Consider the following 57,671-nt stretch of genomic DNA (forward strand, 5'->3'; position numbering starts at 1 on the left):
CCAGCGTTCGTCCTGAGCCAAGATCAAACTCTCCATAAAATGCGAGCTTGCTTGCTCGTTCAAAAAACTAGCTTGTATATCTTGCTTGACATACTGGTTGTTTTGTTCAGTTTTCAAAGATCAAATTCGCAACTGTTTAATCAACAGCTTAAACATTATATCGAATCGCTCCTGATAAGTCAAGAGCTTTTTTATAATGTTTTTGTTTTGTTGCAGCTGCCAATCAAAATGGCAACTTAATTAATATAACACCTTATATATCCGAAGTCAACAACTAATTTGTTGGGCTTGGGTTGTAAGCAAGTTAGCGATTAATGCAACGTTTAATAATTTACCATGATTATTATCCTAAATCAAGAGTAAAATTCAAGGAATATAATGGGAATCCTTTTCGGGAAAAGTCGATAATAGAAAAAGCAGGCCGTGACGGACACAGCCTGCTTTTTATTTATTCTTTGTTTCTCATTTGCGGGAATAGTAGTACATCACGTATCGACGGTGCGTTAGTAAGCAGCATAACCAGTCGGTCGATGCCGATGCCCAATCCACCAGTAGGAGGCATACCATATTCCAAAGCCTCTAGGAAATCTTCATCCATTTCATGGGCTTCATCATTTCCTTGTTCTTTTTCCTTCACTTGGGCTTCAAACCGTTCTCTTTGATCAATTGGATCATTTAGCTCAGAAAAAGCATTCGCATGTTCTCTTCCTACAATGAACAATTCAAATCGATCGGTGAAACGACCATCCTCAGGATTTTTCTTGGCAAGTGGCGAAATTTCCACTGGGTGTCCATAGATAAAGGTCGGCTGGATTAACTTTTCTTCTACCTTTTGCTCAAAGAATTCATTTACAATGTGTCCAAAGGTCATGGTTTCTTTAATCTCTACCCCTTGCTCTTTAGCCAATGCTTTCGCTTCTTCGTCACTCATTTCTTTCCAGAAGTCTACCCCGGTGTATTCCTTAACAGCATCCACCATATGGAGTCTTGTCCACTCTGGTTCCAAGTTTACTTCATACTCCCCATACTTGACTGTAGTGGAGCCTAATACTTCTTTAGCTATATGAGCAACCAGATTTTCTACCAATGACATAATATCATGGAAATCAGCATATGCTTCGTATAGCTCTAACATGGTAAATTCCGGGTTATGCCTGGTCGATACTCCTTCATTCCGGAATACCCTTCCGATTTCATACACCTTTTCCATTCCACCTACAATCAACCTTTTTAAATGCAATTCGATAGCGATTCGCATGTAAAGAGGAATATCCAGAGCATTATGGTGTGTGATAAACGGGCGGGCAGAGGCTCCTCCGGCAATTCCGTGCATCATAGGTGTTTCCACTTCTAAAAAGCCATTGTTGTCCAAGTATCTGCGCATGGATTGAATAATCCGGCTCCGGGTAAGGAAAGTATCCTTGCTTTCCGGATTAGTGATTAAATCTAAATAACGCTGGCGGTACCGCTGCTCCACATCTTTTAATCCATGAAATTTATCCGGAAGCGGACGCAAGGACTTGGTCAGCATTTGAAAATTGGTAGCTTTAACGGACAGTTCTCCGACTTTGGTTTTAAACACAGTACCAGTGACACCAATAATGTCCCCAATATCCGCAGTATTGAATAATTCGTAAGCTTCGTCGCCTACTTGGTCCTTTCTGACATACAATTGGATTTGACCGCTAAGATCCTGGATATGCGTAAAGCCCGCCTTACCCTTTCCTCTTTTCGTCATAATCCGGCCGGCTATAGTTGCTTCTGCTTCTTTCTCTTCCAGCTCTTCTTTAGAAAAACCGTCATAAGCCTGTTTGATTTCTTCAGCCAGGTGGGTCCGCTCAAACTTTGTCCCGAAAGGGTCCAAGCCTTGTTCTTGTATATGTTGCAATTTTTCCCTACGTACGCGCAGCTGATCATTAAGCTCTTCTGTCATTGGTCTCACTCCATTTATATTTTATCCACTATCTCTAAACCACAACCTGGCAGCAGCCTTGCCCTGTGGTAAAAACCGACTTCTTATGAATAGGATAATGAAAAAACTGCCAGCAAGGCACTGGCAGCATTTTCACTTTGTTTTCAGTATAGAAAAGGTGCTGCAAAGTGTCAACGTTGGAACACTTTTACGATACATACCCCTATATTAAACGGGCATCCCCTCTTCGATTTTTATATTTATGCTTTTCGTGATCAGGTGCAAGCTCTTCTGCAGAAATTCCCAGCACGCTCGTGATCTGTTCCAGTAATTCATCATGGAGCTTGCGCGTGCCCCGTTCCACTTCCCCAATCACAGAAACAGAAATCCCAAGCTCTTGAGCAAATTGCACTTGTGTATATCCTTTCAACTTCCGATAAGCTTTTATCCTTCTTCCCCATTCGTTCCCAGCCATTTCGTTACTCCCTTTTTCTCTGTTGTCGGCAGCTCACCAAGAATTTCTGTCACACTTTTGTTTTGAGTAGGAATGTTTACAGCGGGATTCAAATCCTGCAAAGGTATAAGTACAAAAGCTCGTTCGTGCATTCTCGGATGAGGTACTATTAATTGCTCTGTTTTAATATTTTCTTGATTATAGAGCAAAATGTCAAGGTCTAATGTGCGCGGACCCCAGCGAACATCCCTTTTCCGCCCCTTGCCGGCTTCGATAGCAAGGCAGTATTCTAACAACTCGCGAGGGGAAAGGGTTGTGTTTATTTCCACTGCCATATTCAAAAACTTGTCTTGGTCCGTGTAGCCAACCGGTAATGTTTCATAAATAGAAGATATTTTTGTCACCGTTATCTGGCGATGGCTGTCCAATGCTTCAATTGCCTCGGTCAAAAAGGTTGCTCTGGGTGGGATGTTAGACCCCGCCCCTATATACGCCACGTTCATTAGGAACGCTCCCGGTATATTTCAATTGCGACGGATTCATAATGACCAGGAATGGGCGGATCCGGTTTAGTGACTTTTACTTTACAAGCCTTTAAACGGGAGAATTGCTTAAGCAACGCTTCGGCAATATTTTCCCCGACACTTTCAACTAACTTTTTCGCTTCGCCTTCCACCACCGCCTGGGTCACTTGATAGATTTGACCATAATCAATCGATTCTTCCATATTATCGGTTTGGCCAGCTTTCTTTAAGTCGACTTCTAATGTTAAATCGACGTAGAAACGCTGTCCTAATTTTCTTTCCTCTGGAAATAGGCCATGATAGCCGTAAAAAGCCATTTTATTTAAATAAATTTTATCCAATCCGACCGCCTCCTTATCCCATCATTGCATCCATCATTTTGGTCATATCCTTTATCATTCTGACATTATGGACACGTACTATTTTTGCTCCCTTACTGATGCCATAGCATACAGTAGCTCCCGTGCCGGCATCCCTTTCTGCAGCAGGTACACCGAGCACTTTGCCGATCATGGATTTACGTGAAGTACCGAGCAGCATCGGAAAAGGCAATTCCTCCAATGCATCGAGATGCCGCATAACCTCTAGATTATCTTCGGCAGTTTTGGCAAAGCCGATTCCTGGATCCAGGATAATATTCTCCTTTTTCACTCCAGCTTCCAAAGCAATGTCTATGCTTTCCTTTAAATCTTCTTTTATATCCTCCATTAAATCGTCGTAATACATGTTTTCCCGATTGTGCATCAAAATGATCGGGACTTCATACGCTGCGGCAACCTTTGCCATTTCCGGGTCTCTTTTAGCGCCCCAAATATCATTTAAAATCGATGCTCCTGCTTCCAAAGCGTGCTTTGCCGTCTCTGCTTTATACGTATCAATCGAAATCGGGATATTCACCGCTTCTTTTACCGCTCTGATGATGGGTACCACCCGGTCTATTTCATCCTGTGTGGACACAGGGGTATAGCCGGGCCTGGTCGATTCCCCACCTATATCGATGATATCTGCACCGTCTTTTTCCATAGCAATTGCCTGCTTAACAGCAGCGTCCACTTCATTGTACTTCCCCCCATCGGAAAAAGAATCTGGCGTCACATTTAAGATTCCCATTACTAACGTTTCTTCGTTCAAGTTGTATATCTTTTCCTTTGTATGCAGCATATATGGCATTTGAATTCCTTCCTTCTCACTCACTGACGTTTTCCGTTCCCATTTTACCGTAAATGAACAAAATCTTCATGTCTTCGTTTCAAGGGCTAAAATGAAAACAAGCACCCCCGCCGGCAATGTGGAAGTGCTTGTCGATACAACAATTATTCGTTTTCTTCGAATTGGTAGAGCGGTGTAGAAAGGTATCTTTCCCCGTTACTAGGAATAACCGCAAGGACTTTTTTCCCTTTTCCTAATTTCTTCGCAACCTGTTTCGCAGCATAGATCGCAGCACCAGATGAAACCCCGCCAAGCAAGCCGTCTTTCTTAGCTGCTTCCCTTGCCGTAGCGTAGGCATCATCGTTGCTGACTTGGATGACTTCATCATAGACATCGGTATCCAAAACTTCCGGAACAAAGCCGGCACCGATTCCTTGGATTTTATGTGGGCCCGGTTTTCCACCAGAAAGTACCGGGGAAGCTTCCGGCTCCACGGCATAAATTTTAATGTCTTTGTATTTCTCCTTCAATACTTTTCCAGCTCCGGTTATTGTTCCTCCAGTACCAATTCCAGAAATAAAAGCATCAAGCTGGTCCCCCATTTGCTGCACAATTTCTTTCCCCGTCGTACGGGCATGGACCGCCGGGTTGGCAACGTTGTTAAATTGCTGCGGCATGAAATAACCATTCGCCTTTTGAAGTTCTTCTGCTTTTTTTATCGCGCCCTTCATTCCTTCTGCTCCAGGAGTAAGTACCAATTCGGCACCATATGCCCGCAGCAGATTGCGCCGCTCCATACTCATTGTATCCGGCATCACCAGAATGGCTTTATAGCCTTTGATCGCCGCTACTAAAGCCAATCCGATCCCTGTGTTACCGCTGGTAGGCTCAATAATGGTATCTCCCTCTTTTAAGAGACCTTCTTCCTCGGCCGCTTCTACCATTGCTAAGGCAATTCTGTCCTTAACAGAGCTTCCAGGATTCATGAATTCGAGTTTTGCATAAACTTCTGCACTATCTTCGTCTACTGTCCGATTTAACTTTACAATCGGAGTGTTGCCGATTAACTCTGCTATTGATTGCGCTACCTTCATTCATAACCACTCCCAATTCCTACTTTATTTGTTGGATTTATAATCAATGTTATGGAATCCACTGGTAAAAGTCAACTAATCCGCCAATCGTATACAGACAATTATAACTATTCACAGAAAACCAACCTCATGCCTGTCCCTTCTAATCAATAAACCTCTCTTCAACCGCCATAAAAAAAGAAAGAAGCGGCCTGCCGCTCCTTTCTTTTGCTTATTGTTCTTCCGTTTTCAATTCCTGCAGCTCTTCTGCCGAAAAATGATACTGTTCATTACAGAAGTGACAAGTGGCTTCTGCCCCGCCGTCTTCCTTTATCATGTCGTCGATTTCGTCATCTCCCAGACTTTTCAATGCGTTTTCCACTCTTTCTTTCGAACATTCGCATTTAAACTGGACAGGCAGGCTTTCATGAATCTTAAGATTTTCTGGTCCGATCAATTTCTCCAGAATCTCTTCCGGCGTATTACCGTCGCGTATAAGGCTGGAAATAGGCGGGATATTATTGATTCGTTCCTCTAATTGATTAATTGTACCATCTTCCGCTCCAGGCATAACCTGAAGGATAAATCCACCAGAAGCAAGGATGGTATGGTCAGGATTGACTAACACCCCTGCTCCTACGGCTGAAGGGATTTGCTCTGAATTGACAAAGTAATAGGTGAAATCCTCACCCACCTCGCCGGAAACAATCGGCACTTGTCCGGTGAAATGCTCTTTTAACCCGAGGTCTTTCACAACGCTTAAGCTTCCCTGAGTACCAACAGCTCTGGCCACATCCAGTTTGCCCTTTGAGTTCAAATCAAAGTCGACGTGCGGATTGGTAATATACCCCCGAACTTCTCCACTTCCATTGCCATCTGCGATAATCGGGCCCACAGGACCGTCACCTTCCAGCTTCACGGTCAGCTTGTCATTTCCTTTAAGCATTGCTCCCATCATGGAAGTAACCGTGATGGTTCTTCCCATTGCCGCTGAAGCTGTGGCCCAAGTGTCATGACGCCTCCTTGCTTCCTCTACTGTATCGGTGGATTGAACTGCATACGCTCTAACAGTCCCGTTAAAAGCTGTCGCTTTGATTAAATAGTCACCCATGTTGCATTTCTCCTTTAAAACTTGATTTGTTTACTTTCCGTTATAAATGAAACCAAGACCTTTCCTGTATCAATGCCGGATCCATATCGTCAATACGTCGGATGAGTTCACCCTTGTCTTGATTCCATTTTGATCAGGAAGTTTATCATGTTAAAACACCAAGTATGGTATTTGTATTCCCTACATCTAACACAAAAATCAGGAATCAGCGGATTCCCCTTGAAAATTTTCGTTACTTTCCTTACTATAATCGATTTTCAAAGTATATACACATTATTTGATTCTTAAATTGTATGATAAAAAACTTTCCATTTATGGGACAGAAAAACGCCCTCTTTGCTTTCGCTTCAAAGAGGGCGCTATCCTTAGTCGTTGTTTTTGTTGGGATCGGAAGCATTCTCGTCTTGTTCGTTAGAAGCTTCTTCTTCTGACTTGGTTTGGATATNGTTCTTCCGTTTTCAATTCCTGCAGCTCTTCTGCCGAAAAATGATACTGTTCATTACAGAAGTGACAAGTGGCTTCTGCCCCGCCGTCTTCCTTTATCATGTCGTCGATTTCGTCATCTCCCAGACTTTTCAATGCGTTTTCCACTCTTTCTTTCGAACATTCGCATTTAAACTGGACAGGCAGGCTTTCATGAATCTTAAGATTTTCTGGTCCGATCAATTTCTCCAGAATCTCTTCCGGCGTATTACCGTCGCGTATAAGGCTGGAAATAGGCGGGATATTATTGATTCGTTCCTCTAATTGATTAATTGTACCATCTTCCGCTCCAGGCATAACCTGAAGGATAAATCCACCAGAAGCAAGGATGGTATGGTCAGGATTGACTAACACCCCTGCTCCTACGGCTGAAGGGATTTGCTCTGAATTGACAAAGTAATAGGTGAAATCCTCACCCACCTCGCCGGAAACAATCGGCACTTGTCCGGTGAAATGCTCTTTTAACCCGAGGTCTTTCACAACGCTTAAGCTTCCCTGAGTACCAACAGCTCTGGCCACATCCAGTTTGCCCTTTGAGTTCAAATCAAAGTCGACGTGCGGATTGGTAATATACCCCCGAACTTCTCCACTTCCATTGCCATCTGCGATAATCGGGCCCACAGGACCGTCACCTTCCAGCTTCACGGTCAGCTTGTCATTTCCTTTAAGCATTGCTCCCATCATGGAAGTAACCGTGATGGTTCTTCCCATTGCCGCTGAAGCTGTGGCCCAAGTGTCATGACGCCTCCTTGCTTCCTCTACTGTATCGGTGGATTGAACTGCATACGCTCTAACAGTCCCGTTAAAAGCTGTCGCTTTGATTAAATAGTCACCCATGTTGCATTTCTCCTTTAAAACTTGATTTGTTTACTTTCCGTTATAAATGAAACCAAGACCTTTCCTGTATCAATGCCGGATCCATATCGTCAATACGTCGGATGAGTTCACCCTTGTCTTGATTCCATTTTGATCAGGAAGTTTATCATGTTAAAACACCAAGTATGGTATTTGTATTCCCTACATCTAACACAAAAATCAGGAATCAGCGGATTCCCCTTGAAAATTTTCGTTACTTTCCTTACTATAATCGATTTTCAAAGTATATACACATTATTTGATTCTTAAATTGTATGATAAAAAACTTTCCATTTATGGGACAGAAAAACGCCCTCTTTGCTTTCGCTTCAAAGAGGGCGCTATCCTTAGTCGTTGTTTTTGTTGGGATCGGAAGCATTCTCGTCTTGTTCGTTAGAAGCTTCTTCTTCTGACTTGGTTTGGATATTCACTTTCATATCATTCGCTTCGGAAGTATCCTCACGATCCTGGTTGTTTCCGTCTTGCTCAGAAACCACCTTATCAGGCATTTTTCCTTCTTCAAACAACGATTTTATCTCACTGGCATCAAGTGTTTCCACTTCTAGCAAGGTTTTAGCTACCAGTTCCAGTTTGTCTTTATGCTCTGTCAAAATTTCCTTTGCCCGTGCATAGCACTGGTTAATGAAATTTTGCACTTCCTGGTCGATTTCATATGCTATCGCGTCACTATATGTCGGTTCGTTCTGCATATCTCGTCCCAGGAATACTTGGCCGCCGGAGCTGCTGAATTGAAGCGGGCCGATTTTATCGCTCATGCCGTACTCGGTAACCATTTTCCGGGCAATGTTGGTGGCACGCTGGAAGTCGTTACTTGCTCCAGTACTAACCTCTCCAAAATTGATTTCCTCGGAAACACGTCCGCCAAGCAATCCGGTTATTTTATCCAACAGTTCAGGCTTGGTCATGAAGTAACGGTCTTCCCTCGGAAGCATTACCGCGTATCCGCCGGCCTGGCCGCGTGGCACGATGGTTACTTTATGCACCATATCTGCATCATCCAGTACCATGCCGATAATCGTATGTCCACTTTCATGATAGGCAACGATGTTTCGTTCCTTCTCGGAAATCACCCTGCTCTTCTTGGCAGGTCCTGCAATGACACGGTCAATCGCTTCATCAACAGAAAGCATGTCGATTTTCGATTTATCACTTCGGGCAGCTACTAATGCCGCCTCGTTAAGCAGGTTTTCTAAATCGGCACCAGAAAATCCTGGTGTACGCATCGCAATCGTTTTAAGATCAACGGCATCACTTAACGGTTTGTTCTTGGCATGTACCTTCAGAACTTCTTCTCTGCCTTTAAGATCCGGACGGTCGACAGTAATCTGCCGGTCAAATCGTCCCGGACGCAATAAAGCAGGGTCAAGGATGTCCGGACGGTTGGTAGCGGCAATAATGATAATTCCTTCATTTTCACCAAAACCATCCATTTCGACAAGTAATTGGTTCAAAGTTTGTTCCCGCTCATCATGGCCACCGCCTACGCCAGCTCCACGCTGTCGACCCACGGCATCAATTTCATCAATGAAAATGATACACGGTGCGTTCTTTTTCGCATTCTCAAACAAATCACGTACACGGGAAGCACCGACACCGACAAACATTTCCACGAAGTCGGAACCACTGATTGAAAAGAACGGAACCCCTGCTTCTCCGGCAACAGCCTGTGCAAGCAAGGTTTTACCTGTTCCTGGAGGGCCAACTAATAAAACACCTTTCGGAATTCTTGCCCCGATGTTGGCAAATTTGCGTGGATCTTTAAGGAAGTCAACAACCTCTACAAGTTCTTGCTTCTCTTCATCAGCACCTGCAACGTCTTTGAATCGTACCTTCTTCTTCTCTTCGCTGTACAGCTTGGCTTTGCTTTTACCGAAGTTCATCACTCGGCTTCCGCCGCCCTGGGCTTGATTCAGCAGGAAGAAGAATAAAATGAATATAATAACAAACGGAATCATTGTAGTAAGGAATGTCACCCATCCGCTTGGTTGTTCCTCTTCTTCAATACTCAGTATCCCTTGATCAGTCGCTGTATTAGTAATACTGGCAACGATGTCTGGGTTATCTGGAACATTGGTAATGAATGTTTCGTTTTCTTCGCCGGTTAATTCACCAGTTATACGATAAACACCATTAGATGGCTGCATGGTCATTTCTGAAATTTCACCATTGTTTAATCTCTGCGTAAACTCATTGACGTTAAATTCTGTTTCTTGATTGTTCTGTCCATTAAATACTCCGACAATTCCAATTACCACCAGGAATATTAGGAAATAAAAAATGACATTACGAAAAATTCGGTTCATTGCCTACCTCCTCCCAAGCGAGAAAACTATACTAAATAGTACCATATGAAAAAGGACCAATACAACTAATTACCCTTTTAAGATATGTCAATATTTTGACAGTCATACCTGTCAATCAAACAAGTTTATTCACCGCCATAAATCTTCGGTTTCAATACGCCCACATACGGTAAGTTGCGATACTTCTCCTTGTAATCGAGGCCATACCCTACCACAAATTCATTCGGCACATGGAATCCGACTACATCAGCCTTGATATCGACTTTCCTGCCTTCTGGTTTGTCCAACAGTGTAACAATTTTAATGGAGTTGGCTTTGCGATACTTGAACAAATCAACCAGATAGCTGAGCGTCAATCCACTATCAATGATATCCTCTATAATCAGTAAATCTCTTCCCTCAACCTTGGTGTCTAAATCTTTGACGATTTTTACCTCACCGGATGACCTGGTTTCTCCACCGTAGCTGGAAACATCCATAAAGTCCATCTCCAAATGCGTGTCCATTGCTCGGAGTATATCTGACATAAACGGCATGGCGCCCTTTAATACACCGACTGCCAATGGGAATTTCCCGTCATATTCTTTCGTTAAACGTTCCCCTAACTCCTGACATTTTTGCTTGATCTCTTCTTCAGAAATCAAAACTTTCTCAATATCGTTATTCATTCCTGATCCTCCTAGATGTTACTGTTCTTGTCGTATTGCAACCGAAGAAACTTGCCGTCACGCCCACCGGAGCCAGAATCTGCTCTCCTTAATCCGGCCAGCCATAAAATATTACCCTTTCCATCCTCGACTATCGGCCAGCCCTCTCTTAAACCAATCGGTATTTTCTCATCGATAAAGATATCTTTAATCTTTTTGGTCCCTTTCATTCCTTTTACCCTCATTTTATCACCGGGTTTTCGCGATCGGATTGCCAACGGCCAATTTATATCTGCTAACTCATATGTAATGGCATAGCGGGAATCTTCCAAGGGCTCACGGACAATCGAAGCAGACAGAACAGATCCGTCAGGCAGTTCGATAGTGCCAGGACCTTGCAAAACTATGTAATAGCTGCCGTCTAATTCGGCCGCAAAAGAAAATGTGATTGAATGGTATGCCTTAATCATCTTCAACCCTAAAGGTAAATCAATAGAAGCGTTCGCTCTACTGCTCGAAATCAGGCTGAAGAATCGATCTTCATGGGCATAAGAAAGGTCAGGTGGAGTCGAATTGTATAGATAGTTCAATATTAGATGAAAGGCCCGTCTTTGTAAAGCAATGGGGAACTTGGCAAAGCTTTCTATTTCAAACTCAGCCCGCTTATTCCTGTCCGCAAACGCCACATGCGCATCGACCAGTTTTTCTGCCTGCTCATTTAAATACCGTTCATCGTTCCGCGCCGAATCACTCAATCTACGAACAGTATGTAAGAAATTGGGGTTCTTCTCTTTGAGAAGCGGGAGAACATGTAACCGAAAATAATTTCTTGTATAGCTGTCCTCTTCATTGGAAGGATCCCTTCTTGGTTCTATACCATGCTCCATACAGTACGCTTCAATCTCATCTCTGGAGACAGCCATAAACGGCCTCACGATGTCCCCGCCTGCAAATGGTCTTTTTATTGGTATCCCCTGCAAAGCCGATATATTTGAACCCCGGGTTAAACCCATCAACACGGACTCTGCCTGGTCGTCGGCATGATGACCTAAAGCCAAGAATTCAGCTCCGAACCTTTCCATCTGTTCGGCAAAAAATTGATAACGCAAATTTCTCGCCGAAAGCTGAGTTCCCGTCCCTTCCTGTCTCTTGTACGCTGGAACATCCAAAAAGGTTTCAACCATTTCGATATTCCACATCCTGCAGACGTTTCGGACATATTCCACATCTTGTTTTGATTCATTTCCTCTTAAGCCATGATCAGCAGACAGTGCAATCAGCCGAATGTTCCATTCTTCTTTGATCGCAGATAAAAAGTGAAGCAATGCAATGGAATCAGGACCTCCAGAAACGCCCACCAAAACCGTTGCCCCTTGGTGAAGCAAATTCTCCTCTTTTATCAATTCCTTAACTTTTGTTTCCATATTCCCCACTCCATTGCCGGATAACCCTAATATTCATCACTGTGTTTACCAGTGTGTCGCACTTGTACTCCCAAACCACTTTAATCCTATCACTTCCGTTTTTCTACTGCAAAAGAGGCGGTATAGTTAGAGAAGAAAAAAGTGGAATATATAAAACAAACCCGCAGCGATCAAAATACTCGCACTTTCAAACAAGGATCGATCCTGATTGGCTGCAGTTGCTTTTCTCGCAGCAGTTCTCGTCTTTTTCAGCGTGATTTGCGGACGATGCATCAGCAAGGATGCAATTTCTTGTTTCATTTGACTGCTGGAAGAATAGGAACCTTTAAGCGCCTTTTTTAAAGGTCCCTGATACCTTTTCAACTGACGGGTGGATCCCAATTTATGCATTAATGTTTTTTCGGGATGACTGCCTTTATCGAACCTCGCAGGGTGATATACGTGCAACATTACCATCGCCACAGCGAACAAATCATACGAAGGCTCCGCCTTCCGACTGCCCATATTCCAATAACCCCGGTCAAAAAACTCCGTATATTCTTTAATCGACCTGCCGATTTGTGTCGTTCCACCCACATCTATCCACCTTACCCGCGGCGGGGACGATGCAACCAACAGGTTATCCGTCTTTAAATCTCCGAAAACCCACCCTGACTGGTGTAGCTGTTCTAAATCACCTAAAAGCTGCATCATGAAAGTGCCGAGCCATTCACTCCCATTCGAACGAATAAAACTGCTTAGATCCTGCCCCTTAACATACTCCATTACATAGAAGGAAAACCTTGTTCCGGAAGGATGAAGCCAATCGTCGACATCCAGCAAAGAAGGCCCAAGGCTGCCGGTTCCCTGGACCTTTTGCAAGGTTTTCAAAACATTCACTTCTGTTGTGATGGAAGAACCACTGGAACTTATTTTTAATGCCGCCCGACTTCCCTGATGGTCACATAGATAAACCGTACCCACTGCACCGTTACCCAGTTTCCTGATGATTTTGTACTGATGTTTATGCCATTTCCCGGTGATAATGATTCCGGGGTGGAGATAGTGTTCAGGCTTCTTCAGCGTCGGATTGTTTTTCATTTCTAAAGCTCCTTAACAAGCTTTTCTTGCCAAACTGAAACATCGCCTCTTTTAAAGCTGGCCCTGTAGGTGTAATGCCGCCGCTGTTAAGCTTAGGGAATACAGCGGAAATCGAATCGAGACGCGGAGACCAGTCCAAAATTTTATTGATGGCACTTTTTTTGCCCGGAAATGCATAGATCGAGAAACGATTCCTCCCGATCCGTGCGTTAAGACTGACGGATAAATCGAATAATGCTTCCTGTACAGTCGGCAGCTTGTCCGTCATGCTGGCACTCGTATCTACCAGAACAAGCACTTCCAAATCACAAGTCTCGCCCAAGTCCTCCACAACCTCCATTACCTCTCCTCTTTGTTCGGGCGGTAGATCTTCCAAACTTTGTTTCGGGCCAAGTATTTGCTTGAGCTCCTGATTGACCACTCCCTGTAGCGTCTGGGTCATGGCTTGTTTCGTCACAGCCTGTACCGTTTTTGATAGCACTTGCTGATAGACAATTTGGCTGACTCCTCCACCGGAAAGCGCTATATCCTCCACTTCCTGGAGTCCACCGTCGTTTTCTGTCTGATTGTCTTCCAAAACACCGATCACATTCACCGTAATTCCCTGCTCATAAGCTAGTGCTGCTACCGCCGAAGGGTCTTCTCCTTTATTGGAACAACCGTCTGTAATAAGCAGAATTTGCTTTAACGTTCCTTTTTTCATCACTACTCCTCCTCCAATATCTACCCTGCCTGTTAGTACTTAGTCGGTTCAGTCGGATTTATTGCGTTGTTTATCCCCATTTTCGACGCTTCGGAGGAAGTTTATACCTGTAAGAAGGAACAAATGCCAGCATTCAAAACCGATGCAAAATTTCCTCAATGCAGGCCGATACCTGCAAGCTGTTTCCATTTCTTATCATGCATGCTGCTGATAAGCAGGAAATGCCGCCCACTTCGGCTTATTGATATCCACCTTAGCCACTAAAACCGTCATGTCATCCTCTATTTCCCCTGAGCGGTTGCGAACGACTTCCTCCAACAATAAATCAGCAATCTCCTGCGGATTATCTGTCTCCATATCCTTTATTTTTCGTTTTAGCCAAACATCCACGTTTTCCACATGTTTTGGTCCTTCAAAAATCCCATCACTCATCATAATCAGTACATCACCCGGTTTTAACTGCTCCGTAACCACCTCTACATCAAATTCGCGAATGATACCGATCGGCAGATTACTTGCTTCGATTTTATGCATGGCATGACCGCGTTTAATAAAGCTAGGTGTCGAGCCAATCTTTAAAAACCTTACCGCAGCGTCATGCAAATCAATTACAGCCAAATCCAATGTTGAGAATATCTCCTCGCTCGTTCGGAGCGACAGAATGGAGTTAATGGATTTAATTGCGATTTGTTCCTGTATGCCGGATTGAAGAATTTGCTGAAGCAAGCGAAGCGTTTCTGTGCTTTCCTCATGGGCCCGTTTCCCGTTGCCCATTCCATCGCTAATCGCCATCGCGTACTTACCCGCTCCCAGTTCAATCGTCGAATAGCTATCACCTGAGACAAGCCCTCCACCTTTGGCAGCATGCGCGACTCCCGTATCAACTGCATATTTTTTGGCAGATCCGAATGCCAGGAAACATTCACCGTTTGGAAACGGCGAGATATCCTCCTCTTTCACGATCACGGTTTCTTGAAGGATATCTGATAGCATCGGTGCAATCAGCTTCGGCCCTTCCCCATGATATTGAGAAAAAGTCAGATGCATTTCTATATCGATATTGCCTTTTTCCACACTGAAAATATCGAGTTTTTCTATTTCCATGCCCATTTGCTTAAGAGATGAGGCAATTTCAACCTCTTGTTGTTCATGATTCTCCCGTTCTTTCAAAATTTCCTTGGCAAAGTCGTCCATGACTTCCGATACTCCCAACAGCTGATCAGCCACAAACCGCCTGCTTTCGCTTACTTGTTTTTTTAATTTTTGATTCGCCTCAAAAAAGGATAGCTCATGGCGCATCGTTTCCACCACTTTTGGGGATTTGACGCAATGGTCCTCCAAATTTCGCTGTAGTATTTTATTTAGTCCACCGCCTGCTTCCATATCGTTTTTCACGTCGGTCAGCAAGCCGTATGTTTTATCAAAATTTGCAGCCCAGCATCGATCTTTTTTAAAGCAGGATTGACATGTCTTTTCCGTTACATTGCTTAAAAAGTAATCTGTTTCTTTTATATACTCTTCTTCTGGTGGTGTCTGCTGTTGTTGAACAAAACTACGTGAAAGGGCTTGGAAAACGTTAGAAAACTGTTCCACCCTGTTGGCCGTTACATCCCGTACCTTTTGCATGTACTGTTCCTGTTCTTTCGAATGTTCCATCGTTCCAGGTATGTAGCGGGACAGTTTTTTCACCCAACTTTGGGGTGTGCAAATAAACAGAAGGACGGAAACGAACGTTTCCAACAGGGATGGGAGCAGCGCCTCGATCCCTTTCCCATAAATTCCGATAAGCAAGGTGCCGACAATCAACCCAATACTGACACCCGGCTTTTTCCCGTCCTTCAGCAAGCCTCCGAGCAGGCCGGAAAAAGCAAGCAGGCTCATCTGGTAAAGACTGGCTACATTGGCCAAGCTTAAAATCAGCCCCGCGACCACCCCAACTGTCGATCCAATAGCTGCACCGCCGACAAAGGCTAGCAACAGCACCAGGTAACGCGACGTGATTTGTTCTATGGAAGCCCCCTGAATCTCCCAGCCTATGGTTCCGGTCAAGATCGAAGCAAGCAATATAATCATGCAGACGATTTCTTCGTTTTTTAAGGCAGGCTTGTACCTTTTAGGTGATAAAAGCGGTACACTTTGCATAAATATAAGAACAAGTACCGCAGCCAGGACCCCTTCTACAATTGCAAGCATCCATTCATAGGCGGTCAGCTTATCGAATAGGGAATAGCTGAACACGCGCGGCATTACACTGGAAACCAAGACAAGCAGGGGCAGCAGTTTTTGTTGGTGCTTCACATTCTTAAAAACAGCTGCCGTAAAAATGAACAGAACCATCGCCATGAAGGTGAATAATCCATGCTGCCACTCAAAACTGAACGCTCCAGCCAGAACTGCCAACATAACAGGAAAGGACTTGTCCTTTCTGACAAACCATACCGAAGCGAGGAAAGAAAGGGCAAAAGGCGACATAGTAGATAACACAATGGCTCGTCCAAGCAAAAAACCGACAAACAAGAGAAGCCACCCTTTTTCCAATAACAACAGCTTCGTCTTTTCCCCCATCTTCCGCTTCGCATTTTCCAAAGCCTTTTTGTATAATATTGGCTTTGTTTGCTGTCTTTCAGCCGTCTCCATCATTTAACACCACTCCTTCGTGTTGTTTATTTAAACACATCTCGCTTCTATTTTTTGTCAAAACAACGGGCCAGATTAAAAAAAGTCTTCGACGCTATTCCGGTGTTGCGAGCGATTTTCAACATAAACCCAGACAAGTCCTCTGCATGCTGTCGATTTATCCACCTCGCCCAAACGTCTTGTAAAAGCAACGTACATAACCTATAGGTACTACCTGTTTTGCTTGAGTAAACGCCGTGATGAGGGCGTTTACTTTATTTTTTTGCTGTTTTTCTATTGCTTTTTTGTTTAAAAGGACTATAATTGTTCTTGCGCTAATTGTTCGTGCGTGAACTAAAATGTCCAGTACTGGTATTATCAGGGCATATCATTGTACAGAACTAACTGGAGTGCAACATGAAAAGGAGAGGTTGTTTTGCAAAACAATAAAAAAATAGAAAGTATCTTTACTTCTTTCCGGGAGGTTAACAAGGCTTTCTATAAGCAAATGTGGCACAATGCCAATGATTTAGGGATCACTACTCTCCAACTGCAAATTTTAAAGCTTTTAGAGGAGCAGCCTGATATTGGTCTTGTCGAAATAGCAAATAAATTAAACACTAGCAAAAGCACCATCAGCGGTACGGTAGAAAGGTTGGTAAAAGCAGGTTATGTGGAAAGAACCCCGTCCAAGCGAGACCGGCGTGCTATTGTGTTGACGGCTACGGAAGAAGGCGCAAAAAAGAAAAAAGAAGCTTATAAGAGCTATCTGGAAAGAATGAAGCGTCTAGATGAATTAAGCGATCAAGACGTCCAAAAGCTCATAGAGCTTCACAGCCTTATTTTAAATAAAATTTTGGAAAACGGAGATGAATGAAAGTGAAAGATAGATCTACTTTTGTAGAAGCGTCGCAGGTTGCGAAAGGGCCGATTATCTTTATTATGGTTCTTGGAGCATTTGTGGCTATTCTTAACCAAACGTTAATGAACATTGCCCTGCCAGTCATGATGGTAGATTTAGATATTACCGAAAATACAGCCCAATGGTTAACTACAGTATTTATGCTAGTTAACGGAATCCTTATTCCCATTACAGCTTTCTTAATGGAGAAATTCAGTACCCGTAAATTATTCCTTACAGCGATGAGCTTGTTTGCGATAGGCACCTTGATATGCGGAATCTCACCTAGTTTCTCTATGATTATGATTGGACGGATCGTCCAGGCTGCCGGAGCCGGTATCATGATGCCGCTTTTGACGAATGTCATCCTTAGCCTGTTCCCATTGGAAAAACGCGGTAGTGCGATGGGACTAATCGGTCTTGCCATGATGTTCGCACCAGCAATCGGCCCTACCCTATCCGGATGGATCGTACAAAACTATTCTTGGCGACTGCTTTTCTTTATCGTCTTGCCAATCGCCGTAATCGACGTTATCTTAGCGTTCTTCCTGCTGCGTAACGTCACGAAATTAAGCAATCCTAAGATGGATATTTCATCGATTATCCTGTCTACTTTCGCCTTCGGGGGTCTGTTGTACGGCTTTAGTACGGCTGGAAACAGCGGCTGGGGAGAGACAGAAGTCATTGCCTCTCTTGCTATTGGCGGCATCGCAATGATTATCTTCGTCATCCGGCAAATGCGTCTAAGCAATCCGATGCTTGAATTCCGGGTGTTTAAATATAATATGTTCACCCTAACTACGATTATCAATGTAGTAGTGACGATGGCAATGTTTGCCTCCATGATCCTTGTACCGTTATATCTGCAAATTGTGCGGGGCTTTACACCGCTGGAATCCGGTCTGCTATTGCTACCTGGAGCAATTATTTCAGGAATCATGTCACCCATCACCGGAAAACTGTTCGACAAAATCGGGGCACGTCCACTGGCATTGGTAGGCTTGGCTATCACGGCAGTCATGACATTCTTTTTCACTGATTTAACCGACTCTACGTCCTATATGCATATGATGATTATTTACAGTGCACGGATGATCGGGATTTCCATGATCATGATGCCGATCATGACCGCGGGTCTGAACCAGCTGCCAAGGCGCTACTATTCCCACGGAACGGCAATGGCCAATACTTTGCGGCAGGTCTCTGGAGCAATTGGTACAGCATTCCTGGTGACGGTAATGAGTAACCAGCGGACGGCTCACATGAGTGAATTTCTGCCGAACGATGCGGCCAACCCGCAAATGTATGCTTTTCAACATGCTACGATTGAAGGGATTAACGATTCCTTCATGGTTGCAACCGTGTTTGCCGTCATCGGCTTCGCCTTATCCTTTTTCATAAAGCAAGTACGCCCGGCAGACGAAATAGAAGCGGAACAGAATACCAAAAAGGAATCGCTGCAATCAACCATGACAGCTGGTCAAACCCCGACTCCGCAAAAATAAATAGAACCGGAAGGCGTCTACTAAGCGCCTTCCGGTTTTTTTTAACGAAATATTACTTGATGGAATATTTGGAAAGGTGATCAATCTGATTGTAATTGTGTACCTTCCATCCTTCTTTCAATAATTGGATATTGCTGATACAGGCATTGATCAGCTTCGTTTTTCCGGTGCCGATTTCTCCGTTCGACACCGTGGATAAAATGACATTGATGACTCCCCCATGTGCAACCAGGAGCAACTCTTCATCCAAGTACTTGTCCGTGACTTCTTCGATACCCTGCATAACCCGTTCCCGGAATGCATCTAAAGGTTCCTGTCCGGGATAATTTCGGTCTGGGTATTTGTTGTTCCGCTCTTCCATAGGCATGCCCTCTGCTTCCCCAAAGGATCTTTCTTTGAAAGCTTCCATGATCTCTATTGGCTTTTGCCAGTTCTCATTAATGATTTCCGCTGTTTTCCGGGCTCTAACTAAAGGAGTTGTGATAATCCTATCCACATGTGTTGCCTTAAAATAATCCCTGCATTCCCTCGCTTGCTGAATTCCTGTTTCATTCAAAGGAATGTCTGTCTCTCCCTGTAACAGCCCCTGCAAATTCCAATCTGTTTCCCCATGCCTTACTAAGCAAATCATCCATCGGTTCCTCCGTTTCTATTATGTGTTGCCCTATTTATGGGCAAAAGATCATTTTTTAACATACGGTGATTAATTTTCTGTTGACAGTATGGTAATGCTATTGTAATATATCACTTGTGCCTCAACAACAGAGGACAAATTGTTTTTTCCAAACATCATGGCGGTGTAGCTCAGCTGGCTAGAGCGTACGGTTCATACCCGTGAGGTCGGGGGTTCGATCCCCTCCGCCGCTATCAAACAGACAAGGTGGACCTAGGCCGCCTTTTTTTGTGCAATTAACCCGTTTTCTGATAACTTGTGTTTTTACTCAAAAACAAAAACTGCGGAGTAACTTTAATTTAGCTTCCTATTATTCTAAATAAAACGAGCGAGGAAACGGCGCTGCGGAAATACCCTGCGCTTTCCGCGGGCGGCTGGTGAGCTTCCTTGAGCTAAAGCTCCGGGGATCTCACCGAGGCCTTTCCTCCCGCAGGAGTCTCCGGGTATTTCCTCCGCTAATAACTTGCTATCATATATTGAATAGAATCCCAGTAGATTAAAACCTCAACTAGCGTAGGTAGCATCCGCAGACTCCTGCGGGAACAGCACGAGTCCGAAGATTCCGCAAGAAGCGATTTTCTTCTGAGGAAGCTGAGGCCGTGCCCGCGGAAAGCGAAGTATGCTGCCGAAGCGAATCCAAGCACTTATAAAAAGCTTGGAAAGAGAGTTATCATTATGTCATTGTTTCGATCTTCGGTGGCTAAAAAGCAACAAGATATGAGACAAGAAACCAAGTGATAATAAAAACGGATGCCATACATGAAAGTATGGCATCCGTTTTTTTTATATTAGTAACAGAGTTCATTTAACAGCTCTCTCTATAGACAGCAAGTTTTATCTTTTAGCACCTCGACCTCCGCGTTTAGACTCTGTATTCTTTCTGATAGAAGCCAAACGGTCCTCTGAATCCTTCAAGAAACGATTCATCTTAGATTCAAAGGTTTCCGTGCGGTCGCGGTTATTACTTTTGTTGTGATTATTAGTTCTGCGGCGCCCGGCATTCGGATTATCTTTTGCTTTCTTAATCGACAATCCAATTTTGCCATCCTTCTCGACATTAATGACTTTAACTGTTACTTCATCTCCAACAGTCAAATGTTCATTAATATCTTTAACATAGTTATCGGCAACCTCACTAATGTGAACCAAGCCGGTTGAACCACCAGGCAGCTCAACGAAAGCTCCGAAATTAGTGATTCCTGTTACCTTACCCTGCAACTTGCTGCCTACTTCGATTGACATAAAAAAAATGCTCCTCCTTAGAATTTTAAAAGTATCCTACTTATATATTATATATAAGCTGTAAAATGCGTGTCAATAAGATGGCTCCTCCTCCGGTAGTTCAAAAATAATTTCTCCTTCGTTCGAGAAAAAGTAGTTCGTCCTGGCGATTTCCAATACATAATCTTCATCTTGAAGTAACCGGATTTCTTCCTGGAGGTCTTTTTCATCTTCTTTAAGAGAAGTCATTTCCCTTTCCAGCTTCTCATACTGCTCTTGCTTTTCTGCATGTAAAGTCCGCTGTTTAACATGATAGGCTGTCAATCCGCCTATAACGACAACTACCACGAGAGAGAATAGCATCAATCGGCGGAAAAGCCGCTTTTTCTTTTTCTTTTGTCTTTCCACTTGTGCATCGTATTGTCGCATATAAGTAGAATCGATTTTTGCCACGGATTTTGCTCTTCTTGCCACTTGCTCAGCTACCTCCTTTTCTTGTGCATAAACTGCCGCCATTTTCTTAACATATTCTTTATTTTACTATAAAATCCTGCAAGTTTGTGTAAGTATTTTTTTATCGGCTTCGGAATCAGCATCCAGATCAATTTAAAGAGGAGCCGGAATGGGAACAAACACACTTTTCCTATAACCGTAAGCAGCCATAGTAAAACTGCCCAAATTCCGGTCAGAAGCAACAGCAACAGGCGGAAGAGCCATATGATTGGCTGGAACACCAGACCTTTCACTAGGCGGGCAAAAAAACGGTAAAGCTCGACGACAAAGCGTATCATTAATTCCAGCAAACGCTGGTACAGTAGTTCAAATAATGCCTTGTACGTTGCAAATCCACATAAAATCGCAAGAAAAATATAAAAGCGCAATTCTCCCTGATTTACTCTGTATAATAAGTAAAAAAGGATTAATGTCTGAAGCAGCCAAAAGCCGATCTCCATTCCATAGGAAAATAATACACGATGCTTCCAGCTTCTTTCAAAGCGGCGGAAGGTATCGATGGCAGCACCGACATACATTCCTCCCGCCATCATGATTAAAATTGCAGCAAACTGGACCGATAGTGTCATTTGAACAGCTTGCTAAAGAGACCTTTAGCCTTCTCTCCATGGTGTTCGTCCAAATAGGAAAGCTCGTGTATTTTGCCTTTGATCGATACGTTCCCTTCTCCGACATCGAGATTTTTCATTTGCAGGTTTTCTCCACGCACAATCAAATAGCCCATAACTGTCTGTAAAAGAAATTCTTCGTTGTCGAAGCTATCGACTTCCTTGACACCCGTTATTTCTAAATTCCTTCTATTATTCATTTTGATATGGTGTTCTGCCTGAGCACGAACTGAAGGATCTTTTTCATAATAATTCATTGTCCAGCCCTCCCTTTATCGTTATATGTGTATGAAAGGAGGGACAGGCATAGAACGTGTTCAGATAAATTACCTTCTAATAAACAAATACCTGCTTACCGGGCTAAACTAGTCATTTAAAAAGAAGAACAAATGAGATTACACTAGAATTAAGAAAAAGTGCCGAAAAGAGGATGGTAGTATTGGAGACTATCGTTTATTATTATTAAATAAATGAAACGGGACCGTTGAAAAAGCAATAAGAAATGGCTTCTTAATGTGCTAGCCTTACTTATGGAAGGGTGTGTTCTGTTTGAAAAAGCGTAACCTGGTTTATGTTTTATCTCTGCTTCTGACAGTAGGGCCATTGGCTGCTTGTACTTCTAACCATAATGAGGACTCGAATGAATGGAAAGTATCAAAGGAAGAAAGAGTAGTACAAGAAAGCACTAATGAGATTGAAAAGGCAATGGCTGAAGATAACTGGGACTTGTCTTCAACTTTCAACTATTCGGTTGAATATAAAAATGGGGAAGAAGGTTCTTATGAGATTGTGGGAAACAAAGACACGGTTGGCTTTACTGGACCATTTCCTATTATAGCTAAAGATGACCAGAAATATTTTTGGTTTTATTTCGGAAAAGAAAACATCTACAACAAACCAGTCGAAGTTAAGGCCATAAAAAAGGGGACTAAGAAGCCTGTTAATATCCTTTCTGGTCCAAGTACCTTTTTTGAAGATGCGGCGGTAAGCCCTGGGAGTGTGAATATGCCCTCCAATTTAACATTTCCATCGGAGGGGGTATGGAAAATTCTCGTATATATTGACGGGCAACTTTATGAAAAAATCGTTGTAGAGGCTGTATAGAAAATGTCGCACTTCACTGTTCTTTAACTTGTTTGGCACTTGGTGTAACCAGGCAGCGGACGATTGGTTGTGGTGCCTTTAGGCGAAGCTGTTTTAGCATATCCAAAAGCAACAGTAATTGATGATTATTGCTAATAATTCACTTTAAAAATTAAGTACAAAAAAATCCGAACTGTCATTCGAATTTCACTTCAAAATTCGAAGCAGTTCGGATTTACAATTAATAAATGTCATTTTAATAATAATATAATCTAACATTGAATTGGCGACGGATTTTATACCGACCTCTATTATAGTAGCTTAGTTATCATTTTCTTGTTGTAGTACTTGCATGCATTCTGTTATAGAGTTTTTTACATCACGTAAATATTGCTTACCATGTCCCTTTTTTCAATCCTTCCATCTGCATCCTGGCTGCACGATGTGCTCCGTATTTTTCCTTCAAATCCAGGAATTTTGCTTCACGCTGCAATTTCACATAACTCTTATAACGCTCAGCTGAAAGCTCGCCGGATTCAATCGCGTTTTGAATCGCACAACCGGGTTCTTGTTCATGCCGGCAGTCCCGGAACTTGCATTGTCCAGCCAGCCGTTCGACATCCTGGAAGGTCTCACCGGCAGCATCTTCCCCGGACCAAAGCTGCAGCTCCCGCATACCAGGCGTGTCGATAATCACGCCGCCTTCTGGAAGCAGGAACAACTCACGATGGGTTGTCGTATGGCGCCCTTTCGCATCGTCTTCTCTGATTGTTTGGGTTTTCTGTACTTCCTTGCCTAACAATCGATTAATTAACGTTGATTTTCCGACACCGGATGAACCGAGCAAAGAAACCGTCCTCCCTTTGTGAAGAAAGTCTTTTAAGGATGCCAGGCCTTCTTCATGCAAAGCATCAATCGCAAGCACCGGCAAGCCAAAGGCGATTTCTTCTACGGCCTGAACCTTTTCTTCCGTTTCCGCATCCTCGCACAAATCCCTTTTTGTCAATACAAACACAGGAGAAGCGCCGCTTTCATAAACTTGCATCAGATAACGTTCCATCCTTCGTAAATTGAAATCCTTGTTCAGTGCGTTGACCAGAAAGACGGTATCGACATTTGCCGCCATCAGCTGCTCTTCCTGTTTTTCACCGGCAGCATGCCTTGATAACAAACTGCTCCTTTGCAACACCTTGTTGATAATACCCTTGTTTTCCCCGTCGACCGCCTGGAACAGCACCCAATCCCCGACACAAGGATAATCCCTTGTGTGCACTGCAAGATGATGAAACCTGCCGCTCAGCTGTGCCTGGAGTTCCCCTTCTTTCGTAAACAGTTTGTAAATACCATTGGTGGCCGTCGCGATCCGGCCTACTTGATCTTCCTTGCTGTCGTTTTGCTTTTCAAAAAAATCATTGTATCCAAGTTCTTGTAAATTGTACAAATGGATTCCTCCTAATAATAGGAGGACATTGCCTAATAACCAGCTACATCCTCCTTGGTTGTTTGGCTGCTTGTTTTGGTCATTTGCTTGATTACCATGCTCATAAACATCACGCTCCTTTATTTGGTAGTTGGTAGTTTACCACAAGAAGGCGAAAAATACCTCCGTCTTCCGCCCGAAAAAATGAAAGCATATAATTTGGAAGGAAATGCTTTCATCGTATAAGATGTAGCTGATTGTAAGATAGTACAAATATAGGAGGTATGCATCATGGCGAAAAAAGTATTAATGGTAGTAACAAATCATACAACCATCACGGATGATCATAAGACCGGGCTATGGCTTGAGGAATTTGCCGTTCCGTACTTGGTTTTCAAAGAAAAAGGATATGAAGTCAAAGTCACCAGTATTTCCGGTGGGGAAGTAGCCCTTGATCCAAATAGTATTGATGAAAAAAGTCCTGATTGGACTGAGGCAGAAGCAGAATTAAAAGACACCATCAAGCTAAGCAAAGAAGATGCCGAAGGTTTTGATGCAATCTTTCTTCCAGGCGGACATGGTACCATGTTCGACTTTCCAAACAACGAAACCCTGCTATATGTCTTGCAGCAATTTGCTGAACAGGGCAAAATAATTGGTTCTGTTTGTCACGGTCCTGCCGGTCTGGTAAATGCCACCTATAAAGACGGCACACCGCTGGTAAAAGGAAAAAAAGTTTCCGCCTTTACCGATTCCGAAGAAATAGAAATGCAATTGGACCAGCATATGCCTTTCCTTCTGGAATCCAAGCTTCGTGAAAAAGGGGCCGTGTTTGAGTCGGCTGAAAACTGGACCGATCACTCTGTACGTGACGGCAATTTAGTGACAGGGCAAAACCCACAATCAAGTAAAAGCACGGCTGAAAAGGTCGTTGAAGCATTAGAAGATTAATCTTCTGCACAACAAAACAGCAGCCCCTGAACAGTTTCGGGGCTGCTGTTTTTTAATTTACTGCTTCTTCTTTTTTGATGGTATAAAGTGATGCTGCCTCATCTTTTCTCACGACTTCCCGTAACGAATCAACTTGAATGGTCAATAACTTTTGGCCGAACTGAATCGTCAGCTCGTCACCGACTGATACATTAGAAGATGCTTTAGCCTGATTGCCATTGATCGTAATTCTGCCCTGATCGGCAACTTCCTTGGCTAAAGTACGGCGCTTGATCAACCTGGATATTTTTAAAAACTTATCTAATCGCATCTAGCTTCGTCACTTCCTTTAATATATAATTATTCGATTTGCTTGGCTTCATTCCAATACTGATCCAGTTCTTCGAGACTCATATCTGCCATCTTCCTACCGCTCAATGCTGTTTGTTCTTCTATATAGGAAAACCTGTTGCGAAACTTATTATTGGTCCTGTTTAACGAAAGTTCGGGGTTGACTTTATAATAGCGGGCAAGATTCACAATAGCAAATAAGAAATCTCCGAATTCCTTTTCTATTTCCTCTTGCTCCCCCTGTTCAACTGCCTCCCGCCATTCATTTAATTCCTCATGCAGCTTTTGCCAAATAGGCTCGGCCTCTCCCCAATCAAATCCCACTTTTGCTGCTTTCTTCTGCAGCTCTTCTGCAGCCATGAGCTGCGGCAGTTCTTGAGGAATCTCACTCAACAAGGAAGATTCAGCCTGTTCCTGTTTCTCTTCCGCTTTAATCTTCTGCCAATTATCCATCACCTGTTCTGCAGTCTCGGCAGTGGCTTCTCCAAACACATGAGGATGCCGGCGGATCATTTTATTGGTCAATGTACCTATTACGTCATCTATACTGAAAAATCCTTCATCTTCCCCGATTTGGCTGTGCAGCATTACTTGCAGCAGGACATCCCCGATTTCCTCGATCATCCCGTCATCATCTTCGGCATTTACCGCTTCAATGAACTCATAAGCTTCCTCCAGCAAATATTGCCGCAAGGATTGATGTGTTTGTTTCTTATCCCAAGGACATCCGTTTGGTCCTCTCAATTGTGCGATTACTTCCCTCAGTCGGAAAAACTGATGGTTTAATTCTGTATCCGCAGCAGGCGGCACATAAACACTTGTCAGGTTGCTCAAGGTGGCGGATTGATCCAGCTCGACCAGCGGGATTGTCACAAGTTTTTCCTGATTGCTTCCTGCCGCCTCCACGATTGTGACAGGATGTTCCGGAGAAAGGTCTTCCAGTAACGTCAGCTTGACTTCGGATGCAACAAAAGCGTCATACACCTGACAAAAGACTAAATGGTGGCGGTATTCCAATTCATTTCGTTTAAAAGAGGTGGCATCGACAAACTGAAACCCATCGATTGGGTCGATCCGTAATGCTGTAAATAGTGCGTCCAAGTAGCTTTGGCCACCCATCACTGTCACATCGAGCTTGTCGTTATCCAGCAGTAACTGAACTGTTTTTTCCGCTAGCATCGGATGGCCCGGAACCGCATAGATCACATCCCGTTCTCCAGCAGCATTAGCGAGATAATCGGCTATTTCCTGATAAACAGAAGAAAAATCCTGGTTTTTTTCGTACACTTCATCAAAAGAAGTAAAAGAGACACCTTCCTGTCTCAAACTATCGATCACCGGATGGTCAAGGGTCCGCACATAGATTTTCTCCTGTTTGTTCAACAGTTTACGGTAAATTCCCAAGGGAAGTTGATTGATATCGCCTGCACCCAATCCTATGATTTCCATCTTATTTGCCATTTTTGTTTCCTCCTTTATTTAAGCCGGCCAAATAGCTGCCAAACGGAAGTGCTTCCAGTTCGTTATCGGTAAAAGCACGCAGCTTAATCAGCAAGAAGACATAGATTGCAGCCCCTCCGAAACAAGCAATCAATGTATATGCTACATAATCTATTCGTGGCCCGGCAAGAACCAATTTCCCCAGGCTTCTATCCAAACCATAAAGAAAAATGAGCATTCCGGCAAGTGAGATGACAAGAGAACGCCATCTGAATTGTAACAAGCTTAAATGTGGAATCCTCTGCTTCAGCCGAGCAACATTTAACAATAAAATAACCATAACTGCCGCCACGGTGGCAACAGCACTTCCGGCAATCCCCCACACCGGGACAAGCAATTCATTCAAAATGCCTTTACAGATCATACCGGTCACGACGAAAACGGCCGTCCAGCGGAAGTCACCCAGCCCCTGCAGGATAGAGGACAGAGTCAAGGCAAGGGAGGTAAACAAGATAGACAGCGCTAAAATTTGCAGGCTCCCCGTCCCTGCGTCATCTTCAAATAATAGGATATTAGCATAAGGGAAAATCGCCATCAATCCTATGGCTGCTCCTGTCGATAAAATGAAACTGAATTTCCATGCGCTTTTCACATGTTCTGTCAATTCGACAGGGCGTTCGTTTAACTGCCTCCTCGTTACAGTTGGCACAAGCGCCAATGCAAGCGATGAGCCGAGAACTGTTCCCAGCTGGACTAACGGCTGCCCCCGGTCAAAAACACCTTTCCACTCCATTGCCTGCTGGCGCGTCATTCCAAATTCTATTAAGTTGGGTACGAGAGTAAATGCATCGGCAAATTGAATCAACAAAAACATCATATAATTCAGGCAGATAAACATGCCATAAAGTAAAATGGTTCGTATATATTTTTTCCAAGGGATAGAATAACCAGGACGATCCCTATACCAGGGTCGATCTCGGGTAAACATCACGGCTAACACAAATACAGCAGCACAAGCACCCAGCAAGGATCCTGCCGCTGCTCCAGAACCAACCTCATATAAATCCCGGCCTTCATGCACCATCACTAACGATACGACTAATATAACCGACACTCTTACCACCTGTTCCACCACCTGTGAAACTGCTGTCGGCTTCATATTGTTCAGCCCCTGAAATATCCCTCTGCAGATAGAAGAAAACGGCACGAACAAAAAAGGTAAAGAGGCGGCCCGCAACGGTCCTGTGAGTTGGTTATCCCCCATGGCCTTTGCGATTAGCGGGGCTAAACCAAACAACACGCCAAACAAGAGCATATTGATCGTAATTAACAACCCCGTGACAGGCATATAAAAAGAACGGAAGGAAAGCCGGAGACCACGCTCTCGTTCTTCCGCTACCAACTTGGAGATGGCTGCCGGGAATCCATATAGCGACAACATGAAAGCTGTTCCTAAAAAAGGATATATTTGCTGGTAAATATAAAATCCAACATCCCCGGTTATATTTTGTAAAGGAATACGGTAGCCCACGCTCAGTATTTTGCTGATTACTCCCGCTGCAGTAAGCAGGAGAGCTCCTTTAAACATTTGCTTGGTATGTTTTATTTCATCCATTTTTTCGCCTTCCGTATCAAATATTATGACTGGATACTTCATAGGAAATTCCTCTGCTATTATAGCACAGCGTTACCTCCCCATATTACTGGCCAAGCACCGCCTTTTATTCGTTAAGAAAATCCATGAAATGTTATCCTTCTTTGGGTAAGAGCCAGGCTGTCAACCCATATCCGTTTACGGCAACATACAAAGAAGGCTCCACCCCGGTATCCGAGGTAGAGCCTATCGCAATGTACCTTACTGAATCGTTACGATATCTTTATCTTGTGCATTCACTTTTCCGGAAGCCTTCACGGTAACTTCCTGGCCTTCTTCCAGGTTTGTAAAGACGACAGGGGTAATCGTGGATGCCGCATGTTCTCCGATATAATCCAAATCAACTTCCATCAATGGCTGGCCTTGTTCTACAAAGTCACCCTCTTGGACTTTGGCTTCAAATCCTTCTCCTTTTAGCTTGACGGTATCAATACCAATATGAATAAGGATTTCTGTACCATTATCAGCCTGCAAACCAATTGCATGCTTCGTAGGGAATACATTCAATACCTTTCCGTTAACCGGTGATACAATCGTTCCTTGATCAGGCTTAATCGCAAAACCGTCTCCCATCATTTTACCGGAGAATACCTGGTCGGGTACATCCATAATCGGCAGGATTTCCCCGCTTAACGGGCTGGCAAATTCCAGGTTGTTCAAATCAACAGGCGCTTCTTCCGCGTCTTTTGCTTTATCAACGATTTGTGAAACGTCCTCTTTCGATCTCGGTGTTTTACCATCCATAATATCTTGCATCTGACCACGCAAGCTGTCGGAAACTGGTCCAAAGATCGCCTGGATGTTATTGCCTACTTCCATCACACCAGATGCGCCAAGCTTCTTCAGTCTGTTTTTATCTACATTATTTTTATCGTCAACACTAACCCGCAGACGTGTTATACAAGCGTCCAAGTGGGTAATGTTTTCTTTTCCGCCCATGGCAGAAAGGATTTCGTAAGGAAGATCGCTGATTTCTTCTCCATCATCTTCATCAGCAGCCTCATCTTCCCGTCCCGGAGTCGCCAGGTTAAACTTAAGAATCGCCCAGCGGAATCCAAAGTAATAAATAACCGCCAGAACCAAACCGACGATGATGACCCACCACCAAGCTGTTTTATTTTGCATGACACCAAACAAAATAAAATCGATCAATCCGCCGGAAAAGGTCATTCCTATTTTTACATCGAGTAATTGCATCGTCATAAACGACAGTCCTGCAAAAATCGTATGGATACCGAATAAAACAGGTGCTACGAATAAGAAAGAGAATTCTAATGGTTCGGTAATACCAGTCAGGAAAGACGTCAATGCTGCAGATCCCATAATACCTGCTACAACTTTCTTACGTTCCGGTTTAGCTGTATGGTAAATCGCCAATGCAGCAGCCGGAAGGCCGAACATCATGAACGGGAATTTACCAACCATGAACGTTCCTGCTGTAAACTCGTCGACACCATCTTTAAGTTGCTCAAAGAAGATAGTTTGGTCCCCACGGACAATATCTCCTGCCGCGTTAGTGTAAGAACCGAATTCAAACCAGAACGGCGAATAAAAAATGTGATGCAGACCGAACGGAATCAAGGCCCTTTCAATGACCCCGAATACAAATGCAGATAACGTTCTGTTTGTTTCCAGCATAAAATGCGAGAGCGCATTAAGTCCGGTTTGGGCGTACGGCCAAATGAATAACATGATGATACCCAAAATCAAAGCTGAAAAGGCGGTGATAATCGGCACAAACCGCTTTCCGGCAAAGAAACCTAAAAACTGCGGAAGCTGGATATTGAAAAACTTTTTATACAGATAGGATGCTAATAAACCAACGATTATCCCCCCGAACACACCGGTTTGGAGTGTCGGTGTACCAAGTACCATGGCATAAGCAGGATTCTCCTGTGCCATTTCCGGTGTTACATCGCCAAAAACACCCATTGTGACATTCATGATTAAATATCCAATGATTGCTGCTAGTCCGGCTACACCATCTCCGCCGGCCAGTCCGATGGCTACCCCCACCGCAAAGAGTAACGGCAAGTTATCGAAAACGACACCGCCCGCCTCGGCCATAACAGCCAAAACTTCTTGTACCCATGGAGTACCAAAGAAAGGAACTTTATCTACAAAGGTATCTTGGGCAAAGCTTGTCCCAAAAGCAAGCAAAATACCTGCTGCCGGAAGCAACGCAACCGGAAGCATTAGCGCTTTACCGACTTTTTGCAAAGTACCAAAAGCATTTTTGAACATAATACTACCTCCTAAACATAATAATTATGGAAAACCAATCTATCCTAAAACGTTTTCAGAAAGACAAACAAAAAAGGCATGAGTATGCAGATACAGGTTAAAAGGGTAGACGTATCCCTTATCGTAACCTGAAAATCTCTTCATACTCATGCCTGATCGAATCAGTAACACGTAATGATTAGGATTTATTGGTTAAGCGTTGTAAATGAATCGTTAAATAAAGAACTTCAGATTCATCTACAGGTCGTTGTAATTGTTTTTGCATCACTTTCACTAACTTCCAAGCAAGATTATAGCATAGGGGATATTCTTTTTTCAACATTTCGGCCAATTTCTTTTCCCGTCCCAATGCTTCGCCTTTATGAACCCGGTCTATCGCCCGGTGCAAATGCTGAATTAACCGGAAATAATTCACATCCTGCTTGTTAAGCGTGATTTCCAAACCATCTTCGATTAACTCAATCATTTGGGTGATCAACTGGTGATAATGGTTAATATCCCGAAGCGATTTGTCCGTCACGGCACTATGGATATGCAAAGCGACGAAGCCTATTTCTCCTTCCGGAAAATCCACTTTTGTCTGCCTTTTCAGTTTTTCCACTACCTCTACGGCTACCTGATATTCTTTCGGATAAAGGGCCTCGATTTCAAACATAAACGGATTGGAAAAGTGCATGTCTTTTTTTGCCCGGTTAACCGCAAAAGCAATATGGTCGGTAAGCGCAACATGAATATGCTCATTAAGTTGTTTCCCCATTCTCTCTTCGATAAACAGCATGATATCATTCATAAAATCAAGTAATTCTTTATCGATATATGGCAGCAGATTAACGTATTGTTCCTTTTCCTTTTCATCCTTCAACAAGAAAGTTTTATCCGCCTTATCAACGGAAATTTCCTCCCCGGGCTTCCGATTGAAGCCAATTCCTTTTCCTATCAGCACGACCTCTTTATAGGTTTCATGCTCGGCAATAATCACATTGTTATTCAAAACTTTAGCAATCCTAAGCTGCTCCATGGTTTTCTCTCCCTGTTTTCCTGCAATTCCCTTATCCTTTGTCTATCGTAAAGGTATGTAAGCCTTTTTACAAGTGAATGATTTATCACCGTGGCACTTGTCATATACCCAAACATTCGGTTTCAGTACAACTTATAAATCTCTGCAGGGCAAAAAAGGATTGGCAAAAGGTGAGCCCTCCTAATGCCAATCCCTCTTATATGCATTCCATAATGGATACTATCTACTCCATTTGCCTTGCCAGAAATCCAGCAGCCGTTTCTACAGCCTTTTGTTCTACAGGTCCCAAATCGCCTTTTGTCTTCGACATAATCATGACACAACCGATCGGATCACCATTTGCAATAATCGGACTTAGCACATAGGAAGCGATATTTTCCTCTCTTCCTTCCACTAGCTCGACAGCTGCGTCTGTCTCCGTCACCAGGTTACGTTCATCCATCGCTTTCTCCATTTGCGATCCGATATTTTTGCCTAAATATTCTTTCTTGGATTCTCCAGCAATGGCTATGAATTCATCACGATCACATATAAGTACGGGAGATCCTAGAGAATCAAACAGGGCATCCGCATACTCCTTTGCAAAGTCACCCAGTTCACTGATCGGGGAGTACTTTTTCAGGATTACCTCGCCATCCCTGTCAACAAATATTTCTAACGGATCTCCTTCTCGAATTCTTAACGTTCTTCTTATTTCTTTTGGAATCACCACTCTGCCTAAATCATCAATTCGACGCACAATTCCTGTTGCTTTCATCTGCTGTGTAGCCTCACTTTCTTTGATGATCTTTCTGGCTCTCTTTCCACCATCGGTAACATTAAGCAGAAATAACCAGTTGTGGCTTTAGTATGATTCACCTGTTAATAACTATACATAAATAATCTACATTTTGCCTTGCTAACGCCGTCAAAAACGTGTTTTGCATCCATGTGCTTTTTTCACCTTGCGGCCCGAACTACACCCGCTGCTTCGTGGTTTGGTCGCTTACGCTTTTCTCTGTCCAGCTGCTGCTCCCAGCTGCTCGTGCACTTCCTTCTCCTCCACTCGATAAGTCAACCTCCATTCGTTTCTCTCATTGGGTTTCCTTTATCTCCTGCGGATCAGTCCAGTGCCTTCGCAGCTGAACGGTCGCTTCCGCTTTTCTAATCCCTTCTTGTGTCTTTCAGGCCGTTGATTAGTTCCTGCACGATTTCATAGCGGCGATATTTGTGCTCCCGATCCCACTGTAATACAATTTTCAAGTTGCGATTTTCCGTACCGAGCTGTACCATTCGGCCATAGTTATTGGCAAATTCGAACAGCTTTGCTCCGTCAATTTGCTGGCTGGTATCTTCCTCTACCAAAATTTCAATTTTGCTTTTCTTTTCACTGACTGACTGGACACGCTGCTGCTTCGCACTGCTTTTAATGGAAGCAACGTGGAAAAGGTTGGCGACCTCTTCCGGGTAATCACCGAACCGGTCCATCAATTCTTCTTTCAAATCGAACGTATCCTCTTGAGAGTCGATAGCCTGGAACCGTTTATACATGTCGATTTTTTGTTTTTCATCATCAATATAGCTATCTGGAATGTACGCATCGAGATCCAAATCAAGTTCCACTTCAAACGGTTTTGCTTCTTCGACCGTTTTTCCCGCTTTTCTTGCATCGACTGCTTCTTTCAGCATTTGCGAATACATGTCGAAACCAACAGAATCAATGAAACCATGCTGTTGGGCGCCTAACAGATTCCCTGCTCCGCGTATTGAAAGGTCGCGCATGGCAATTTTGAACCCTGAGCCGAGCTCCGTAAATTCTTTGATTGCCTGCAGTCTTTTTTCAGCCACTTCTGTAAGTACTTTATCGCGCTGGTACGTAAAGTAGGAATAGGCTACCCGATTGGACCTTCCTACCCGTCCGCGCAGCTGATAAAGCTGACTAAGACCCATTTTATCCGCATCATATACAATCAATGTATTTACATTCGGAATGTCTACGCCAGTCTCGATAATCGTCGTGCTGACTAGAACATCGGATTCCCCTTCCAAGAAAGAAAACATGACATTCTCCAGTTCTGCTTCATTCATTTGTCCATGCGCAAATGCAACCCGGGCGTCGTCTACCAGGGCTGATATTTCTTCTGCCATTCGCTCGATATTGTCTACCCGATTATATAAAAAGAACACTTGGCCACCGCGGGACATTTCCCTTTCAATGGCTTCCCTGATAAAGACCGGATTGTATTCCATCACGTAGGTCTGTATTGGAAAACGATTCTCCGGCGGAGTTTCGATTACCGATAAATCCCGGACACCTAGCATCGACATATGAAGCGTCCGCGGAATCGGGGTTGCGGTTAAAGTCAGGACATCGACATTGGTTTTCAACTGTTTAATTTTTTCCTTATGCTTTACACCGAATCGCTGCTCCTCATCCACTATCAAGAGACCGATACTCTTATACTCTACATCCTTGGAGAGCAGTCGATGGGTGCCGATAACAATATCGACTAACCCTTTCTTCAATCCTTCCAATGTTTCCTTCTGTTGTTTTCTCGTTCTAAATCTGCTCAACAGCCCTACGTTGACTGCGTGTCCTTGGAACCGTTCCATAATCGTCTCGTAATGCTGCTGAGCCAGGATGGTCGTCGGCACGAGGATGGCAACCTGCTTTCCATCAGCAATGGCCTTGAAGGCAGCCCTTATGGCTACTTCAGTTTTCCCATAACCGACATCTCCGCACAGCAAGCGATCCATCGGACGAGGTCGCTCCATGTCACGCTTGATTTCTTCAATACAGCGAATCTGGTCCTCTGTTTCCTGGTATGGGAACGCATCTTCAAATTCCCGTTGCATCAGGGTATCTTCGGAAAAAGCATAACCCTTGGTTGCTTCCCTTTCTGCATAAAGCTTTATTAAATCATCGGCGATATCTTCAACAGAGGACTGCACTTTGCTTTTTACTTTTTTCCATTCACTTCCGCCAAGCTTATAAAGCTTCGGTTCCTTTCCTTCGGACCCGACATATTTCTGGACCAAGTCGATTTGATCAATCGGAACAAAAAGCTTGTCATCCCCCATGTACTTAAGCAGCATGAAGTCTTTATGAAGTCCATTTACTTCCAGTGTTTCAATACCCAGATACCTGCCAATTCCGTGATTGGCATGAACGACGTAATCGCCCACCTTCAGCTCTTGATAGTTCTTGATCCGTTCAGCGTTGGATATCTTCTGCTTTTTCTTCGGTCTGCTTGTCCGCTTCTTGAACAATTCACTTTCTGTCAAAATAGCTACTTTGTGCATCGGAAGTTCAAATCCACTGCTAATATTATCGACCAAAATCAGTGGTTTGGAATGCGGCAACTCTACCTCACCTGATGCACGGACAGCTTCCATATCGTAATCGGAAAGAACCGCTTCGATTTTTTCTGCCCGTTGTTCACTCGGGGCAAAGATGATAATGGAAAAATCATTGTTCTGCCAGCGGGTAAATTCGTTTTTCAATAAGTTCATCTGTCCATGGAACTGCTGCATGGCACGGCAGGACACATTCACCAAATTTTGCGGATTCGTGTTGGGAATGTGGCGCAGGAACACAGACATATAAAGACGGGGCTGCTTCATTTTTACCCACGTATCATGCCAATCAAAAGAAATCGATAGGTTATGCACCATTTGGTGGTTTTCCAACAAGCTTTGATGCCATTCCGCTTCCTCTTCATCAAGACGGTGGGCCGTTTCCTGGATTCTGCTCATTTCATCTAAAATAATCAAACCGTTTTCCGGCAGATAATCTAATAAACTACCAGGCTCTTGATAAAAATACCCGATATATTTGTACATTTCCTGAAATCGTTCCTGCTGCCTTAACCTGTCCAAATCGTGATTAACTGCTCCAGCGAGTTTTTCCTTATCCTCGGATTTCTTTAACTTTTTCAAGGATGCAGCCAATTCCTCTTCAAGCCTGTCTGCCCCTGTCGCGATATCTTCCTGCCTTAACAGCATTTCCGTAGCCGGCCCTACCACAATTTTTTCCGCTTTTTCCAAAGACCGCTGTGTCTCCGCATCAAAAAAACGGATGGAGTCCACTTCTTCATCAAATAACTCTACACGGATCGGATTTGCCTCTGTGAGAGGGTAAATATCAATGATGCCACCACGCAGGCTGAACTCTCCAGGAGTGGATACCATATCGACTCGTTCATAGCCCATTTCGACCAGGGAGGCCAAATAGTGGTCGATATCAATTTCGGTTTCCAGTTGGAAATGTAACTGATAATCTTTCCAGTAGGATGCAGGGGGCAAAATACGTTTTAGAGCCGCCACAGGCGCAATCAAAATCCCAGAATCCCTGTTCATCCATTTAGTTAATGCTTCGATTCGCTGGCTTTTCAGTTCAGGACTGGCAATAGCTATCTCTGAAGCAATCAACTCATTCACCGGATAAAGATGAACGGTATCCCGATTCGACATTTCCAACAGGTCCTCATAAAGCTGTTGAGCCTGCATCAATTGATGTGTCACAAGTAAAATCGGTTTTTTGGAAGCTTCATTGATTAGCGAAGCCAGCATTCCTCTTGCTGATCCCGTCAAACCGGAGACAAGCTGTTCTTTCAGGCCAGCTTCTACCCCTGATAATACAGATTTTATGTCATCTTGGGTTTTTAAATATTGTTTTAATCCTTGCATGATGCCTCCCCCTAATGTCCGTAAGCAGTATGAAAATTTTGCGAATAAGTACAAAAATGCCTTGGCTGACAACCAAAGCTTCTTCCTTTTATCGTTATAACCCTTTTATTACAAGAACAGCTTCCCTCAGCTATCCGAGGGAAACCAACCCGAATAGTAAATCAATTATTACTGGATAAAGTGATCCAATTCATGATAATGAGGATGCTGCTCTAAAGATGCCTGGCAATTCTCGCAAATGGTCTGGACATGGACATCTCCATTATCTTGATACTGGATCATTTCCCTTTTCTCTTCCTGACTAAGCGTTTGAAAGCCTAATTGTTGCTCATCCAGTATCTGCTGATCCAGCTTGCCAACTTCATTCCCACAATGCTTGCAATGATAAACAAGCGACATACGAAAAACCTCCTCTGGAAAAAAGTGTCGATGTAGATTCACTTTCAGTTTTTCCGTAGGGAAGGTTTCTATACGTATGTTATTCCAGTCTATGACTTAACGGTTAAATTCATTCATTACTTCCAGGTACGGCTTGTCCAACCAAGCTTCACAAGCGTCAGCTGCTTTTCCAACAACTTCGTCCATGGTTTGCATTTCCTGTTTGCCGAACGTTCCGAGCACATAGTCCGGAACAGGCATCGGGGTAGAAGGTCGTCCAATTCCTACGCGGATCCGTTTGAATTCCTTAGTCCCGAGATGATCGATGATCGAACGGATACCATTATGGCCGCCATGACCACCTTTTTCCCGCAAACGAATTTTTCCTTGCGGCAAATCCAGCTCATCATAAATGACCACCACATCGTCTAAATCTATCTCATAATAATCGAGGAGCGGTCTCAATGACTCTCCAGATAAATTCATGTAAGTCTGCGGCTTGAGCAGCAGTACCTTTTCACCATTTATCGATTCAAGCGCATAAAGGCCATTGAATTTTTTCTTTTTCAAATCCAACTGATGCCGTCTGGCTAGTTCGTCAATAATCATAAATCCTATATTATGGCGTGTTTGCTCAAATTTTTTTCCTGGATTCCCAAGTCCTACAATACACTTCATCGCATTCACGTCTTTCTATCCATGATTAAACGTTGATACTTTTTTATTGTACTTAGTTTATCCATAAAAATAAAGCAATAAAAAAAAGCGCAAGCCTCTCGCTCACTCCCGGTTAAAGAAAAAACAGCCGATCGGCGAGCATTCAGGCAAAAGCACCTGCTCCGTTTCCCTTCCATCTTGACCCTATATTTCGTCGACCATCCCTTTTAAGTTTTGCCTGATGACATAAGGAAGGCACCAAAAGACAATCAAACCTTTTGGTGCCGATTTTCCAGTTTCCGATCACACTCTTGCAAGCATGCGATTCAGTGCAAGGTTTGCCTTTCGGGCAATGTGTGGATCCACTTTTATTCGATTTACCACCTTTCCCCGTTCCAACGATTCAAGCGCCCATAACAGATGGGGGAGGTCAATCCGGTTCATCGTCAAACATGGACACATGTACGGATTCAAGGAAACAATGTCTTTGTCGGGATGCTGGTGAATAAGCCGTTTAACTAAGTTCATTTCCGTACCTATCGCCCACTTGCTTCCAGCCGGTGCCTTCGAAATGGTATCGATAATATATTTAGTAGAGCCTGCATAATCAGATAGATCTACTACCTCCCGGCTGCATTCCGGATGAACGATCACCTTCCGCTCGGGATTCGTTTCACGAATTTGCTCTACATTTGAAACTCGAAAGTTTTCATGAACGGAACAATGCCCTTTCCACAATATCACCTGGATGTTCTCCGTATCTCCCTCATACTCCAACCGGTCGAGAATCGGGTTCCAAACCGCCATGTTTTCCAGGGGGATTCCAAGCTCATAAGCTGTATTCCTTCCCAAATGCTGATCAGGTAAAAATAGAATCCTTTCTTTTTGCGTAAATGCCCATTCCAGCATTTGTTTTGCATTGGAGGATGTAACGGTTGCCCCTCCATTTTCCCCTACGAATGCTTTAATTGCTGCAGTGGAATTGACATAGGTCAAGGGCAGGATCGTATCACCGAAGGATTCCTGCATCAACTTCCAGCCTCTTTCCGTTTGATGGATATCGGCCATATCGGCCATTGAGCAACCCGCTCGCATATCCGGTAAAATGACCTGTTGGTAATCGTTTGTCAAAATGTCGGCGGTTTCCGCCATGAAATGCACCCCGCAAAAAACAATGTATTCAGCCGTATTAGCGGCCGATAGCTGAGCAAGCTGCAATGAATCGCCGGCTGCATCCGCAAATTGCATTACCTCGTCCTTTTGGTAATGATGACCAGGTATAAACAACCTGTCGCCGAATTTTTCTTTAACGCTTTTTACCCTTTCAACCATTTCCGCCTCGGAGAGGTCTTTATATATTTCGGGCAATGCTTGATTCCTGGTGCGCTCTAGTAGTTCGAGCATTTTCATCGGCGTTTCCCCCTAACAATTGATTTTCAACAAGCATGCTAATATCTAATGCCTTAACCGAGTGTGTCAGGTAACCAAGTGATATGTAATCCACTCCAGTGTCCCGGTAAGCTACCAGCTGATTGTCTGTAATACCCCCAGATGCCTCCGTGATGATTCCTTTTGGCACATAATTGACAAACTCTGCCACTTCCCGAGGAGAGCGGTTATCGAACATGATTACATCTGCACCCGCTTCAACAGCTTCAATTACCTGTTCTTTGTTTTCTGTCTCGACCTCGATCTTCACCATGTGTCCTGCGTGTTCTTTAACCCTTTTTACCGCTTCGGTAATCGTTCCGCAAAAAGCTATGTGATTATCCTTAATCATGATTCCATCATACAAGCCATATCGGTGGTTGCTTCCCCCTCCGCAGCGTACCGCATATTTGTCCAGCATTCGCAAACCTGGTGTTGTTTTTCTCGTGTCACAAATCTTGGTGTGCCCACTGCTTAATGCTTCGACGCTTTTCCTCGTCCGGGTAGCAATACCTCCCATGCGTTGCAGCAAATTCAAAATCACTCTTTCTCCAGAAAGAAGATCGCGAACAGGGCCTTCGACCTCTGCGATTTTCTCTCCAGGCTGTACCAATTGTCCATCGTGCTTCAACAGGCGGACCCGGATGGATGGATCTAACAAGCAGTATGCCTCTGTGATAATCTCCAGTCCTGCCACTATCCCCTTCTCTTTCGCAATAAATGTTCCCATTCCTGTTTCATGAGCGGGAAAGATGGCAGAACTCGTGATATCCTGTTCACCGATATCCTCCAAAAAAAATTGGCGAAGCATGGTCTGCAATTTAATCTTGTTCATTTTTTCCATTCCCCCCTACATGACCGCCGCTTGCTCTTGCATTTGGCGGATTATCCTCTTGTTATTCCATTCTGTCCTGGAAACGGGAAAATCGGTTCGATAATGACCTCCCCGGCTTTCCATCCTTGTTAAAGCAGAAGTCGTAATGAGCCAGGCTGCAGTCACCATATTGACCTTTTCTGCTGTATCTCTGCTATCCAAGGAAACAGGCAAATGTGGATTGAAGTAGCACTCCAGCCAGTTTTTTAATATTGAGAGTCCCCGCTGATTCCGTTCCACTCCGGCATATGCTGTCATCATCCGGCGAATAGCCTGTTTCTCCGGGAGCATACCTGTAAAAACTTGGGGTCTCGGACGAACTGGTATTTCTGCCCTTTGAGACGATCCTTGATCCAAAATCTTCTCTGCCGTTAAATGGCCGAAAACAACTCCCTCCAACAAGGAATTACTGGCAATCCGATTTGCTCCATGAACACCGGTCCATGCCACCTCTCCGACAGCATATAAACCCGGAATCGATGTTTCCCCTCCTCTCCCTGTTTTGATCCCTCCCATTAAAAAATGGGCTCCAGGAGTCACTGGGAGTAAGGGGGAATCCATACCGTATTCCTGACATAGCTTGTGTATCGTTGGAAAGCGATTGGAAAAATAACTCACTGGTGAAATATCCAAATAAACGTCCAAGCCTTGCTGTTGTTGCTTAAAGATTTCTCTGGCCACCACATCCCGTGCTGCCAAATCTCCCAGCGGATGAACGCCTTCCATGATTTTTCTTCCGCTGTCATTTACCAAAATGGCCCCTTCACCTCTGACAGCTTCGGAGACAAGGCCGAGTACCTCTCCATCCTTCCAAAGCATTGTCGGATGGAATTGGACGAATTCGAGATCGACCAGTTCAACACCGGCACGGTAGGCCATCGCAAGGCCGTCTCCTGTCACGGAATCATGGTTGGACGTTTGACTATACAAACTGCCAATTCCGCCTGACGCGAGGATAATGGATGATGCAAAACGGTAATGAACTGCGCCATTTTCATCAATCGTTTTTATTCCCCGGCATCGCCCACGCTCAATGACCAAATCAACAGCCATTTCTTGTTCTTTGATCGTGACGTTGCCCTGAATGCTTTGAAAGAGAAACTCTGTCATCACTTTTCCAGTACAATCGCCACCAGCGTGGAGAATTCTACGCTGGGAATGGGCTCCTTCTTTTCCTAAAGCGATCCGGCCATCTGTATCCCTGTCGAACTCTAAACCTTCTGCAATCAGTTGCTCGATATATTCAGGACCTTGTTGAACTAGAGCACGAACGTGATCACTTTTGTTATAGTGACAGCCAGCCGCCATCGTATCGTGAAAGTGGCTGGACCAATCGTCATTCTCACCTATCGCTGCCGCTATACCTCCTTGAGCCATATAGGAATTGCTGGCGGTTTTCGTAGATTTTGTGAAAATAATCACATTTTTATGTTTACTCAACTGCCTGGCTGCCACTAAAGCAGCCAAGCCACTGCCCACTATAATGACATCTGTGTAAAGCACATGGCGTCTCCCCTATTAATCTAGTCTTCTACAACGAATTAGATAAATGTATATCTATGTGTCTTGACACCTATATTTACATATTATTTAATGAATGACAAGAGCTTTATTTAAATCGTTTTCAAAAACCCTATGGCTTTTGTATGAAAAGACAACAGGACCGAGAAGTTCGAGGCAGCGACGCTGGGAGTACCGCAGTGTATGCCTTTCATACATGAGGAACGGAACAGCTAGCTAACGAAGAAATTCGATATCATTATTTTCTGCAATGGAGAACTTCCCTAATTTGAGGTTCTAAATGAGGACAAAAAGGACCGAGAAGTTCAAGGCAGCGACGCTGGGAGTACCGCAGTGTATGCTTTTCATACATGAGGAACGGAACAGCTAGCTAACGAAGAAATTCGATATCATTATTTTCTGCAATGGAGAACTTCCCTAATTTGAGGTTCTAAATGAGGACAAAAAGGACCGAGAAGTTCAAGGCAGCGACGCTGGGAGTACCGCAGTGTATGCTTTTCATACATGAGGAACGGAACAGCTAGCTAACGAAGAAATTCGATATCATTATTTTCTGCAATGGAGAACTTCCCTAATTTGAGGTTCTAAATGAGGACAAAAAGGACCGAGAAGTTCAAGGCAGCGACGCTGGGAGTACCGCAGTGTATGCTTTTCATACATGAGGAACGGAACAGCTAGCTAACGAAGAAATTCGATATCATTATTTTCTGCAATGGAGAACTTCCCTAATTTGAGGTTCTAAATGAGGACAAAAAGGACCGAGAAGTTCAAGGCAGCGACGCTGGGAGTACCGCAGTGTATGCTTTTCATACATGAGGAACGGAACAGCTAGCTAACACAGAAATTCGACGGTAATTTTTCCCGCAATTTAGAACTTCCCTAATTTGAGGTTCTAAATGAGGACAAAAAGGACCGAGAAGTTCGAGGCAGCGACGCTGGGAGTACCGCAGTGTATGCCTTTCATACATGAGGAACGGAACAGCTAGCTAACACAGAAATTCGATATCATTATTTTCTGCAATGGAGAACTTCCCTAATTTGAGGTTCTAAATGAGGACAAAAAGGACCGAGAAGTTCAAGGCAGCGACGCTGGGAGTACCGCAGTGTATGCCTTTCATACATGAGGAACGGAACAGCTAGCTANTATAATGACATCTGTGTAAAGCACATGGCGTCTCCCCTATTAATCTAGTCTTCTACAACGAATTAGATAAATGTATATCTATGTGTCTTGACACCTATATTTACATATTATTTAATGAATGACAAGAGCTTTATTTAAATCGTTTTCAAAAACCCTATGGCTTTTGTATGAAAAGACAACAGGACCGAGAAGTTCGAGGCAGCGACGCTGGGAGTACCGCAGTGTATGCCTTTCATACATGAGGAACGGAACAGCTAGCTAACGAAGAAATTCGATATCATTATTTTCTGCAATGGAGAACTTCCCTAATTTGAGGTTCTAAATGAGGACAAAAAGGACCGAGAAGTTCGAGGCAGCGACGCTGGGAGTACCGCAGTGTATGCCTTTCATACATGAGGAACGGAACAGCTAGCTAACGAAGAAATTCGATATCATTATTTTCTGCAATGGAGAACTTCCCTAATTTGAGGTTCTAAATGAGGACAAAAAGGACCGAGAAGTTCGAGGCAGCGACGCTGGGAGTACCGCAGTGTATGCCTTTCATACATGAGGAACGGAACAGCTAGCTAACGAAGAAATTCGATATCATTATTTTCTGCAATGGAGAACTTCCCTAATTTGAGGTTCTAAATGAGGACAAAAAGGACCGAGAAGTTCGAGGCAGCGACGCTGGGAGTACCGCAGTGTATGCCTTTCATACATGAGGAACGGAACAGCTAGCTAACGAAGAAATTCGATATCATTATTTTCTGCAATGGAGAACTTCCCTAATTTGAGGTTCTAAATGAGGACAAAAAGGACCGAGAAGTTCGAGGCAGCGACGCTGGGAGTACCGCAGTGTATGCCTTTCATACATGAGGAACGGAACAGCTAGCTAACGAAGAAATTCGATATCATTATTTTCTGCAATGGAGAACTTCCCTAATTTGAGGTTCTAAATGAGGACAAAAAGGACCGAGAAGTTCGAGGCAGCGACGCTGGGAGTACCGCAGTGTATGCCTTTCATACATGAGGAACGGAACAGCTAGCTAACGAAGAAATTCGATATCATTATTTTCTGCAATGGAGAACTTCCCTAATTTGAGGTTCTAAATGAGGACAAAAAGGACCGAGAAGTTCGAGGCAGCGACGCTGGGAGTACCGCAGTGTATGCCTTTCATACATGAGGAACGGAACAGCTAGCTAACGAAGAAATTCGATATCATTATTTTCTGCAATGGAGAACTTCCCTAATTTGAGGTTCTAAATGAGGACAAAAAGGACCGAGAAGTTCGAGGCAGCGACGCTGGGAGTACCGCAGTGTATGCCTTTCATACATGAGGAACGGAACAGCTAGCTAACGAAGAAATTCGATATCATTATTTTCTGCAATGGAGAACTTCCCTAATTTGAGGTTCTAAATGAGGACAAAAAGGACCGAGAAGTTCGAGGCAGCGACGCTGGGAGTACCGCAGTGTATGCCTTTCATACATGAGGAACGGAACAGCTAGCTAACGAAGAAATTCGATATCATTATTTTCTGCAATGGAGAACTTCCCTAATTTGAGGTTCTAAATGAGGACAAAAAGGACCGAGAAGTTCGAGGCAGCGACGCTGGGAGTACCGCAGTGTATGCCTTTCATACATGAGGAACGGAACAGCTAGCTAACGAAGAAATTCGATATCATTATTTTCTGCAATGGAGAACTTCCCTAATTTGAGGTTCTAAATGAGGACAAAAAGGACCGAGAAGTTCAAGGCAGCGACGCTGGGAGTACCGCAGTGTATGCTTTTCATACATGAGGAACGGAACAGCTAGCTAACGAAGAAATTCGACGGTCATTTTTCCCGCAATTTAGAACTTCCATAAAAAGAAAGGAGAAAAAAGATGATATACATGGATTACGCAGCCACAACCCCCATGAGACAAGAAGCCCTGCAAATGTATGTGGAAGCATCCACGACATTTTACGGGAACGCTAGCAGTTTGCATGACGTCGGCTCTCAGGCGGCCCAGCTGTTGGAAAGCTGCCGGCTCAATCTTGGAAAACTGCTTCAGGCAGATAAAGACGGGATCTATTTTACCAGCGGAGGAAGTGAATCAAATGTTCTTGCTTTGCAATCGCTGATCGAGGCGAACGACCATAACGGGAAGCATTTAATCACCACTACCATCGAACACTCTTCGATTCAGCATTTTTTTGCCCGATTGGAAACTCTCGGCTATGAGGTGACCTATTTACCGGTCGATTCGAAGGGACTCCTTGATTTAGAAGTATTGGGCCGCGCAATTCGTGAGGATACGATTTTAGCATCTATCCAGCACGGTAATGGAGAGATTGGTACTCTACAAGCTATACAAGAAATAGGCAGCCTGCTTCATTCAAAAGGTGTACTGTTCCATAGCGACTGTGTCCAGACATTTTGCAAAGTGCCGTTAGTTCTGACAGATGTTCCGGTAGACAGTATTTCTCTCTCGAGTCACAAGGTCTATGGTCCAAAGGGTGTGGGGGCCGTTTATATCAATCCGTCTGTACCATTTAAGCCTTTTCTGCCAAACACCACTCATGAAAAAGGATTCCGCCCTGGAACCGTAAACGTCCCTGGCATCGCGTCTTTCGTTACTGCAGCCGAACTTCTCCACGAGGAAATGCCCGCAAATCAAGAACGATATAAACAACTTCGCCAAATGTTTATCGATTTGCTTTCTGACATATCCTCCGACGCCATCATAGAAGGAGATTCCGTCGAGCAGCTTCCCAATATTTTAGGAGTCCGTTTTCCGGGAATCCAGGGACAATATGTCCTGCTTGAATGTAATCGGAACGGATTGGCCGTTTCCACCGGGTCTGCTTGCAGCACTGGTCAGCAGATACCATCCAAAACAATCCAGGCACTTGGCAGAACCAGTGAACAGGCCCAGGAATTCGTACGTTTTTCATTCGGCAAGGAAACAACCGAGGTGCAAGTTACCGAGGCAGCAGAAATACTTAATACTTTACTAGCTAAATTCTTTATTACACAATAAAGACAGCGATCAGTAGGGATTTAATAAGGAGTGTGTACATTGGAGAATAATCAAAAGCTGACGGGAGATAAAAGACGGGTGACGATTTTGCAGTGGCTGAAAGAAGCCCGGAAACCGATAACGGGCGGAGAACTGGCAGAAAAAACAGCAGTCAGCAGACAGGTTATTGTCCAGGATATCTCTCTGTTAAAAGCTAAAAATGAGCCGATCATGGCAACAAGTCAAGGATATCTATACGTTCCTGAAAATCCGGAGGAAACAGGGCACAAACGGGTGATTGCCTGTACGCATCGGCCCGACCAGACTCGAGAAGAGTTGTATCTTCTGGTAGACCATGGGGTGACAGTAAAAGACGTCCGTATTGAACATCCCGTCTATGGTGATTTGACTGCTTCGATTATGGTGAGCAGCCGGCATGAAGTAAATCAGTTTTTGGACAAAATTCAAACGACTAATGCTGCCTATCTGTCTGAACTTACAGATGGCACCCATTTGCATACGTTGGAAGCAGATACGGAGGAAAAACTGGATGCGGCTTGTGCCGCCCTAGAGAAAGCCAATATTCTCATCCATACTTGAATATTCTATTTCCAACTAACAAAAAAGGTACAGTCCGAAGACTGTACCTTTTTCCATTATAGTTTTAGCTTTCCTCATTTTCAGGTTCTGCATCTACTAATTCCGGCTCTGTTTGCTCTTCATCGGTATCTTCCTCTACCGTGCCAGAATCAGGAGTCAAAATCGAAACAATTGTTGTTCCTTCATCTTCGGTAACTTCATAATCACCGTTGGTGGACAAGTCCGCCACAGTAATGCTTTCGCCTACCCCAAGGTCGGCAACATTGACGACGATTTCCTCCGGAATATTGCCAGGTTTGGCACGAACAGCCAGATTGTAAAGAGGCTGTTGCAGGACTCCTCCATCTTTAGAACCTTGTGCTTCGCCTTCGAGATGGATTGGCACCTCTACATCTATTTCCTGGGACATATTAACCGCATAGAAGTCGGCATGAATCAGTTCGTCCTTGAGTGGTTCTACTTGATAATCATGCAGCATGACATCTACTGCATCCCCATCCACTTTCAGGGAGATAATCGCGTTACGTCCTTCATCACGAACCGTCTTCAGCAGTTCAATACTGTTGACAGCTACTGTTTTCGGCTCTTTTCCTTTCCCATATACAACAGCAGGGACCAGTCCTTGCTGTCTGATCAACCTTGTATGTGATTTTTTTAGATCTTCCCGTTTCTCTGCCTTAAGAGTTACTGCCAAGTTAATCACCCTCCAATGAAATTAAAAACAATCTAATTGTCATTATTTCCCGCTAACCGGCATTCTTAAACAAATAACGTTTTTCAAAACAAGTTGATTACTTTCTGGGTCTTTTCTCGCTGCCTGCTCTACTTGCATTCCGGTGTCCTCAATAATTCCTCATACCTAATAAAGGCAGGACTAGTTAAGCAATTCTATCAATCGAACAAGATACTTACAGATTGTAGCTCATGTACGCGGATAATCGCTTCACTGATTAATGGAGCAACGGATAGCTGCGATATTTTCTCTATTTGTTTTTCCTCTTTTAGTGGTATGGTATTGGTTACAATAAGTTCTTTGATCTTCGATTGATCAATTCTTTCTATAGCGGGGCCAGAAAGAACTGGATGTGTACAACAAGCATACACTTCTTTCGCACCGTTTTCAATTAAAGCATTGGCTGCCAGCGTAATAGTGCCGGCTGTATCGATAATATCATCGATTAAAATAGCCGTTTTCCCTTCAATGTTACCAACAATGTTCATGACCTCTGAAACATTCGGGCGAGGTCTCCGCTTATCAATAATGGCAATTGGCGCTTTCAAACGGTCAGCCATTTGACGGGCTCTTGTTACGCCACCGTGGTCAGGAGAAACGATCACCAAATCATCCAGATTCATTTCCTGGAAGTAATCAGACAGAATCGGTACTCCGACCAGCTGATCAACCGGAATATTGAAAAATCCCTGAATCTGCGGAGCATGAAGATCCAAAGTGATCACCCGGGAAGCTCCGGCTGTTTGCAACAAATCTGCAACAAGCTTGGCAGTGATCGGCTCCCTAGCCCGTGCTTTACGGTCTTGTCTAGCATATCCATAGTAAGGAATAACAATATTAATGGATTTTGCAGAAGCGCGTTTCAACGCATCAATCATAATCAACAGTTCCATCAAATGCTGATTGACCGGTTCGCTTGTCGATTGAACGACATAAACATCACATCCGCGAATACTTTCCTCAATATTGATTTGTACCTCCCCATCACTAAAGGTAGATACCGAACATTTGCCCAATTCGGTTCCAATGTGAGCAGCGATTTGTTCCGCCAGATGCGGATTGGAATTTAACGTGAATACCCTCAGTGATGAATCTTTATAACCAGTTGCCATCTGATAAGCCCTCCATTAATCTTTTTTCTGTTTGTTTATTTTCTTGGCATAGTCTTCTTTGTTCGTCTGTCTGGCCCGGGCGATGGAGAGTGCTTCTTCCGGCACATCTTGATTGATGGTAGAACCAGCGGCAACATAAGCACCCTTGCCGACTGTAACAGGAGCAATCAAATTGGAATTACATCCGATGAACGCATCATCCTCTATTTTGGTCAAATGCTTATTCGTGCCATCGTAATTGACCGTGATTGTACCACAGCCAATATTTACACCTTTGCCGACCTCTGCATCGCCGATATAACTCAAGTGGGAAACCTTGCTATTTTCTTCAACGACTGCTTTTTTCACTTCTACAAAATTTCCGATTTTCACCTGGTCGCCGAGTGAGCTTTGCGGTCGAATATGGGCAAACGGGCCGATCTGGACGCGTTCACCGATCTCGCTATCTTTTGCCACACTCTGACGCACTACTGTTTCTGCACCTATCATACAGTTTTCAATTTCCGTATTAGGTCCGATTACAGCATTGGTTTTAATTACGGTTTTACCGTTCAAAATCGTTCCCGGATAAATCACAACATCTTGTTCAATGACAACCTCAGGAGCAATATACGTATTTTCAGGATCCGTAATCGTAACACCGTTTCTCATATGCTGCTCGTTAATTCGTTTTTTCATTAATTTCTCTGCCTGGGAAAGTGCCACCCTGTCATTTACGCCGATTGTCTCATCAAACGAACCGGTTTGAAATGCACTGACTTTTTCCCCGCTCTGCTTCAAAATTTCCAGGACATCCGGTAAGTAATATTCACCTTGGGCATTTTCATTCGACACTTTTTTTAATGCATTGAATAAAGCCTGGTTATCAAAACAGTAGGTGCCGGTATTTATTTCACTAATGGCAAGCTCATTGGCGGAAGCATCTTTATGTTCCACAACTTTTTCCACGTCGCCATTTTCGTTGCGGACAACACGTCCGTATCCAAACGGATCAGGGGCTTCTGCTGTCAATATTGTCGCCTTGGCACCTTCGTTGTCATGATGGTTCATCAATGCTTCCAAGGTTTGGCGAGTCAACAGCGGTGTATCCCCACTAACAACTATTGTGGTTCCTTCTTTATCCTTCAATTGGTTTTCTGCCTGAAGAACAGCATGTCCAGTGCCTAGTTGTTCCTCCTGAATAACAAACGCTGCAGAGTCGCCAAGCTGTTCTTGTACTTTTTCAGCTCCGAATCCAACTACTGTAATTAGCTTTTCCAAATCCAGCTCTTTTAATTGATCGACAACATGTTGTACCATTGGGCGGCCCATCACTGGATGCAATACTTTGTAAAGCTTCGATTTCATCCTTGTCCCCTGTCCAGCCGCCAGCACAACGGCGTACCTTTTGGTCATGTAGAAACCTCCATTTTATTCCTGTTTTTATCTTCAGGTGCGAAAAAGCGGCCGTTTTTAAAGGAATCATCAATCCTGCCGGCTATCGATTCGCTTCTCTTTTCCTATTATTTATCCAGTTATGAATATATCTTAAAACACTAGGCATTTCAATAGAGAGCCCCTGCGCACGGGCTTCTAATACGTGAATCCGTTTCTTGTCTGTTTAAGGAAGGTTTCCTGCACGTTTCGCAGGAAAAATCTTTCTTAAACACAAAAAACAAATGTCCACAAAATAAAAAGAAGCCTAATCTAAGAAGATTAGACCCCCTGCTGCTTCCAAACTTTTACGAAGCACCCGCTTCTTCATATTCTACTTCCACTTCTCCGGCACGGTGATATTCTTCTAATACAGCGTCTTGAATTTTACCTCTTGTATTAGAGTTAATCGGATGCGCGATATCGCGAAATTCTCCATCAGGAGTCCGTTTAGAAGGCATTGCTACGAATAACCCGTTGTTTCCGTCAATGACACGAATGTCATGGACGACAAACTCCTGATCCAACGTAATAGAAGCAATTGCTCGCATTCTCCCCTCGGTATTAACGCGGCGTAATCTAACGTCTGTCACTTCCATTATGTTTCACCACCTTTTCCCTATAGAACTTATTACCATAAATTCAACAAAATAATAATAAATCCTGCCTGTTTTAAAATTTTTTTAAAAAAGACGTTTATTTTTTCCGGGAAAAGAAAAATCAGTAAAATAGTCAAGAATCTCCGGCTGTCTTGCCAGCCACGAATTGTTTAAGCCAGGCCTCGAAGGGACGGATTGTTGCCCCGTAGAAGCCTGGCTTAAGATACACGTTTTTATCAGGAAAATAAATTTCCGCGATGAACTTCAATCTGTCTATTTTTCACGTCGACATTGTTGATTTGGATCAGTGACGTATAATCCGTAATAACACGTTCCTCGTCCTCGTCCTCTGCCTCAGCCAGCACGCCGATTGCTACCACTTCGGCACGGAATTCTTCCATTAAATCTTTCATTCCGTTTACCGTTCCCCCTGCTTTCATGAAGTCATCGATAATACAAACCCTGGCACCTTCCTGAAGGCTCCGTTTAGAAAGCACCATGGTTTGAATTTTTCTCGAAGAACCAGAAACATAATTGATGCTGACGGTCGAACCTTCCGTCACCTTGGGGTCACGCCGAACGATGACTACCGGTACATTCAAAAAAGAAGCTACTGCGTAGGCAAGCGGTATGCCTTTGGTTGCCACTGTCACGACCACATCGATCTCTTCGTGGACAAAGGCACTGGCAAATAACCTGCCGATATTACGTACCTTTGATGGCTCTCCAAGGATATCGCTCATGTATAAATACCCGCCTGGAAGCAGCCGGTTCGGATCTTCCAGTTCTTCGCACAGCTGATCGACAAATCGCACACTGTTTTCCTGGGAATATTCCGGAATGTATCTCACCCCGCCGGCAGCACCGGAAACGGATTCCAGATAGCCGATTCCCTGGTTCTGAAGATTCTGGTTTACGATGGCTAAATCTTCACTGATCGACGATTTAGCGGCATCAAATTCCGCAGAAAAAAATGGCAGGGAAACAAGTTGAGACGGATGTTCAATCAAGTAGTTTGTCATTGCAACCAAACGGTCACTTCTTTTCATTTTGGGCACCTCAAAAACCGAATATTTTCATTCAATATAACACTTATGTACGTGTTCAATCAAGTAACTGGTGATAACCCAGCATCCTGACAACGTAAACTTCATCGCAAAAGCCCCGGAGGCTGTTGTAAATACGATAGGCACGGCTTTCCTGATGAGCCAGGGAAAACACAGTCGGGCCGCTGCCGCTCATTAACACCGCGTCTGCACCGGCGAGCTCCATTTGCTGTTTAATTTGCTTAACTTCCGGATACATCGACAACGTGACTGATTCCAAGACGTTCCCTACTTTGCTGCACATGGCCTCAAAATCTTCCTGTTGCAGGGCGGCGATCATTCCTTGTGTGTCCGGATGCTCTATGTCATCAGGCGAATAGTTTTGATAGATTGTCTGCGTCGATACACCAATTGCCGGTTTAGCCAATACGACCCAGCAGGAAGGCGGTGCAGGCAATTCTTCGATTTGTTCCCCTCTTCCTTTTGCCAACGCGGTTGTGTTGTAAACGCAAAAGGACACATCAGAACCTATCTTTGCTCCCAAATCCGCCATTTCCTTTACGGACAGATTCAATTTCCACAGCCTGTTCAAACCGCGAATCACCGCTGCAGCATCACTGCTTCCACCAGCTAATCCGGCGGCTACCGGGATGTTTTTTTCAATAAAAATGTTCAGACCTTTGTTCACGTTGTATGTATCTTTCACCAATTTAGCTGCCCGATATGCGAGGTTCCGTTCATCATTCGGGACAAACTGGTTTTCTGAGTCGATGATTATTTTATCGGAAGAAAGTTCCGTCAGTCCTATTCGATCCGCCAAATCGATCGTCGTCATCACCATCTCGATTTCATGGTAATTGTCTGGTCTTTTATACAAGACATCCAAGGTCAAATTGATCTTTGCCGGTGCTTTTTCAAGTAATTGCATCGTACCACCTGCTTTAGTTGTTATTTATTTTATAAATAGTATCATATCATAAGGCGATGTCGCCAAGATACTGACAACAGGGATAAGCGCGTGATAAAAAGGGGACAAACCCCTGTGTTTCAGGATTTGTCCCTCTGCATTTGCTGTTCGGCCATCTCAACCGCGCGTTTTACCATGTTTCCGGCATCACGCGCCTTGATTCCTCCCCAGCCTTCCTTCTGCACCGTGTCGTAAAAACCTAATTCCTTTGCGATTTCCTCTTTCAACTGGTCTGACATGATGCCTCTGCGTCTGCCCATGAAAGAACAACCCCTTTCAAAGTAAGCTTTTTACGACATTTATAGTGTAACCTTACAGCAACAGCCTACACCGGTTTTTTGTATGCAAAAATGGAAAACCTTGAAAACACGGGGAAGCGGCTCACAACTGCCACGTTAAAAAGCAAGGGCAAGTACATTCCCTTCGATGGATGATGGCACAAAAGGGCATAGAAAAAGCAGTAAACGAATGTTTACTGCTCCCCAACGACCATTTTGCTCATATCATCGATGAAATTCAATTCTACTGTCTCTGTCAATACATCTGCGTAGCTGTAAGAGACCCGCTCAAACGCATTCTCGTCTTGATCCAGCTCTACAATAAATACCGAGGGATACGTTTCAGCCAAAGTGCCATACCGTTCAATGGTTTTTCTTCTTCCGCCGTTTGCTTTAAGCTTCAGGCGTTTACCAATTTGCCCGTCTAAACCTTGTTTAATTTCCACCAATGTTTTAGCCAATACACTCCACCTCACTGTTTTTACTATACCACATGCTTGTTCTGAAGTCAAATAAAATCCTATATTATAACAGCATACTAAATTTACTGTCAATAAGAAAACCAACTTTTTCTCTTGATTATTGTTTATTTTATCTAAACGCCTATAAATTATGTAAATAAAAAACACTTCTTACCACAAATGTGTAGAAGTGCTTTCTTTGCTCACTGGTGTTCCGTTTCCTCTTCTTTTAAGTAAGGCAAGCCGGTTCTTAACAACCCTCTTGTCTCCACACCTCCGAGTCCCTTCTCGCCTGTCATGGTATTACGGAGCGCTTCCCAGACACTGACCTTATCCATAAATGGCGTGTAAGCAACTTTGGCGGCAATGTAAACTGGATCCAAAGCATGGATATTGACTCGGGAAGGGGAACTCGCAAAATTGGCTCCTGCTCTGATCAGCGATTCAAAATGGGATTGGCATGCCCCCGCAAAGATAACCAACTGATCCAGATGGGGTATTACCTGCCTTGCCTCCCGTACCGTTTCCGCAAAAAATTTCGAATGCCGGTATGCGGAAATGTCACTCTTCATTCCTTTGTTTCTAGAATAGGCATCATGTCCGGTAATGATGATGATATCCGGCTGGATTTTCTTTACCAGACCGGCGATCTCCAATGGCATGTCTTTCTCGTTAAGATGAACGCCATGCACTTGGAGACCGATACGCTGATACACATCGATACATTTCTTTAAATAAAGCCGGTCTCCATCCAAATGCAGTACACGAGCCGGAATTTGAAAATAACTTGACTCTTGCAGGTACCCCTCTGTCGATTCGTATTCTCTCTTTTCTTTCATCAATTGGTAATCCTGCCGGAAGAGACGATAGGAATAATCTTCTTTTTCCTTTTCTTTTTTCCTATGGCGTTCCAGGTCTCTTTTGTCCACGACCCGCAAATCCTCTGGATCTGCATCTGCAGCCAATCGCACATCTTCGCCGTGAAGGAGCACCTGGTCCGCTGTCGTATTGATCACTCGAAACAATATATCATTATGATAAGAATTACGCGTCACTAATTCTCCTGTCGTAACCTTCATGCTTTCACCTCATCATAGACGGATAAGTAACCATTTGTTATTAATTAGCCTATGTGAGGAGGGGAAAGATGTGTCTTAGCCGTGGATGCGTTATTCTGCCGTTCCAACTGCCTGATAAAAAGTATTGGCCAGACGGGCAAACTCCTCCATCATCAAAGATTCTCCTCTTCTTGTCCCATCTATTTCTGCCTTGCCAAGTAGTTTTTCAATTTCCGGCTTTTGCAATTGATCGGCGAAATGACGATTCAAATTATTTCTTAATGTTTTTCTTCGTTGGCCAAAAGAAGCCTGTACGAGATCAAAGAAAAATTCCTCATTTTGCACTTCAACAGGGGGCTGGTCCCGGACTGTTAAATGAAGAACAGCGGAATCTACGTTCGGCTGCGGCATGAACACCGTTTTAGGAACCGTCATCGCGATGTGTGCTTCCGTATAGTACTGGACAGCTATCGTCAACGATCCATAGCTTTTTGTATTCGGCTCGGCAGCCATACGGTCGGCTACTTCTTTTTGGATCATCACGGTAAAGCTCTCGACGGGAAGCTTATCCATCAATAGTTTCATGAGAATCGGCGTAGTGATATAATACGGCAGATTGGCAGCAACTTTGATTCTTTGTCCTGGTTCAAAATTTTCCTTGATCACCTGGCTTATGTCAGCCTCCAGGATATCCTGGTTAATAATCTTTATGTTGTCGTAGCTTCCAAGCGTTTCTTTTAGTATAGGTACGAGCCGCTGATCAATTTCAAAAGCAACAACCTGGCTTGAGTGGATGGCCAGTTGCTCGGTAAGCGCTCCCATACCCGGACCTATTTCGATGGTGCCTGTATGCTTATCGATCCCTGCATACGCAATGATCCGCTCCAGGGTATTCACATCAATTAAAAAGTTTTGTCCCAGGCTCTTTTTAAAGGAAAAACCATACTTAGCCAGAATTTCTTTTGTTTTTAGAGGAGTTGCGATCGCCTTCTGATTATTCATCCTTTTCCTCCTTCATTATTTGCTCCATTGTATCAATAAATGTTTTTTTGGGTATTTGGAACATGTGCAGTCGCTTCAATAGTTGTTTCCCATTAGCATAACCAACTTTCAATACTGTCCCCAGTTTTTCCCGGCGTTCTTTCGCCTTGCTGCCTCCGAGCAATCCATATCGAAATAAATCCGATTTGGTTATATCACTCTCGATGACTTCCGCTATTTCGTAAACATTCGCAAGCGCCTGATGTATTGCTTCTTTTGAAGCATGTTCTATCCCTATTCCTTTATCATGTTTGGCCTTTGCCTCGGCTCGTGTCAAAAATGCATGCTTACAGCCTGGAACTGCATTCGAGATGATTTTTCTTATTCTTTCTCCAGGATAATCCGGATCAGTGAAAATAATAACGCCCCGCTTCTCCTGGGCATGTCTTATTTGTTCAATAATCGACCGATTGACCGCAGAACCATTGGTTTCGATTGTGTCTGCATCTACCGATTGCTTTATTTTTGCTGTATCATCCTTACCTTCTACCACAATGATTTCTTTTACCTTCATGTTTTTCCTCCACTTACCTGACGATTGATGTCTATAACTACTTTATCTTAAATTGTTTCCCGGATAAAGCCAAGCCTGTTCCCCTTTATCCCTTCGGAAAATTGTCTTTTATTTTTCATCATAAAAAAAGCAGAACATGCCCCGATTGCGAGACAGGTTCTGCTCTTGGTTAATCAAGAACTTTAACTTTTACTTTTTTACTGCCAAAGCGATGCGCTTCACTAGTTGAAGAGACATGAACGTCTATTTTGTTACCGGATACGTTTCCACCGGTGTCCCCGGCAATCGCGTTTCCATAGCCTTCAACCCAAACTTTGCTTCCTAATGGAATAACATTGGGATCCACAGCAATCACTTTTGCATTTGGATTGTCTTTTAAATTGATACCGGTTGCTGTAATTCCTGAGCAACCGCTGCAATTGGCAGAATAGGCAGTTGCATGCATGTAATACGTTTTAGCATCAGAGGAATCTCCGTCACCGCCTCTCGAGACGGTTTCTGTGGAAGTGTTTGCAGCCGTGGCAGTAACTGCCGGTTTTGGAGCAGGCTTTTCTACCTTCGTCCCAACTGCAACGATCCGCTGTTCGCTTTCTTTTTCCACTTCTTCCTTCACCAATTGTCGATCGACTTCTTTTCCATTTTCAAGCGTCACTTCAAAATGCTTGGCAACAAGTCCCTCTTCGCCAGAAGAAACAACCTTTTCCTTTCCTTTTTCAAGGTTGTCATCCTTTCTGGTGACAACAGAATAATCGGTCTTTTCCTTGACGATGTCTGTTACCTTTTCCACCCGGGTAATCTCGATTGCTGCATCCTTACTGACCGGTTCATCCATTTCCAGATTGATTCGGTCCAGCTTGCCAAGTTTGATGTCTTCCCGTTTGAGTAAATCTTCAACGGTTTCACCGACGGTCCAGTACTTTTCCTTCTCACCGGCGTCATCGACTGTTACTTGAAAGGCTTTATCGATCGTTACCTGCAAGCCTTCCGATACCGCTTTGGATAGGGCGGGAGCTACTTGATCATGTTCGTCGATGTCGATGTTGTTTTCTTCCAAAACATCTCCGACTGTTTCAGAGGTTGTGTAATATGTTTGATTGTCTCCATCGGTAGTGATTACTACTTCGACGGCTTTTGTGTAGTCAATATTCATTCCAGATGTCAGTTTTTCGGCTAGGTCGTGGGATAGCTTATCATGTTCTCCCACCTCGATGTTTAATTCTTCTAGAACGCCGCCTACTGTATCAGCATGCGTACGAACGGTCGTCGTTTCTCCGTCTACTTTCACAGAGACTTGGGCTTTCGTTACTTGAAATGTTAAGATACCCGCTAGAAACAGTACTACCGTGATGCTGGCAGCATAAATGACTGGCTTTGTTCTAAAAGCGGACAATAGCTTTGAAAATAATTTCATGCTCGCTTGCCTCCTTTGTACCCGTTGTATTATATAAACAACGTTTTTACCTGTCAAACTGTCCAGTCAAGGTGCAAAAGTCCCCTAATCCCCGTTGTAACAGCAACAAAAGATGCATTTCCAAGCAATGTTTCAAATATGTTAAAAGTAAGTTACAGAGACAGACAGCGTTTAATCAATTTGTAATGTATGATTATGCTGTCTTGTCTATATCTGTTTATGCCATGTCCCTTTTTTCGGAAAACTTGGCGTATCTCTCTAGGTATCCTGGTACTTCCATCCCTGCGCAGGTATGATGTTTGGTTACCAGCGATGGATAGTGCGGTAGCTGGACACGCTCCTCTTGCATGCTGTCCGCATAAGGCACATTCCCTATCTGACAAAAAAAAGAGAACCAGACTAGTACTGGCTCTCTCATTATGAATGGTGCTAATCCAAATTTAAACTCAAAAATTGCGACATATCCATACAAACAATGTCACTTAGCGTCAATCATTTCGGTCGTGTATTGCCCTAGGATTTTATTTCAAATAGTTTCAAGGCATTATTTGTAGTTGCATCGCTAACTTCCTCGAACGAAATTTCTCTCAGCTCGGCAATTTTTTCAGCGACCAATTTCACATATGCCGGCTCGTTTCGTTTTCCACGGTTCGGGTGCGGAGCTAAAAATGGACAGTCTGTTTCTACTAATAGCCGGTCTAGTGGTACCATTTTAGCTACTTCCTTCGGATCCTTGGCATTTTTAAACGTAACCGGTCCACCAAGGGAAATGTAAAAGCCCATATCCAGACACTGTTGGACATATTCGACAGAATCATTATAGCAATGCATGATTCCGCCCACCTCGGCAGCATCTTCTTCCCTCA

At 43.8% G+C, this 57,671-nt stretch carries 51 protein-coding genes and 1 tRNA gene (1 of these 52 running past the window's edge); 7 read left to right on the forward strand and 45 right to left on the reverse strand.

Annotation, left to right across the window (positions count from 1 at the left end; genetic code table 11):
• Nucleotides 1-448: 448 nt before the first annotated feature.
• From lysS to spoIIE, 14 genes are all read right to left on the reverse strand, one after another.
• Nucleotides 449-1,933, reverse strand: coding sequence for a lysine--tRNA ligase (lysS, locus tag BN1067_RS00065; RefSeq protein WP_053216907.1), 1,485 nt, complete (start codon nt 1,931-1,933; stop codon nt 449-451).
• A gap of 202 nt (nt 1,934-2,135) precedes the next feature.
• Nucleotides 2,136-2,387 carry a helix-turn-helix domain-containing protein gene (locus BN1067_RS00070; protein WP_053216908.1) on the reverse strand — a complete coding sequence of 84 codons (252 nt, stop codon included), beginning with the start codon at nt 2,385-2,387 and terminating at the stop codon, nt 2,136-2,138.
• The gene (gene folK, locus BN1067_RS00075; RefSeq protein WP_053216909.1) at nt 2,357-2,869 is read right to left on the reverse strand and encodes a 2-amino-4-hydroxy-6-hydroxymethyldihydropteridine diphosphokinase; all 513 of its coding nucleotides are present in this window, start codon (nt 2,867-2,869) and stop codon (nt 2,357-2,359) included. The genes BN1067_RS00070 and folK overlap by 31 nt, the downstream gene beginning before the upstream one ends.
• Nucleotides 2,869-3,231, reverse strand: a complete 363-nt coding sequence (folB, locus tag BN1067_RS00080) for a dihydroneopterin aldolase (RefSeq protein ID WP_053216910.1) — start codon at nt 3,229-3,231, stop codon at nt 2,869-2,871. Before folB ends, folK begins: the two co-directional genes overlap by 1 nt.
• A gap of 13 nt (nt 3,232-3,244) precedes the next feature.
• Nucleotides 3,245-4,066: a dihydropteroate synthase gene (folP, locus tag BN1067_RS00085; RefSeq protein ID WP_407701337.1), complete on the reverse strand. Its 822-nt coding sequence runs from the start codon at nt 4,064-4,066 to the stop codon at nt 3,245-3,247.
• A 137-nt stretch (nt 4,067-4,203) separates the two neighbouring features.
• Entirely contained in the window at nt 4,204-5,133 is a 930-nt protein-coding gene (gene cysK, locus BN1067_RS00090; RefSeq protein ID WP_053216912.1) for a cysteine synthase A, read from the reverse strand.
• A gap of 211 nt (nt 5,134-5,344) precedes the next feature.
• Nucleotides 5,345-6,223 carry an Hsp33 family molecular chaperone HslO gene (gene hslO, locus BN1067_RS00095; RefSeq protein ID WP_053216913.1) on the reverse strand — a complete coding sequence of 293 codons (879 nt, stop codon included), beginning with the start codon at nt 6,221-6,223 and terminating at the stop codon, nt 5,345-5,347.
• Between the two features lie 411 nt (nt 6,224-6,634).
• On the reverse strand, nt 6,635-7,543 hold the full coding sequence (gene hslO / locus BN1067_RS00100) for an Hsp33 family molecular chaperone HslO (RefSeq protein ID WP_053216914.1): 909 nt from the start codon (nt 7,541-7,543) through the stop codon (nt 6,635-6,637).
• Between the two features lie 365 nt (nt 7,544-7,908).
• A complete protein-coding gene (ftsH, locus tag BN1067_RS00105) occupies nt 7,909-9,885 on the reverse strand; it encodes an ATP-dependent zinc metalloprotease FtsH (protein WP_053216915.1) in 1,977 nt (658 codons plus the stop codon).
• 125 nt (nt 9,886-10,010) lie between these two features.
• Nucleotides 10,011-10,553: a hypoxanthine phosphoribosyltransferase gene (gene hpt / locus BN1067_RS00110; RefSeq protein ID WP_053216917.1), complete on the reverse strand. Its 543-nt coding sequence runs from the start codon at nt 10,551-10,553 to the stop codon at nt 10,011-10,013.
• A gap of 11 nt (nt 10,554-10,564) precedes the next feature.
• The gene (tilS, locus tag BN1067_RS00115) at nt 10,565-11,956 is read right to left on the reverse strand and encodes a tRNA lysidine(34) synthetase TilS (RefSeq protein WP_053216918.1); all 1,392 of its coding nucleotides are present in this window, start codon (nt 11,954-11,956) and stop codon (nt 10,565-10,567) included.
• Nucleotides 11,957-12,082: 126 nt separating this feature from the next.
• Nucleotides 12,083-13,036, reverse strand: a complete 954-nt coding sequence (locus BN1067_RS00120; RefSeq protein WP_053216920.1) for a protein kinase domain-containing protein — start codon at nt 13,034-13,036, stop codon at nt 12,083-12,085.
• Entirely contained in the window at nt 13,005-13,739 is a 735-nt protein-coding gene (locus BN1067_RS00125) for a VWA domain-containing protein (protein ID WP_053216922.1), read from the reverse strand. Before BN1067_RS00125 ends, BN1067_RS00120 begins: the two co-directional genes overlap by 32 nt.
• A 195-nt stretch (nt 13,740-13,934) precedes the next feature.
• Nucleotides 13,935-16,379, reverse strand: coding sequence for a stage II sporulation protein E (gene spoIIE / locus BN1067_RS00130; protein WP_053216925.1), 2,445 nt, complete (start codon nt 16,377-16,379; stop codon nt 13,935-13,937).
• Nucleotides 16,380-16,791: 412 nt separating this feature from the next.
• On the opposite strand from spoIIE, the gene BN1067_RS00135 reads away from it, so the two are divergent.
• Together BN1067_RS00135 and BN1067_RS00140 are read left to right on the forward strand one after the other, a co-directional pair.
• Nucleotides 16,792-17,232, forward strand: a complete 441-nt coding sequence (locus tag BN1067_RS00135) for a MarR family winged helix-turn-helix transcriptional regulator (RefSeq protein WP_053216927.1) — start codon at nt 16,792-16,794, stop codon at nt 17,230-17,232.
• 2 nt (nt 17,233-17,234) lie between these two features.
• The gene (locus BN1067_RS00140; protein ID WP_324777751.1) at nt 17,235-18,761 is read left to right on the forward strand and encodes a DHA2 family efflux MFS transporter permease subunit; all 1,527 of its coding nucleotides are present in this window, start codon (nt 17,235-17,237) and stop codon (nt 18,759-18,761) included.
• Between the two features lie 52 nt (nt 18,762-18,813).
• On the opposite strand, the gene BN1067_RS00145 is transcribed toward BN1067_RS00140, so the two are convergent.
• Nucleotides 18,814-19,392 (reverse strand): histidine phosphatase family protein, encoded by a 579-nt coding sequence (locus tag BN1067_RS00145; RefSeq protein WP_053216929.1) that lies wholly within the window; start codon nt 19,390-19,392, stop codon nt 18,814-18,816.
• 162 nt (nt 19,393-19,554) lie between these two features.
• Here BN1067_RS00145 and BN1067_RS00150 point away from each other — a divergent pair.
• Nucleotides 19,555-19,628: transfer RNA gene (locus BN1067_RS00150), tRNA-Met, on the forward strand.
• Nucleotides 19,629-20,268: 640 nt separating this feature from the next.
• On the opposite strand, the gene BN1067_RS00155 is transcribed toward BN1067_RS00150, so the two are convergent.
• From BN1067_RS00155 to yabP, 4 genes are all read right to left on the reverse strand, one after another.
• On the reverse strand, nt 20,269-20,676 hold the full coding sequence (locus tag BN1067_RS00155) for a S1 domain-containing RNA-binding protein (protein ID WP_053216930.1): 408 nt from the start codon (nt 20,674-20,676) through the stop codon (nt 20,269-20,271).
• Nucleotides 20,677-20,748: 72 nt separating this feature from the next.
• Nucleotides 20,749-21,129: an FtsB family cell division protein gene (locus BN1067_RS00160; protein WP_053216931.1), complete on the reverse strand. Its 381-nt coding sequence runs from the start codon at nt 21,127-21,129 to the stop codon at nt 20,749-20,751.
• 8 nt (nt 21,130-21,137) lie between these two features.
• Nucleotides 21,138-21,737, reverse strand: coding sequence for a spore cortex biosynthesis protein YabQ (yabQ, locus tag BN1067_RS00165; RefSeq protein ID WP_053216932.1), 600 nt, complete (start codon nt 21,735-21,737; stop codon nt 21,138-21,140).
• A complete protein-coding gene (gene yabP / locus BN1067_RS00170; RefSeq protein ID WP_053216933.1) occupies nt 21,734-22,033 on the reverse strand; it encodes a sporulation protein YabP in 300 nt (99 codons plus the stop codon). Before yabP ends, yabQ begins: the two co-directional genes overlap by 4 nt.
• 292 nt (nt 22,034-22,325) lie before the next feature.
• Between yabP and BN1067_RS00175 the strand changes: the two genes are divergently transcribed.
• The gene (locus BN1067_RS00175; RefSeq protein WP_053216934.1) at nt 22,326-22,880 is read left to right on the forward strand and encodes a DUF4871 domain-containing protein; all 555 of its coding nucleotides are present in this window, start codon (nt 22,326-22,328) and stop codon (nt 22,878-22,880) included.
• Nucleotides 22,881-23,253: 373 nt separating this feature from the next.
• Here BN1067_RS00175 and rsgA read toward each other — a convergent pair whose 3' ends face one another.
• On the reverse strand, nt 23,254-24,306 hold the full coding sequence (rsgA, locus tag BN1067_RS00180; protein ID WP_053216936.1) for a ribosome small subunit-dependent GTPase A: 1,053 nt from the start codon (nt 24,304-24,306) through the stop codon (nt 23,254-23,256).
• Between the two features lie 264 nt (nt 24,307-24,570).
• Here rsgA and BN1067_RS00185 point away from each other — a divergent pair, with 264 nt between their 5' ends.
• The gene (locus BN1067_RS00185) at nt 24,571-25,230 is read left to right on the forward strand and encodes a type 1 glutamine amidotransferase domain-containing protein (RefSeq protein ID WP_053216938.1); all 660 of its coding nucleotides are present in this window, start codon (nt 24,571-24,573) and stop codon (nt 25,228-25,230) included.
• Nucleotides 25,231-25,282: 52 nt separating this feature from the next.
• On the opposite strand, the gene BN1067_RS00190 is transcribed toward BN1067_RS00185, so the two are convergent.
• The 12 genes from BN1067_RS00190 to nadB all read right to left on the reverse strand — a co-directional run bounded on the left by BN1067_RS00190 (nt 25,283) and on the right by nadB (nt 41,424).
• Nucleotides 25,283-25,540 (reverse strand): RNA-binding S4 domain-containing protein, encoded by a 258-nt coding sequence (locus BN1067_RS00190; RefSeq protein WP_053216940.1) that lies wholly within the window; start codon nt 25,538-25,540, stop codon nt 25,283-25,285.
• Between the two features lie 29 nt (nt 25,541-25,569).
• Complete coding sequence (gene yabN / locus BN1067_RS00195) at nt 25,570-27,021, reverse strand: bifunctional methyltransferase/pyrophosphohydrolase YabN (protein WP_053216942.1); 1,452 nt, start codon at nt 27,019-27,021, stop codon at nt 25,570-25,572.
• Nucleotides 27,011-28,615: a putative polysaccharide biosynthesis protein gene (locus BN1067_RS00200; protein WP_199868432.1), complete on the reverse strand. Its 1,605-nt coding sequence runs from the start codon at nt 28,613-28,615 to the stop codon at nt 27,011-27,013. The genes yabN and BN1067_RS00200 overlap by 11 nt, the downstream gene beginning before the upstream one ends.
• A gap of 240 nt (nt 28,616-28,855) precedes the next feature.
• Entirely contained in the window at nt 28,856-30,898 is a 2,043-nt protein-coding gene (ptsG, locus tag BN1067_RS00205; protein ID WP_053216945.1) for a glucose-specific PTS transporter subunit IIBC, read from the reverse strand.
• Nucleotides 30,899-31,076: 178 nt separating this feature from the next.
• Nucleotides 31,077-31,916, reverse strand: coding sequence for a glucose PTS transporter transcription antiterminator GlcT (glcT, locus tag BN1067_RS00210; protein WP_053216946.1), 840 nt, complete (start codon nt 31,914-31,916; stop codon nt 31,077-31,079).
• A 223-nt stretch (nt 31,917-32,139) separates the two neighbouring features.
• Nucleotides 32,140-32,673 carry a stage V sporulation protein T gene (gene spoVT, locus BN1067_RS00215; RefSeq protein WP_053216947.1) on the reverse strand — a complete coding sequence of 178 codons (534 nt, stop codon included), beginning with the start codon at nt 32,671-32,673 and terminating at the stop codon, nt 32,140-32,142.
• Between the two features lie 386 nt (nt 32,674-33,059).
• Nucleotides 33,060-36,584: a transcription-repair coupling factor gene (gene mfd, locus BN1067_RS00220; protein ID WP_053216948.1), complete on the reverse strand. Its 3,525-nt coding sequence runs from the start codon at nt 36,582-36,584 to the stop codon at nt 33,060-33,062.
• Between the two features lie 168 nt (nt 36,585-36,752).
• Entirely contained in the window at nt 36,753-36,983 is a 231-nt protein-coding gene (locus BN1067_RS00225; protein ID WP_053216949.1) for an anti-sigma-F factor Fin family protein, read from the reverse strand.
• A 96-nt stretch (nt 36,984-37,079) separates the two neighbouring features.
• Nucleotides 37,080-37,640: an aminoacyl-tRNA hydrolase gene (pth, locus tag BN1067_RS00230; protein WP_053216979.1), complete on the reverse strand. Its 561-nt coding sequence runs from the start codon at nt 37,638-37,640 to the stop codon at nt 37,080-37,082.
• A gap of 282 nt (nt 37,641-37,922) precedes the next feature.
• Nucleotides 37,923-39,023: a quinolinate synthase NadA gene (gene nadA, locus BN1067_RS00235; protein WP_234400596.1), complete on the reverse strand. Its 1,101-nt coding sequence runs from the start codon at nt 39,021-39,023 to the stop codon at nt 37,923-37,925.
• On the reverse strand, nt 38,971-39,882 hold the full coding sequence (gene nadC, locus BN1067_RS00240) for a carboxylating nicotinate-nucleotide diphosphorylase (protein WP_110943229.1): 912 nt from the start codon (nt 39,880-39,882) through the stop codon (nt 38,971-38,973). The genes nadA and nadC overlap by 53 nt, the downstream gene beginning before the upstream one ends.
• Before the next feature lie 15 nt (nt 39,883-39,897).
• Complete coding sequence (nadB, locus tag BN1067_RS00245) at nt 39,898-41,424, reverse strand: L-aspartate oxidase (protein ID WP_053216951.1); 1,527 nt, start codon at nt 41,422-41,424, stop codon at nt 39,898-39,900.
• 3,029 nt (nt 41,425-44,453) lie between these two features.
• Here nadB and BN1067_RS00250 point away from each other — a divergent pair.
• Both BN1067_RS00250 and BN1067_RS00255 read left to right on the forward strand, forming a co-directional pair.
• Nucleotides 44,454-45,593 (forward strand): IscS subfamily cysteine desulfurase, encoded by a 1,140-nt coding sequence (locus BN1067_RS00250; RefSeq protein WP_053216952.1) that lies wholly within the window; start codon nt 44,454-44,456, stop codon nt 45,591-45,593.
• A 39-nt stretch (nt 45,594-45,632) separates the two neighbouring features.
• Entirely contained in the window at nt 45,633-46,172 is a 540-nt protein-coding gene (locus tag BN1067_RS00255; protein WP_053216953.1) for a transcription repressor NadR, read from the forward strand.
• 64 nt (nt 46,173-46,236) lie between these two features.
• Here BN1067_RS00255 and BN1067_RS00260 read toward each other — a convergent pair whose 3' ends face one another.
• The 13 genes from BN1067_RS00260 to BN1067_RS00325 all read right to left on the reverse strand — a co-directional run.
• Complete coding sequence (locus BN1067_RS00260) at nt 46,237-46,866, reverse strand: 50S ribosomal protein L25/general stress protein Ctc (protein WP_053216954.1); 630 nt, start codon at nt 46,864-46,866, stop codon at nt 46,237-46,239.
• A gap of 197 nt (nt 46,867-47,063) precedes the next feature.
• Nucleotides 47,064-48,017: a ribose-phosphate diphosphokinase gene (locus BN1067_RS00265; RefSeq protein ID WP_026568980.1), complete on the reverse strand. Its 954-nt coding sequence runs from the start codon at nt 48,015-48,017 to the stop codon at nt 47,064-47,066.
• Between the two features lie 15 nt (nt 48,018-48,032).
• Nucleotides 48,033-49,412 carry a bifunctional UDP-N-acetylglucosamine diphosphorylase/glucosamine-1-phosphate N-acetyltransferase GlmU gene (glmU, locus tag BN1067_RS00270; RefSeq protein WP_053216955.1) on the reverse strand — a complete coding sequence of 460 codons (1,380 nt, stop codon included), beginning with the start codon at nt 49,410-49,412 and terminating at the stop codon, nt 48,033-48,035.
• Between the two features lie 326 nt (nt 49,413-49,738).
• Nucleotides 49,739-50,029, reverse strand: a complete 291-nt coding sequence (spoVG, locus tag BN1067_RS00275; RefSeq protein WP_026568978.1) for a septation regulator SpoVG — start codon at nt 50,027-50,029, stop codon at nt 49,739-49,741.
• A gap of 236 nt (nt 50,030-50,265) precedes the next feature.
• On the reverse strand, nt 50,266-51,078 hold the full coding sequence (gene purR / locus BN1067_RS00280) for a pur operon repressor (protein ID WP_053216956.1): 813 nt from the start codon (nt 51,076-51,078) through the stop codon (nt 50,266-50,268).
• Between the two features lie 55 nt (nt 51,079-51,133).
• Nucleotides 51,134-52,003 carry a 4-(cytidine 5'-diphospho)-2-C-methyl-D-erythritol kinase gene (gene ispE, locus BN1067_RS00285; protein WP_053216957.1) on the reverse strand — a complete coding sequence of 290 codons (870 nt, stop codon included), beginning with the start codon at nt 52,001-52,003 and terminating at the stop codon, nt 51,134-51,136.
• Nucleotides 52,004-52,122: 119 nt separating this feature from the next.
• Nucleotides 52,123-52,302, reverse strand: coding sequence for a small, acid-soluble spore protein, alpha/beta type (locus BN1067_RS00290; protein ID WP_053216958.1), 180 nt, complete (start codon nt 52,300-52,302; stop codon nt 52,123-52,125).
• A 212-nt stretch (nt 52,303-52,514) separates the two neighbouring features.
• On the reverse strand, nt 52,515-52,781 hold the full coding sequence (gene veg, locus BN1067_RS00295; RefSeq protein ID WP_053216959.1) for a biofilm formation stimulator Veg: 267 nt from the start codon (nt 52,779-52,781) through the stop codon (nt 52,515-52,517).
• A gap of 203 nt (nt 52,782-52,984) precedes the next feature.
• Nucleotides 52,985-53,860, reverse strand: a complete 876-nt coding sequence (gene yabG, locus BN1067_RS00300) for a sporulation peptidase YabG (RefSeq protein WP_053216960.1) — start codon at nt 53,858-53,860, stop codon at nt 52,985-52,987.
• Nucleotides 53,861-53,950: 90 nt separating this feature from the next.
• Nucleotides 53,951-54,841, reverse strand: coding sequence for a 16S rRNA (adenine(1518)-N(6)/adenine(1519)-N(6))-dimethyltransferase RsmA (rsmA, locus tag BN1067_RS00305; protein WP_053216961.1), 891 nt, complete (start codon nt 54,839-54,841; stop codon nt 53,951-53,953).
• A complete protein-coding gene (gene rnmV, locus BN1067_RS00310; RefSeq protein WP_053216962.1) occupies nt 54,834-55,394 on the reverse strand; it encodes a ribonuclease M5 in 561 nt (186 codons plus the stop codon). The genes rsmA and rnmV overlap by 8 nt, the downstream gene beginning before the upstream one ends.
• Nucleotides 55,395-55,563: 169 nt before the next feature.
• A complete protein-coding gene (locus BN1067_RS20035) occupies nt 55,564-56,805 on the reverse strand; it encodes a ubiquitin-like domain-containing protein (RefSeq protein WP_053216963.1) in 1,242 nt (413 codons plus the stop codon).
• A 513-nt stretch (nt 56,806-57,318) separates the two neighbouring features.
• Nucleotides 57,319-57,671, reverse strand: the final stretch of a protein-coding gene (locus BN1067_RS00325; protein ID WP_053216965.1) for a TatD family hydrolase. 418 nt of this gene lie beyond the right edge of the window; 353 of the gene's 771 nt are visible here — the last part of the coding sequence; the start codon falls outside the window, past its right edge; its stop codon occupies nt 57,319-57,321.

Origin of the sequence: Virgibacillus senegalensis, from assembly GCF_000821245.2 — a bacterium.
Classification (GTDB): domain Bacteria; phylum Bacillota; class Bacilli; order Bacillales; family Amphibacillaceae; genus Sediminibacillus; species Sediminibacillus senegalensis.

What these genes read in the sequence shown, in the direction of transcription:
- purR (WP_053216956.1), bottom strand. Translation starts at nt 51,078, where the DNA reads ATGAAAAGAAGTGACCGTTTGGTTGCAATGACAAACTACTTGATTGAA.
- BN1067_RS00185 (WP_053216938.1), top strand. Translation starts at nt 24,571, where the DNA reads ATGGCGAAAAAAGTATTAATGGTAGTAACAAATCATACAACCATCACG.
- ptsG (WP_053216945.1), bottom strand. Translation starts at nt 30,898, where the DNA reads ATGTTCAAAAATGCTTTTGGTACTTTGCAAAAAGTCGGTAAAGCGCTA.
- BN1067_RS00125 (WP_053216922.1), bottom strand. Translation starts at nt 13,739, where the DNA reads ATGAAAAAAGGAACGTTAAAGCAAATTCTGCTTATTACAGACGGTTGT.
- yabP (WP_053216933.1), bottom strand. Translation starts at nt 22,033, where the DNA reads ATGAATTATTATGAAAAAGATCCTTCAGTTCGTGCTCAGGCAGAACAC.
- glmU (WP_053216955.1), bottom strand. Translation starts at nt 49,412, where the DNA reads ATGACCAAAAGGTACGCCGTTGTGCTGGCGGCTGGACAGGGGACAAGG.
- BN1067_RS00155 (WP_053216930.1), bottom strand. Translation starts at nt 20,676, where the DNA reads ATGTCAATCGAAGTAGGCAGCAAGTTGCAGGGTAAGGTAACAGGAATC.
- hpt (WP_053216917.1), bottom strand. Translation starts at nt 10,553, where the DNA reads ATGAATAACGATATTGAGAAAGTTTTGATTTCTGAAGAAGAGATCAAG.
- mfd (WP_053216948.1), bottom strand. Translation starts at nt 36,584, where the DNA reads ATGCAAGGATTAAAACAATATTTAAAAACCCAAGATGACATAAAATCT.
- ftsH (WP_053216915.1), bottom strand. Translation starts at nt 9,885, where the DNA reads ATGAACCGAATTTTTCGTAATGTCATTTTTTATTTCCTAATATTCCTG.
- spoVT (WP_053216947.1), bottom strand. Translation starts at nt 32,673, where the DNA reads ATGAAAGCAACAGGAATTGTGCGTCGAATTGATGATTTAGGCAGAGTG.
- cysK (WP_053216912.1), bottom strand. Translation starts at nt 5,133, where the DNA reads ATGAAGGTAGCGCAATCAATAGCAGAGTTAATCGGCAACACTCCGATT.
- nadA (WP_234400596.1), bottom strand. Translation starts at nt 39,023, where the DNA reads ATGCTCGAACTACTAGAGCGCACCAGGAATCAAGCATTGCCCGAAATA.
- pth (WP_053216979.1), bottom strand. Translation starts at nt 37,640, where the DNA reads ATGAAGTGTATTGTAGGACTTGGGAATCCAGGAAAAAAATTTGAGCAA.
- BN1067_RS00265 (WP_026568980.1), bottom strand. Translation starts at nt 48,017, where the DNA reads ATGGCAACTGGTTATAAAGATTCATCACTGAGGGTATTCACGTTAAAT.
- spoVG (WP_026568978.1), bottom strand. Translation starts at nt 50,029, where the DNA reads ATGGAAGTGACAGACGTTAGATTACGCCGCGTTAATACCGAGGGGAGA.
- tilS (WP_053216918.1), bottom strand. Translation starts at nt 11,956, where the DNA reads ATGGAAACAAAAGTTAAGGAATTGATAAAAGAGGAGAATTTGCTTCAC.
- yabN (WP_053216942.1), bottom strand. Translation starts at nt 27,021, where the DNA reads ATGGCAAATAAGATGGAAATCATAGGATTGGGTGCAGGCGATATCAAT.
- BN1067_RS00250 (WP_053216952.1), top strand. Translation starts at nt 44,454, where the DNA reads ATGATATACATGGATTACGCAGCCACAACCCCCATGAGACAAGAAGCC.
- yabQ (WP_053216932.1), bottom strand. Translation starts at nt 21,737, where the DNA reads ATGACACTATCGGTCCAGTTTGCTGCAATTTTAATCATGATGGCGGGA.
- BN1067_RS20035 (WP_053216963.1), bottom strand. Translation starts at nt 56,805, where the DNA reads ATGAAATTATTTTCAAAGCTATTGTCCGCTTTTAGAACAAAGCCAGTC.
- yabG (WP_053216960.1), bottom strand. Translation starts at nt 53,860, where the DNA reads ATGAAGGTTACGACAGGAGAATTAGTGACGCGTAATTCTTATCATAAT.
- BN1067_RS00145 (WP_053216929.1), bottom strand. Translation starts at nt 19,392, where the DNA reads ATGATTTGCTTAGTAAGGCATGGGGAAACAGATTGGAATTTGCAGGGG.
- BN1067_RS00290 (WP_053216958.1), bottom strand. Translation starts at nt 52,302, where the DNA reads ATGGGCAGACGCAGAGGCATCATGTCAGACCAGTTGAAAGAGGAAATC.
- BN1067_RS00120 (WP_053216920.1), bottom strand. Translation starts at nt 13,036, where the DNA reads ATGAAAAACAATCCGACGCTGAAGAAGCCTGAACACTATCTCCACCCC.
- ispE (WP_053216957.1), bottom strand. Translation starts at nt 52,003, where the DNA reads ATGCAATTACTTGAAAAAGCACCGGCAAAGATCAATTTGACCTTGGAT.
- BN1067_RS00190 (WP_053216940.1), bottom strand. Translation starts at nt 25,540, where the DNA reads ATGCGATTAGATAAGTTTTTAAAAATATCCAGGTTGATCAAGCGCCGT.
- rnmV (WP_053216962.1), bottom strand. Translation starts at nt 55,394, where the DNA reads ATGAAGGTAAAAGAAATCATTGTGGTAGAAGGTAAGGATGATACAGCA.
- hslO (WP_053216913.1), bottom strand. Translation starts at nt 6,223, where the DNA reads ATGGGTGACTATTTAATCAAAGCGACAGCTTTTAACGGGACTGTTAGA.
- glcT (WP_053216946.1), bottom strand. Translation starts at nt 31,916, where the DNA reads ATGGAGCAGCTTAGGATTGCTAAAGTTTTGAATAACAATGTGATTATT.
- spoIIE (WP_053216925.1), bottom strand. Translation starts at nt 16,379, where the DNA reads ATGATGGAGACGGCTGAAAGACAGCAAACAAAGCCAATATTATACAAA.
- lysS (WP_053216907.1), bottom strand. Translation starts at nt 1,933, where the DNA reads ATGACAGAAGAGCTTAATGATCAGCTGCGCGTACGTAGGGAAAAATTG.
- BN1067_RS00225 (WP_053216949.1), bottom strand. Translation starts at nt 36,983, where the DNA reads ATGTCGCTTGTTTATCATTGCAAGCATTGTGGGAATGAAGTTGGCAAG.
- nadC (WP_110943229.1), bottom strand. Translation starts at nt 39,882, where the DNA reads ATGAACAAGATTAAATTGCAGACCATGCTTCGCCAATTTTTTTTGGAG.
- BN1067_RS00070 (WP_053216908.1), bottom strand. Translation starts at nt 2,387, where the DNA reads ATGGCTGGGAACGAATGGGGAAGAAGGATAAAAGCTTATCGGAAGTTG.
- BN1067_RS00200 (WP_199868432.1), bottom strand. Translation starts at nt 28,615, where the DNA reads ATGGATGAAATAAAACATACCAAGCAAATGTTTAAAGGAGCTCTCCTG.
- folK (WP_053216909.1), bottom strand. Translation starts at nt 2,869, where the DNA reads ATGAACGTGGCGTATATAGGGGCGGGGTCTAACATCCCACCCAGAGCA.
- rsmA (WP_053216961.1), bottom strand. Translation starts at nt 54,841, where the DNA reads ATGAATAATCAGAAGGCGATCGCAACTCCTCTAAAAACAAAAGAAATT.